The sequence below is a fragment of the Luteococcus sp. H101 genome, from assembly GCF_038433155.1.
In the GTDB taxonomy this organism is placed as follows: domain Bacteria; phylum Actinomycetota; class Actinomycetes; order Propionibacteriales; family Propionibacteriaceae; genus Luteococcus.
This window is the reverse complement of the sequence record NZ_JBCDMW010000020.1, coordinates 1-47,030: the sequence shown is the minus strand read 5'-3', so window position 1 is coordinate 47,030 and position 47,030 is coordinate 1. Positions and strand designations below refer to the sequence as shown.

Annotated in this window: 49 protein-coding genes and 1 tRNA gene; 17 read left to right on the top strand and 33 right to left on the bottom strand. The window is 68.9% G+C overall.

Features of this window, described 5'->3' with window-relative positions; all coding sequences use genetic code 11:
* Nucleotides 1-152 precede the first annotated feature (152 nt).
* Entirely contained in the window at nt 153-869 is a 717-nt protein-coding gene (gene nucS, locus AAEX60_RS08220; protein ID WP_342102554.1) for an endonuclease NucS, read from the bottom strand.
* 75 nt (nt 870-944) lie between these two features.
* Here nucS and AAEX60_RS08215 point away from each other — a divergent pair, with 75 nt between their 5' ends.
* Genes AAEX60_RS08215 through AAEX60_RS08200 form a run of 4 tightly spaced genes read left to right on the top strand, consistent with a single transcriptional unit; the run spans nt 945 to nt 3,447 of the window.
* Nucleotides 945-1,679 (top strand): hypothetical protein, encoded by a 735-nt coding sequence (locus tag AAEX60_RS08215; protein ID WP_342102553.1) that lies wholly within the window; start codon nt 945-947, stop codon nt 1,677-1,679.
* A gap of 30 nt (nt 1,680-1,709) precedes the next feature.
* On the top strand, nt 1,710-1,988 hold the full coding sequence (locus AAEX60_RS08210; protein ID WP_342102552.1) for a hypothetical protein: 279 nt from the start codon (nt 1,710-1,712) through the stop codon (nt 1,986-1,988).
* A 37-nt stretch (nt 1,989-2,025) separates the two neighbouring features.
* Nucleotides 2,026-2,811, top strand: a complete 786-nt coding sequence (locus tag AAEX60_RS08205; protein WP_342102551.1) for an alpha/beta fold hydrolase — start codon at nt 2,026-2,028, stop codon at nt 2,809-2,811.
* 9 nt (nt 2,812-2,820) lie between these two features.
* Nucleotides 2,821-3,447 (top strand): cob(I)yrinic acid a,c-diamide adenosyltransferase, encoded by a 627-nt coding sequence (locus AAEX60_RS08200; protein WP_342102550.1) that lies wholly within the window; start codon nt 2,821-2,823, stop codon nt 3,445-3,447.
* A gap of 6 nt (nt 3,448-3,453) precedes the next feature.
* Here AAEX60_RS08200 and AAEX60_RS08195 read toward each other — a convergent pair whose 3' ends face one another.
* From AAEX60_RS08195 to lysA, 20 genes are all read right to left on the bottom strand, one after another.
* Nucleotides 3,454-3,861 (bottom strand): DUF2550 domain-containing protein, encoded by a 408-nt coding sequence (locus tag AAEX60_RS08195; RefSeq protein ID WP_342102549.1) that lies wholly within the window; start codon nt 3,859-3,861, stop codon nt 3,454-3,456.
* Nucleotides 3,862-3,991: 130 nt separating this feature from the next.
* On the bottom strand, nt 3,992-4,408 hold the full coding sequence (locus AAEX60_RS08190; RefSeq protein ID WP_342102548.1) for a F0F1 ATP synthase subunit epsilon: 417 nt from the start codon (nt 4,406-4,408) through the stop codon (nt 3,992-3,994).
* 2 nt (nt 4,409-4,410) lie between these two features.
* The gene (atpD, locus tag AAEX60_RS08185; protein WP_342102547.1) at nt 4,411-5,889 is read right to left on the bottom strand and encodes a F0F1 ATP synthase subunit beta; all 1,479 of its coding nucleotides are present in this window, start codon (nt 5,887-5,889) and stop codon (nt 4,411-4,413) included.
* 16 nt (nt 5,890-5,905) lie between these two features.
* Nucleotides 5,906-6,823 carry a F0F1 ATP synthase subunit gamma gene (locus AAEX60_RS08180; RefSeq protein WP_342102546.1) on the bottom strand — a complete coding sequence of 306 codons (918 nt, stop codon included), beginning with the start codon at nt 6,821-6,823 and terminating at the stop codon, nt 5,906-5,908.
* A gap of 4 nt (nt 6,824-6,827) precedes the next feature.
* Nucleotides 6,828-8,453, bottom strand: coding sequence for a F0F1 ATP synthase subunit alpha (atpA, locus tag AAEX60_RS08175; RefSeq protein ID WP_342102544.1), 1,626 nt, complete (start codon nt 8,451-8,453; stop codon nt 6,828-6,830).
* A gap of 69 nt (nt 8,454-8,522) precedes the next feature.
* The gene (locus tag AAEX60_RS08170; RefSeq protein WP_342102543.1) at nt 8,523-9,323 is read right to left on the bottom strand and encodes a F0F1 ATP synthase subunit delta; all 801 of its coding nucleotides are present in this window, start codon (nt 9,321-9,323) and stop codon (nt 8,523-8,525) included.
* Nucleotides 9,320-9,868: a F0F1 ATP synthase subunit B gene (locus AAEX60_RS08165; protein WP_342102542.1), complete on the bottom strand. Its 549-nt coding sequence runs from the start codon at nt 9,866-9,868 to the stop codon at nt 9,320-9,322. The genes AAEX60_RS08170 and AAEX60_RS08165 overlap by 4 nt, the downstream gene beginning before the upstream one ends.
* Before the next feature lie 20 nt (nt 9,869-9,888).
* Complete coding sequence (gene atpE, locus AAEX60_RS08160; RefSeq protein ID WP_342102541.1) at nt 9,889-10,110, bottom strand: ATP synthase F0 subunit C; 222 nt, start codon at nt 10,108-10,110, stop codon at nt 9,889-9,891.
* Between the two features lie 52 nt (nt 10,111-10,162).
* Nucleotides 10,163-10,981, bottom strand: a complete 819-nt coding sequence (gene atpB / locus AAEX60_RS08155) for a F0F1 ATP synthase subunit A (RefSeq protein ID WP_342102540.1) — start codon at nt 10,979-10,981, stop codon at nt 10,163-10,165.
* 28 nt (nt 10,982-11,009) lie between these two features.
* Nucleotides 11,010-11,297, bottom strand: coding sequence for a hypothetical protein (locus tag AAEX60_RS08150; protein WP_342102539.1), 288 nt, complete (start codon nt 11,295-11,297; stop codon nt 11,010-11,012).
* Entirely contained in the window at nt 11,290-11,778 is a 489-nt protein-coding gene (locus AAEX60_RS08145; protein ID WP_342102538.1) for a hypothetical protein, read from the bottom strand. Before AAEX60_RS08145 ends, AAEX60_RS08150 begins: the two co-directional genes overlap by 8 nt.
* Before the next feature lie 85 nt (nt 11,779-11,863).
* The gene (locus AAEX60_RS08140) at nt 11,864-12,970 is read right to left on the bottom strand and encodes an MraY family glycosyltransferase (RefSeq protein ID WP_342102537.1); all 1,107 of its coding nucleotides are present in this window, start codon (nt 12,968-12,970) and stop codon (nt 11,864-11,866) included.
* Nucleotides 12,970-13,728, bottom strand: a complete 759-nt coding sequence (locus AAEX60_RS08135; protein WP_342102536.1) for an L-threonylcarbamoyladenylate synthase — start codon at nt 13,726-13,728, stop codon at nt 12,970-12,972. The genes AAEX60_RS08140 and AAEX60_RS08135 overlap by 1 nt, the downstream gene beginning before the upstream one ends.
* Nucleotides 13,721-14,596 carry a peptide chain release factor N(5)-glutamine methyltransferase gene (prmC, locus tag AAEX60_RS08130; RefSeq protein WP_342102535.1) on the bottom strand — a complete coding sequence of 292 codons (876 nt, stop codon included), beginning with the start codon at nt 14,594-14,596 and terminating at the stop codon, nt 13,721-13,723. The genes AAEX60_RS08135 and prmC overlap by 8 nt, the downstream gene beginning before the upstream one ends.
* Nucleotides 14,593-15,663, bottom strand: coding sequence for a peptide chain release factor 1 (prfA, locus tag AAEX60_RS08125; protein WP_342102534.1), 1,071 nt, complete (start codon nt 15,661-15,663; stop codon nt 14,593-14,595). Before prfA ends, prmC begins: the two co-directional genes overlap by 4 nt.
* 96 nt (nt 15,664-15,759) lie before the next feature.
* Nucleotides 15,760-15,969, bottom strand: coding sequence for a 50S ribosomal protein L31 (gene rpmE / locus AAEX60_RS08120; protein ID WP_342102533.1), 210 nt, complete (start codon nt 15,967-15,969; stop codon nt 15,760-15,762).
* 289 nt (nt 15,970-16,258) lie between these two features.
* On the bottom strand, nt 16,259-18,049 hold the full coding sequence (rho, locus tag AAEX60_RS08115) for a transcription termination factor Rho (RefSeq protein WP_446721294.1): 1,791 nt from the start codon (nt 18,047-18,049) through the stop codon (nt 16,259-16,261).
* A 350-nt stretch (nt 18,050-18,399) separates the two neighbouring features.
* Nucleotides 18,400-19,302 carry a homoserine kinase gene (gene thrB / locus AAEX60_RS08110; RefSeq protein ID WP_342102531.1) on the bottom strand — a complete coding sequence of 301 codons (903 nt, stop codon included), beginning with the start codon at nt 19,300-19,302 and terminating at the stop codon, nt 18,400-18,402.
* Nucleotides 19,299-20,630, bottom strand: a complete 1,332-nt coding sequence (locus AAEX60_RS08105; protein ID WP_342102529.1) for a homoserine dehydrogenase — start codon at nt 20,628-20,630, stop codon at nt 19,299-19,301. Before AAEX60_RS08105 ends, thrB begins: the two co-directional genes overlap by 4 nt.
* Before the next feature lie 78 nt (nt 20,631-20,708).
* Nucleotides 20,709-22,112, bottom strand: coding sequence for a diaminopimelate decarboxylase (gene lysA / locus AAEX60_RS08100; protein ID WP_342102528.1), 1,404 nt, complete (start codon nt 22,110-22,112; stop codon nt 20,709-20,711).
* A gap of 108 nt (nt 22,113-22,220) precedes the next feature.
* Between lysA and AAEX60_RS08095 the strand changes: the two genes are divergently transcribed.
* The 6 genes from AAEX60_RS08095 to galK all read left to right on the top strand — a co-directional run bounded on the left by AAEX60_RS08095 (nt 22,221) and on the right by galK (nt 30,241).
* A tRNA-Arg gene (locus AAEX60_RS08095) sits at nt 22,221-22,295 on the top strand.
* Between the two features lie 44 nt (nt 22,296-22,339).
* Complete coding sequence (locus AAEX60_RS08090) at nt 22,340-23,698, top strand: glycosyltransferase family 87 protein (protein WP_342102527.1); 1,359 nt, start codon at nt 22,340-22,342, stop codon at nt 23,696-23,698.
* Nucleotides 23,699-23,709: 11 nt separating this feature from the next.
* Entirely contained in the window at nt 23,710-25,026 is a 1,317-nt protein-coding gene (locus AAEX60_RS08085; protein WP_342102526.1) for a glycosyltransferase 87 family protein, read from the top strand.
* A 70-nt stretch (nt 25,027-25,096) separates the two neighbouring features.
* Entirely contained in the window at nt 25,097-28,900 is a 3,804-nt protein-coding gene (locus tag AAEX60_RS08080) for a multifunctional oxoglutarate decarboxylase/oxoglutarate dehydrogenase thiamine pyrophosphate-binding subunit/dihydrolipoyllysine-residue succinyltransferase subunit (protein ID WP_342102525.1), read from the top strand.
* Between the two features lie 10 nt (nt 28,901-28,910).
* Nucleotides 28,911-29,087 carry a DUF6104 family protein gene (locus AAEX60_RS08075; RefSeq protein WP_342102523.1) on the top strand — a complete coding sequence of 59 codons (177 nt, stop codon included), beginning with the start codon at nt 28,911-28,913 and terminating at the stop codon, nt 29,085-29,087.
* The gene (galK, locus tag AAEX60_RS08070) at nt 29,087-30,241 is read left to right on the top strand and encodes a galactokinase (protein WP_342102522.1); all 1,155 of its coding nucleotides are present in this window, start codon (nt 29,087-29,089) and stop codon (nt 30,239-30,241) included. The genes AAEX60_RS08075 and galK overlap by 1 nt, the downstream gene beginning before the upstream one ends.
* Before the next feature lie 12 nt (nt 30,242-30,253).
* On the opposite strand, the gene AAEX60_RS08065 is transcribed toward galK, so the two are convergent.
* Complete coding sequence (locus tag AAEX60_RS08065; protein WP_342102521.1) at nt 30,254-30,631, bottom strand: hypothetical protein; 378 nt, start codon at nt 30,629-30,631, stop codon at nt 30,254-30,256.
* A 188-nt stretch (nt 30,632-30,819) separates the two neighbouring features.
* Here AAEX60_RS08065 and AAEX60_RS08060 point away from each other — a divergent pair, with 188 nt between their 5' ends.
* Nucleotides 30,820-31,071, top strand: a complete 252-nt coding sequence (locus AAEX60_RS08060) for a WhiB family transcriptional regulator (protein ID WP_094764718.1) — start codon at nt 30,820-30,822, stop codon at nt 31,069-31,071.
* Between the two features lie 95 nt (nt 31,072-31,166).
* Here AAEX60_RS08060 and AAEX60_RS08055 read toward each other — a convergent pair whose 3' ends face one another.
* On the bottom strand, nt 31,167-32,633 hold the full coding sequence (locus tag AAEX60_RS08055; RefSeq protein WP_342102520.1) for a sensor histidine kinase: 1,467 nt from the start codon (nt 32,631-32,633) through the stop codon (nt 31,167-31,169).
* A 142-nt stretch (nt 32,634-32,775) separates the two neighbouring features.
* On the opposite strand from AAEX60_RS08055, the gene AAEX60_RS16400 reads away from it, so the two are divergent.
* The gene (locus tag AAEX60_RS16400; protein ID WP_123576733.1) at nt 32,776-32,850 is read left to right on the top strand and encodes a 50S ribosomal protein bL37; all 75 of its coding nucleotides are present in this window, start codon (nt 32,776-32,778) and stop codon (nt 32,848-32,850) included.
* Nucleotides 32,851-32,933: 83 nt separating this feature from the next.
* Here AAEX60_RS16400 and AAEX60_RS08050 read toward each other — a convergent pair whose 3' ends face one another.
* The 4 genes from AAEX60_RS08050 to AAEX60_RS08035 form a co-directional block, all read right to left on the bottom strand.
* Complete coding sequence (locus AAEX60_RS08050) at nt 32,934-33,203, bottom strand: zf-HC2 domain-containing protein (protein ID WP_342102519.1); 270 nt, start codon at nt 33,201-33,203, stop codon at nt 32,934-32,936.
* Nucleotides 33,196-33,801: a sigma-70 family RNA polymerase sigma factor gene (locus AAEX60_RS08045; RefSeq protein WP_342102517.1), complete on the bottom strand. Its 606-nt coding sequence runs from the start codon at nt 33,799-33,801 to the stop codon at nt 33,196-33,198. The genes AAEX60_RS08050 and AAEX60_RS08045 overlap by 8 nt, the downstream gene beginning before the upstream one ends.
* Nucleotides 33,802-33,926: 125 nt before the next feature.
* Nucleotides 33,927-34,592, bottom strand: coding sequence for an alpha/beta hydrolase family protein (locus AAEX60_RS08040; protein WP_342102516.1), 666 nt, complete (start codon nt 34,590-34,592; stop codon nt 33,927-33,929).
* Nucleotides 34,589-35,314: an SOS response-associated peptidase gene (locus tag AAEX60_RS08035; RefSeq protein WP_342102514.1), complete on the bottom strand. Its 726-nt coding sequence runs from the start codon at nt 35,312-35,314 to the stop codon at nt 34,589-34,591. The genes AAEX60_RS08040 and AAEX60_RS08035 overlap by 4 nt, the downstream gene beginning before the upstream one ends.
* 90 nt (nt 35,315-35,404) lie before the next feature.
* On the opposite strand from AAEX60_RS08035, the gene AAEX60_RS08030 reads away from it, so the two are divergent.
* From AAEX60_RS08030 to AAEX60_RS08015, 4 genes are read left to right on the top strand one after another with little or no spacing between them, the layout of a single operon-like run.
* On the top strand, nt 35,405-36,052 hold the full coding sequence (locus tag AAEX60_RS08030; RefSeq protein ID WP_342102512.1) for a DoxX family protein: 648 nt from the start codon (nt 35,405-35,407) through the stop codon (nt 36,050-36,052).
* 12 nt (nt 36,053-36,064) lie between these two features.
* Nucleotides 36,065-37,378 carry a 3-phosphoshikimate 1-carboxyvinyltransferase gene (gene aroA, locus AAEX60_RS08025; protein ID WP_446721293.1) on the top strand — a complete coding sequence of 438 codons (1,314 nt, stop codon included), beginning with the start codon at nt 36,065-36,067 and terminating at the stop codon, nt 37,376-37,378.
* On the top strand, nt 37,375-38,397 hold the full coding sequence (gene rsgA / locus AAEX60_RS08020) for a ribosome small subunit-dependent GTPase A (RefSeq protein WP_342102511.1): 1,023 nt from the start codon (nt 37,375-37,377) through the stop codon (nt 38,395-38,397). Before aroA ends, rsgA begins: the two co-directional genes overlap by 4 nt.
* A 19-nt stretch (nt 38,398-38,416) precedes the next feature.
* Complete coding sequence (locus AAEX60_RS08015; RefSeq protein ID WP_342102509.1) at nt 38,417-39,232, top strand: inositol monophosphatase family protein; 816 nt, start codon at nt 38,417-38,419, stop codon at nt 39,230-39,232.
* A gap of 88 nt (nt 39,233-39,320) precedes the next feature.
* On the opposite strand, the gene serA is transcribed toward AAEX60_RS08015, so the two are convergent.
* From serA to AAEX60_RS07985, 6 genes are all read right to left on the bottom strand, one after another.
* The gene (gene serA, locus AAEX60_RS08010) at nt 39,321-40,508 is read right to left on the bottom strand and encodes a phosphoglycerate dehydrogenase (RefSeq protein WP_342102507.1); all 1,188 of its coding nucleotides are present in this window, start codon (nt 40,506-40,508) and stop codon (nt 39,321-39,323) included.
* Between the two features lie 75 nt (nt 40,509-40,583).
* Nucleotides 40,584-41,378 (bottom strand): ABC transporter ATP-binding protein, encoded by a 795-nt coding sequence (locus AAEX60_RS08005; RefSeq protein ID WP_342102505.1) that lies wholly within the window; start codon nt 41,376-41,378, stop codon nt 40,584-40,586.
* The gene (locus AAEX60_RS08000) at nt 41,375-42,232 is read right to left on the bottom strand and encodes an ABC transporter ATP-binding protein (protein ID WP_342102556.1); all 858 of its coding nucleotides are present in this window, start codon (nt 42,230-42,232) and stop codon (nt 41,375-41,377) included. The genes AAEX60_RS08005 and AAEX60_RS08000 overlap by 4 nt, the downstream gene beginning before the upstream one ends.
* 20 nt (nt 42,233-42,252) lie before the next feature.
* Complete coding sequence (locus AAEX60_RS07995) at nt 42,253-43,068, bottom strand: ABC transporter permease (protein ID WP_342102504.1); 816 nt, start codon at nt 43,066-43,068, stop codon at nt 42,253-42,255.
* Complete coding sequence (locus AAEX60_RS07990) at nt 43,068-44,030, bottom strand: ABC transporter permease (RefSeq protein ID WP_446721292.1); 963 nt, start codon at nt 44,028-44,030, stop codon at nt 43,068-43,070. The genes AAEX60_RS07995 and AAEX60_RS07990 overlap by 1 nt, the downstream gene beginning before the upstream one ends.
* A gap of 5 nt (nt 44,031-44,035) precedes the next feature.
* Nucleotides 44,036-45,562, bottom strand: coding sequence for an ABC transporter substrate-binding protein (locus AAEX60_RS07985; RefSeq protein WP_342102503.1), 1,527 nt, complete (start codon nt 45,560-45,562; stop codon nt 44,036-44,038).
* Nucleotides 45,563-45,694: 132 nt separating this feature from the next.
* On the opposite strand from AAEX60_RS07985, the gene AAEX60_RS07980 reads away from it, so the two are divergent.
* Complete coding sequence (locus AAEX60_RS07980) at nt 45,695-46,843, top strand: FUSC family protein (protein ID WP_342102502.1); 1,149 nt, start codon at nt 45,695-45,697, stop codon at nt 46,841-46,843.
* Nucleotides 46,844-47,030: the final 187 nt, after the last annotated feature.

Here is a 47,030-nt window from a genome sequence, read left to right as displayed (position 1 = left end):
CCCCCCCCCCAGAAGATGTACTTTTTCCTTCCCTCCCCCCCCCCCCCCCCCCCCCCCCCCCCCCCCCCCCCCCCCCCCCCCCCCCCCCCCCCCCCCCCCCCCCCCCCCCCCCCCCCCCCCCCGCCGCCGTCCCAACCGGGCCGCGGGCCCGCTCAGAAGAGCCGGTCCTCCGGATTGTCCAGGCCGCGCAGCTCGTCGTAGTCCACGGTGACGCAGGCGATCCCACGGTCGGTGGCCAGGGTGCGCGCCTGCGGCTTGATCTGCTGGGCGGCGAAGACGCCGGACACCGGAGCCATCTGCGGGTCCCGATTCATCAGTTCCAGGTAGCGCGTGAGCTGTTCCACGCCATCGATCTCCCCGCGTCGCTTCACCTCGACGGCAACATAACCGCCCTGCGGGTCCCGCAACAGCAGGTCGACGGGGCCGATCGGGGTGAAGAACTCTCGTTGTACCAGCCGGTAGCCGTCACCGAAGGTGGCCGGGTTCTCGGCCAGCAGGGCCTGCAGGTGGGCCTCGACGCCGTCCTTCTGCAGCCCGGGGTCAATTCCGAACTCGTGCTCCGCATCGTAGAAGACCTCTCCGATCGAGATCTGCAGGGTGTCGCCCTGGGGTCCCTTCACCTCCCACACCTGGGTGATCTTCGGGTCCACGTCGCCGGTGGTGGCGGCCAGGTCGGTGCCCGGCTCCACCGGCTGCACGGTGAGGGTGCACGGCGGGCTCATCCAGTTGAGCGGCTTGTAGGCGCGGTCGTCGGCATGGATGGAGACCGACGTGTCGGACTTCACCATGATCAACCGCTTCGCCATCGGAAGATGGGCCGTGAGCCGACCGGCGTAGTCGACCTGGCACTCCGCAATCACCAAACGCACCCGCACAACCTACCCCGAGCCGCGGCCCCACGGCATCACTGTGGTCTGACCCCACGTGCCTGCTACGTTGCCGGAATGCGCAAAAACACCCTGACAAGCACTGCCCTGACCGCCCTCCTGCCGCTCACCCTCGGGCTGAGCGCCTGTGGCGGTTCGGACAGCGCCACCCCCGCCAACTCCCCCAGCACCAGCGCGGCCGGCAGCTCCCAGCCCAGCGGCAATGCCAGCTCCGAATCCAGCGCCAGCCCCGCCGATTCCAGCGCCAGCCCCGCCGAAGCTGGCGCCAGCGAGTCCAGCAGCGCGACGGCCACCGACGGCGCCAGCAGCGCGACGGCCTCGGACAGCGCAAGCGCCGCCGGCCAGGCCAGCAGCTCCACTGCCGGCACCACCGGCACCACCGGCACCACCATCAGCGGCAAGAGCCTCTCCCTGACCCTGCCGGCCGGTTTCAAGAAGGTCACCACCAATGACCCCGATTTCGAGGTGAGCGTGGTCAAGGGCGCCAGCCGCGTCCTGGTGAGCAGCACGGCCAAGGAGAGCAAGCAGCAGCTCAAGGCCGCGCTCGACACCGAGTGCTCTTCCCGGACCAAGAACGCCACGCTGGTGAACAAGAAGCCGGTGAGCTTCGACGGCGCCCAGGCCGACGGTTGCGTGTGGGAGGAGACCACCGGCACCGCCAAGGGCCGCAACGCCATGTACATCATGGAGCACGGCAGCAAGCGCTACATGGTCGCCGTCGCCTCCGGTGCCCCCTCGGCGGCCGGACAGAAGGTCATCGACGACGTGGTCGGCGGCCTGCACTGGAAGTAGCCCCGGTGCACCCAGCGCTAGGCTGGGTGGGTGGCACGCAGACCCAGCAAGCACCTGCGCCCGGCGCGCCCACTCAGCGCCGGGCACGCCAGCAGCGCGCACAAGGCCGATGGGCGCTGGGTGGTGCGCAGCATCCCGGGGTCCCGGGCCACCAAGACCTATGTCTGCCCCGGCTGCCAGCGGGTGATCGGGGTGGGCGTGCCACACGTCGTGGCCTGGCCGGCCAGCCCCACCGGCTTCAATCAGTCCGCCTCCCCCATCGACGAGCGTCGACACTGGCACAGCGGATGCTGGAACCGGAAGCACTGAGCCGCACGCACCGACGCATTGGACTGAGAGGAATCCGGTGAGCCTGCACCACACCACCATCGGCGACGGCCCCGCCCGGGTCGTCTTCCTGCACGGCCTGTTCGGCCAGGGCAAGAACTTCACCCAGATCGCCAAGGGGCTTTCGGATCTGGCCACGTGCACCCTGGTGGACCTGCCCAACCACGGCCGCTCCGCCTGGACCGACGAGGTGAGCTACCCGCAGATGGCCGCCGCCGTGGCGGAACTGCTGCGGGAGCTGGACGGCCCGGTCTGCCTGGTGGGTCACTCGATGGGTGGCAAGGTGGCGATGCGGACCGCGCTGGACCACCCGGACCTGGTGGAGCGGCTGATGGTGGTCGACATCTCCCCCGCCGCCGGGCTGGGCAGCAATTTCGGCCCGCTGATCGACGCGATGCAGTCCCTGGACCTGCCGGCGCTGGAGAGCCGTCGCCAGGCAGACGAGCTGTTGTCGGCCGGTATCCCCAACCCCACGGTGCGCGGCTTCCTGATGCAGAACCTGCGGCACGAGCCCGGTGACGACGGGCAGCGGCACTGGCACTGGCAGATGAACCTGGACCTGCTGGCCCGCGAACTCGACGACCGGATCGCCGGCTGGCCCGAGGTGGCGTCCAGCTATCCCGGTCCGGTGCTGTGGGTGGCCGGCGAGAAGTCCCCCTATGTCCGCCCCGACGCGGCCCCCACCATGCGTCGCCTCTTCCCCAGATACCTGCTCGTAACCATCAAGGACGCCGGGCACTGGGTGCACTCCGAGCAGCCGGAGAACTTCACCGCCACGCTGCGCCACTTCCTGCAGCGGGGCTAGGCTGGCGCCATGGTGAACCTGACGCGCATCTACACCCGCACCGGCGATGCCGGCGAGACCCGGCTGAGCGACAACTCGGTGGCCCGCAAGACGGACCTGCGGGTGCAGGCCTATGGCGAGGTGGACGAGGCGAACTCGGCAATCGGCGTCGCCCTGGCACACGGCACCCTGCCGGAGCCGGTGGTGGCCGCGCTGGGCATCATCCAGAACGAGCTCTTCGACCTGGGGGCCGACCTGTCCAATCCGCTGGTGGCCCAGCCCGAATGGGAGCCGCTGCGGATCATCCAGCCGTCGATCGACCGGCTGGAGGCCTGGTGCGACGAGTTCGGTGAGTCGCTGCCCAAGCTGCGGTCCTTCATCCTGCCCGGCGGCACGCCCGCCGCCGCCCAGCTGCACGTCTGCCGCACCATCGTGCGCCGTGCCGAGCGCACCGCCTGGCTCGTGGCCGAGCAGTACGGCACCGAGGTCAGCGAGGATCCTGAGCAGGTGCCCGGCGGGGTCAACCCGCTGGCCATCAAGTACCTGAACCGGCTCTCCGACCTGCTGTTCATCATGAGCCGGGCGGCCAACGGCGATGCCGAGGTGCTCTGGGTGCCCGGTGGCGAGCGCAATCCCAGCGCCGCGGAAGAGGGCTGAGCGGGCTCAGGCCAGCCCGCTGTACCGGTCTCCCCCGGGCGGCGCGGCCTCCAGCCAGCTCATCAGCCCGGTCACGGACTGGGGGTTCATCGCCAGCTCCCAGATCACCGGCTCCCGGCCCTGGGTGGAACGCAGCCGGATGATCTGGTCGTCGCTGAACAACACCACGGCCTCGGACTCGTCGGGGCGTCGATGCCCCACCGAGGCGGTCAGGTCCCGCTCCAGGACCAGCTTGGGACGGGTGCTCAGGGAGAAGATCCGGAACCACTGCAACTCGTCGGCCTCATAGCGCGCGACGCCGGTGGCCCAGCCACCACTGGCCAGTTTCAGGGCGCAGTCGAAGACTCCCCCGCGCGTCGACAGCCAGCGGCGACGCACGTACAGACCGAGCAACGGCACCAGCAGGACCAACACGAGGACAAGTCCGGTCAGCTCCGCTGCCCCACTCCACCCCATGACGACAAAATACCTGATCAGCGCCCAATTGGCAGAAAAATGCGAGGCCCAACCGGAAACCGGTCGGGCCTCGCGCGGAGCAAGCGGGTCAGATGGCCTGCTTGCCCTTCAACTTTGCGGCAGCCTTGATCTGCGCCTGGGCCAGGTGGAGACGGTGGATCTCCTCATCGGTGGCCTCGCCCGCCTCATGCACGGCGCTCAGCTTGTCCACCTCCATCTGGGCTTCCTCGGTCGAGATCTCGTCGTACAACGAGGCCTTCTGGGCCACCAGGTTCACCTGGTTCTGGGCGACGGAGATGAACCCGCCGTCCAGCGCCACGATCTCCCGACGGCCATCCCCCGTGACGATCTCGGCGGCACACGGCACCAGGGCGGCGAGCAGCGGCTCGTGGTTCGGCAGGATGCCGATGTCGCCCTCCGTGGTACGCACGATCACGTTGGTGGCGGTGCCCTCCCAGACCTTGCGGTCTGCGGAGACAACCTCCACGCTCATGGGATCTGCCATGCTCAGTTGCCCTTCTGCAGGTCGTGCCACTGACGCTCGACGTCGTCCATGCCACCGACGTTGAAGAAGGCCTGCTCGGGGATGTGGTCCACATCGCCATTGCAGATCATCTTGAAGGACTCGATGGTGTCGGGCAGGTCCACGGTGGAACCCTCGATGCCGGTGAACTTGGTGGCCATGTAGGTGTTCTGGCTCAGGAACTGCTGGATGCGACGGGCGCGGTTGACAATGATCTTGTCCTCCTCGCTCAGCTCATCGACGCCGAGGATGGCGATGATGTCCTGGAGTTCCTTGTTGCGCTGCAGGATCTGCTTCACGCGCACCGCGGTGTCGTAGTGATCCTGGCCCACGTACTGCGGGTCGAGGATGCGCGAGGTGGAGGTCAGCGGATCCACGGCCGGGTACAGACCACGCGAGGCGATCTCACGGGAGAGCTCGGTGGTGGCATCCAGGTGCGCGAAGGTGGTGGCCGGGGCCGGGTCGGTGTAGTCGTCGGCGGGCACGTAGATCGCCTGCATGGAGGTGATCGAGTGGCCGCGGACGGAGGTGATCCGCTCCTGCAGCTGGCCCATCTCGTCCGCCAGGTTGGGCTGGTAGCCCACGGCCGACGGCATGCGACCCAGCAGGGTCGAGACCTCGGAGCCGGCCTGGGTGAACCGGAAGATGTTGTCGATGAACAGCAGCACGTCCTGGTTCTGCACATCACGGAAGTACTCCGCCATGGTCAGGGCGGACAGGGCGACGCGCAGACGGGTGCCCGGCGGCTCGTCCATCTGGCCGAAGACCAGGGCGGTGTCCTTGAACACGCCGGCCTCGTCCATCTCCATGATCAGGTCATTGCCCTCACGGGTGCGCTCACCCACGCCGGCGAACACCGAGGTGCCACCGAAGTTGTGGGCGATGCGGTAGATCATCTCCTGGATGAGCACCGTCTTGCCCACGCCGGCGCCACCGAACAGGCCGATCTTGCCACCCTGCACGTACGGGGTCAGCAGGTCCAGCACCTTGATGCCGGTGTGCAGCATCTCGGTCTTGGACTCGAGCTCGTCGAACTTGGGAGCCGGACGGTGGATGGGCCAGCGCTCGGTGATCTGCACGCCCTCGGCCGCCAGGTCCTGGTTCAGGCAGTCGCCGGTGACATTCCACACGCGACCCTTGGTGACGTCGCCGACGGGCACGGAGATCGGGGCGCCGGTGTCGTGCACCAGGTCACCGCGGCGCAGGCCGTCGGTGGGCTTCAGGGAGATGGCGCGCACGATGTTGTCGCCGACGTGCAGGGCGACCTCCAGAGTGAAGGTGCGCTGCTTCTTCTCGCCCTCGCCGCTGTCGATGTCATCGACGGTGACGGTCAGGGCGTTCATGATGTCCGGCATCGCGTCGACCGGGAACTCGACGTCGACGACGGGGCCGATGACCCGGGCAACACGGCCGGTGCCACCGGCGCGCTGCTCGGTGGTGGGATTGACAAGGGTGTCAGTCATTTTCGCTCTTCCTTGTTCACTCGGCCGCGGAGGCCTCGGTCAGTGCCGAGGCACCGCCGACGATTTCGGTGATTTCCTGGGTGATCTGTGCCTGACGCGCCTGGTTGATCTCGGTGGTGAGGCTGTTGATCAGTTGCTGCGCATTGTCCGTGGCGGACTTCATGGCCTTCTGCCGGCTGGCCAGCTCGGAGGCCGCCGATTCCAGCAGGTAGAACCAGATCCGGTTGCGGACATAGAGCCCGAGCAGCTGGTCGAGCACGGCTTCGGGATCGGGCTCGAAGGAGTACTCCAACTGGGCGTCGCCCAGATCGGCCTTCTCCGTGTCGGGCCCTTCCTCAACGACCTCGATCGGCAGCACGCGGCGCACGCGGGGCTCCTGCACCAGCATGGAGACCATGCGGGTGTAGACGGCGTAGATCTCGTCGGCGCCGCCCTCCTCGTAGGGCTTCAGGAAGCTCTCGAGGACGGCGTCGCTGATCACCGCGGCGTCTTCATAGGTCGGCGCATCGGTGTAGCCCTGCCAGTTCTCCTTCACGGGGATCTGGCGGAAGCCGAGGAAGTCATTGCCCTTGCGGCCGCTGACATACATCTCGACCTCGAGCCCCTCGGACTCCAGCTTCTCCTTCAGCCGGAGCGAGGCCTTGATCGCATTGGTGGAGTAGCCGCCGGCAAGCCCTCGGTCGGAGGTGAAAAGCACCACCGCGGCGCGTCGACGCTGCTCCGGTTCCTTCGTCAGCGGGTGGTCGATGTCGGTGTGGTTGGCCACGGTTCCCACCGCACGGTTCAGCACACTCGTGTACGGCAGAGCCGCGCGGGCCGCGCGGTCTGCCTTCACGATGCGTGAGGCCGCGATGAGCTCCATGGCCTTGGTGATCTTTTGGGTCGTGGCGACAGACGACTTGCGCTGTCGCAGTTCCCTCAGGCTGGCCGGCATCTACTCAGCTCCGCTTCACGACGATCTGCTCGTTGGAGACATCCTTCGCCGCCGCCGAGTCGTCCTCGCCCAGGCGCTTGCCGTCGGCGGTCCGGAATCCCTGCTTGAACTTCTTGATCTCGTCCTCGGCCGCCTTGGCGGTGTCGTCGTCGAACTTCTGGGTCTCGACGATGGTCTTGAGGATCGGGGTGTTCAGCCGCAGGTGCTCCAGCATCTCCTGCTCGAAGCGCAGCACGTCCTCCACCGGGACATCGTCGAACAGGCCCTTGGTGCCGGCCCAGACACTGACCACCTGGTCCTCGACGGCGTACGGGGAGCTGTTCTTCTGCCGCAGCAGCTCGGTGAGGCGCGCGCCCCGGTCCAGCTGGCGACGCGAAGTCTCGTCCAGGTCGGAAGCAAACATCGCGAAGGCCTGCATGTCCCGGTACTGGGCCAGGCTGATCTTCAGCGTGCCAGCCACGGACTTCATGGCCTTGATCTGTGCGGCGCCACCGACTCGGGAGACCGAGATGCCGACGTCCACGGCGGGACGCTGGTTGGCGTTGAACAGGTCCGACTGGAGGAAGATCTGACCGTCGGTGATGGAGATCACGTTGGTCGGGATGTAGGCCGAGACGTCATTGGCCTTCGTCTCGATGATCGGCAGACCGGTCATCGAGCCGCCGCCCAGCTCATCGGAGAGCTTGGCGCAGCGCTCCAGCAGGCGGCTGTGCAGGTAGAAGACGTCACCGGGGTAGGCCTCGCGGCCCGGCGGGCGACGCAGCAGCAGGGACATGGCACGGTAGGCCTCGGCCTGCTTGGTCAGGTCGTCGAAGACGATCAGGACGTGCTTGCCCTGGTACATCCAGTGCTGGCCGATGGCAGAACCGGCGTAGGGGGCGATGTACTTGAAGCCGGCGGCATCAGAGGCCGGGGCATGCACGATGGTGGTGTACTCCAGCGCGCCGGCCGCCTCCAGGGTGCCGCGAACCTCGGCAATGGTGGAACCCTTCTGACCGACGGCGACGTAGATGCAGCGGACCTGCTTCTTGGGGTCGCCCGACGCCCAGTTGTCCTTCTGGTTGATGATCGCGTCGATCGCAATGGCGGTCTTGCCGGTCTTGCGGTCGCCAATGATCAGCTGGCGCTGGCCGCGGCCGATCGGGATCATCGCGTCGATGGCCTTCAGGCCGGTCTGCAGCGGCTCGCGGACCTCCTGCCGGTCCATCACGCCGGCCGCCTGGAGCTCCAGGGCACGACGGCCCTCGAGGTTCTGGATCTCGCCCAGACCGTCGATCGGGTTGCCCATCGCGTCGACGGTGCGCCCGAGGTAGCCCTCGCCCACCGGGATGGAGAGGACCTCGCCGGTGCCGCGCACCTTGGAGCCCTCCTCGATGCCCTCGGAGTTGCCCAGGACCACGACGCCGATCTCGCGGGTGTCGAGGTTCAGCGCGATGCCCATGGTGCCGTTCTCGAACTTCAACAGCTCGTTGGCCATCACGGAGGGCAGACCCTCGACGCGGGCGATGCCGTCGCCGGAGGTGACCACGGTGCCGACCTCTTCGCGCTCGGCCGCCGCGGGGGTGTAGTTCTGGACAAAGGTATCCAGTGCGTCGCGGATCTCGTCCGGACGAATCGTCAGTTCCGCCATTGCGTCCCTACTCTTTCGATGTGCGCACCCGCAAGGGAGCGCTGGATTGTGTTGGCCCCGAGCTGCCCGTTAGGACAGCTGGCGGTGCACCTGCTCAAGTCGGTCGGCCACGGTGCCCTCGATGATCTCGTTGCCGAGCTCCACGCGGACACCACCCATCACCGACGGGTCGATGGTCAGCTGGATGTCGACGTCGCGACCATGGATCCGGGAGAGCGCGGAGCGCAGCCGGTTCTTCTGGTCCTCGTCCATCGGGCGGGCAACGGTCACCTTGGCGACATCACGGTTGCGCAGTTCGGCCGCCTCGTCGAGGTACTTCCCGACGGTCAGGTCGAAGGTACGTTCGCGTGCGCCGGCCGCCCGGGCGGCCAGGGCCTCGACCCAGCCGTGCGCCTTGCCCTCCAGCAGCCGGTGGACCAGCTGCTGACGCGCTTCGAGCGGGGTGCTGCGATTGGCCAGGGCCTCCCGCAGCTCGGGCGAGGACTCGACTGTCTTGCGGAAACTGAGCAGCTGCTCGGTCACCTCGTCCAGACAGCCGTTGTCCTGTGCCTGTCGCAGTTGTCCGCGCACGGCCTGACGCTCAAGTGCATCGGCCAGGCCGCGCCCGGAATTCCAGCGCTGGGCGACGGCCTGCTTGACGATCCAGATCGTCTGGCCGCCGACCTTGCCCTCGAGCAACCGCTCGGCCATCTGCTGACGCGCCTCGGCCGCGGTGGCCGGGTCGGTCAGGGCCCGCTTCAGTGCCGACTGGGAGTCGAGCACGTCCACGACCGCGAACAGCTCCCCCGGCGTGGCACCGTCGAAGGACTGGTCAGCAAGAGCATTGTCCAGATCGCTGCGCCGGGCCTGTTCGGTTGCAGTCAGGGTCATGCCTGCTGCCCCCCGGTGCGCGCGGGCTGGCTCTCGAGCTCGGCCAGGAAGCGGTCAACGGTCGCGCGGGCGCGCTGGTCGTCGTCCAGGGACTCGCCGACGATCCGGCCGGCCAAGGTGGTGGCCAGGCCACCGACATGGCTGGTGAGCTGGTTCATGGCCTGAGCGCGCTCGGCGGCAATCTGCGCCTGGGCGGACTCCATGATGCGGGCGGATTCCTTGGTGGCCTGGTCACGCATCTCCGCGAGGATCTGCGCGCCCTGGTTCTTGGCCTCTTCCCGAATCCGGGCCGCCTCGTCACGGGCCTCGGAGAGCTGGTTGGTGTACTGGTCCTTCGCCGCCTGGGCCTCGGCCTGGGCGCGCTCGGCACGCTCCAGGCCACCCGCGATGGCGTCGCTGCGCTCGGCGTACATCTTCTCGAAAGCGGGCACGACCCACTTCGCGAGAACGCCCCAGATCAGCAGGATGAGGACGAGCCCCACCAGTATCTCGGACATGTGGTGCGGAGCCAACGGTCCGAGATCCAGCTCCTGAGGCACCCACATGTTGGGCACCATGAGGGGGCTCACTTAAGGACGAACGCGAGGGCGATGCCGATGATGGCGAGCGCCTCGACAACGGCCATGCCGATGAAGGCGGTGCCCATCATCGCGCCCCGAGCCTCAGGCTGACGGGCGGTGCCGTTGATCACGGAGGCGAAGATCCAGGCCACACCGAGGGCGGGGCCGAGGGTCGCCAGCGCGTAGCCGATCATGTTGATCGAGCCGCCGATTTCCATGGGGGTCATTGCGTTTCCTTTCGGATGTTTTCTTCGGTGGTGAAGAAAGCTATGGGTTGGATCAGTGCTCGTCCGCGATGGACGAGCTCACGTACTGTGCCGTGAGAACTGTGAAGATGTAGGCCTGCAGCGCTCCGACGAAGAGCTCCAGGAAGAGGATGGCGAAGCTGAAGGCCAGGGAGACGCCGCCGGCGACACGGTGGATGACCGGGCCGTGGGTCAGCAGGTAGGCGCCGCCCACCACGAAGACCAGGACCACCAGGTGGCCGGCGAACATGTTGGCAAAGAGTCGCAGGGCCAGCGTGATCGGCCGGACGATGAAGTTGGAGAGGAACTCCAGCGGGATCAGCAGCGGCAGCAGGTAGCCGGGCGCACCCGGGGGAACCAGCGAGTGCTTCAGGTAGCCGCCGACGCCGTGCTTGGCGAAGCCGGCACCCATGTAGACCACCCAGGAGACGATCGCCAGCGCGTAGGCGTAGCCGATGTTGGAGAAGGTGGGCAGCATGGTGAAGAAGAACTCACCCATCCAGTTGTTCACCAGGATGAAGCTGAACAGCGCCAGCAGGTAGGGCAGGAACTTACGGTAGTCGTGCCCCAGAATGTCGCGCGCGACGCCATTGCGGATGAACTCGTAGAGGTACTCATGGAAGAACTGCCCCTTGGTGGGCTTGGTCTTGAGCCGACGCGAGGCCCACAGCCAGTAGCCAATCACCAACAGCGCGGCGATGATCGCCTGCATTGCCGGCTTGGTCAGCCAGCCGATACCGAAGTTGCCGTCGAACCAGAAGTCCTCGACGCTGGGCGACTTGTACCCGCCGCCGTGCTCCCCACCTTCGAGGGGGAACAGGTTCAACGGAACCAGGTTCAGCAGGTGCAGCATCACAGGTCATCTCCCTGGCAGGTTGTGTTCACTTCTGGCTCCCGTAGCGCTTGATGATCATGTACATACTGGCCAAGAGGCCACAGATGAGCCCGAGGGGCAACATCCACGTCTGATGGAGGTAGTTGGCACCGAGCCAACCGAGCCCGCCATAGAACAAGATTCCGGACAAGATGTAGCTCAGGATGAGCATGCCGTCCTCACCCGCGGGGCCACGCAGCTCGCTCTGCGTTCCGCCGGGATTGTTGGTGCCTCGCCGCTCGTCCATTCCGCTCAGCACGCTATCAGCCAAAAGCCTTGTGGTCACCTCAATCACCCAACTTCCGGAACGTGTCGAAATCCCGGTCGTACAGGAAGACCCGCTGGGTTGCATTCCTCAGGAAAATGCCCCCCAGCCAGCCCAGCAGGGCGGCGATTGCGCCGGCCAGGAAGGCACCCCGGATGAAGTAGCGTTCCAGTTCCGCCTGACGGGCCATCGCGAAGGCCAGCAGCAGCCCCAGCAGGGCGACGCGGGCCAGGTAGGAAGTCATCACCAGGACCATCGCGGTGCCATTGGCCAGCTCCCCGGCCAGCAGCTGGACGGCCTGTCCGGAGGCGAAGAAGACCACCACCAGGGCGGCGGCCACCGCGGCATTGGCGGCAGCGGTCCCACCCGAGATGATCGCGGCCCCGATGATGACCAGACCGGCCACCAGATGGGCCCCGAGCAGGGCCGTGCGCAACATGCCCAGACACAATGTCGCGCCTTGGCTGGGCTCGACGCGCTTGCGCGTCGTGGGCACCGCCAGGGTGGTCATCGTTGGCATCCTGTCAGCCGGCCGATGCCGGCGAAGAGCGTTTCGGAGATTGCTTGTGAAACCTAACACAATCGATCTCTTGACGTCAAGCTATCTCGGTGCGAGGAGGGCGGGGATGACGCACGGTCAGCCAGGTGGCCACCCCGATCAGCACCAGCAGGGTCAGTGCCACCCACCACCGTGGCCGGGTGCCGATGGCCACCACCCCGAAACTGATCAGCGCCGTCCACAGATACATCAGCAGGCAGACCCGCACCTGGGAATGGCCGCGTTGCAGCAGCCGGTGGTGCAGGTGCTGCTTGTCCGCCACGAACCACCAGGTGCCGGCCATGGTGCGTCGGGCATAGGCCAGCACCAGGTCCAGGAAGGGCAGTGCCATGATGGCGAAGGGCAGGATGATCGGCAGATAGCTGGGCAGCAGCCCTCCCCCACTGGCGCTCAGCGCGGCGGAGTCGATCTGGCCGGTCAGGGAGATGGTGGAGGCCGCCAGCAGCAGCCCGAGCAGCATGGCGCCGGAGTCCCCCATGAACATCCGGGCTGGGAAGAAGTTGTGCGGCAGGAAGCCCAGGCAGATCCCACCGATCGCCACCGTGACCAGGCTCGCGGTGGTGGCCAGCACCAGGTCCTGCTCATGGGCCAGCAGGTAGGTGTAGCTGAAGAAGGCCATCGCGCCAATCGCCACCACCCCGCTGGCCAGGCCGTCCAGCCCGTCGACGAAGTTGATGGCGTTCACACACAGGAAAATGAAGATCACCGTGATCAGGATGGAGGTGGCATCGTCCAGCACGATGATCCGGTTGGGCAGCGCGATCCACAGCATCCGCACGCCGTTGAGCACCACGATCCCGGCGCTGAGCACCTGACCGGCGGCCTTGACCATGGCGGGCAGGTCCAGCATGTCGTCGAGCACCCCGACCGAGCAGATCACCGCTCCGGCCATCAGGATCACCGCGGAGTCGTGCGTCACCACGGCATGCCTGCCCAGGAAGGGCAGTTGGGCGGCCAGCAGCAGGGCGGCCGCGGCGCCACCGAGCATCGCGATCCCCCCGAAATAGGGAATGGGGATGGCATGCACGTCGCGCTCGCGCACCTTGGCGACCGCACCGGTGCGCAGCGCCAGACGTCGACACAGGCCCGCCAGCAGGTAGGTGGTGGCGAAGGCGGTCAGCAGCACCAGGCCGTATTCGCGCATCAGTCGGAGGCGGGCTTGTCGGTGGCTTCCGGCTGGGGCTCGTCGGGCTGGGGCTCGTCGGGCTGGGGCTCGTCGGGCTGGGGCTCGTCGGGCCAGACGACGAAGGGGTCCACCTCGCGCAATTGCTCGATGCCGATCGCCCCCATCCGGACCACCTTGCCCAGGGACTCGCTCACGAAGTCGATGATGGTCGACGGGGTGTTGCCCGGGGTGGGGCCGGCGTCCAGGTAGACGGGAACGCTGTTGCCCAGCTGGGCGATGGCCTCGTCGATGTCGGTGGACGCGTCCTGGCCGGAGACATTGGCGGAGCTGACGGCCAGTGGCCCGGTGCGGCGCAGCAGGTCCCGGGTGAAGTCATGGTCCGGAACCCGCACCGCGATGGTCCCGCGGGTCTCCCCCAGGTCCATCCGCAGGTGCGGCTGCGCGGGCACGATCAGGGTCAGCGCGCCGGGCCAGAAGGCCTCGGCCAGCCGCAGGGCGTGCGACGGCAGGTCGTCGGCCAGCGCCTCCAGCATCCCGGACTCGGCCACCAGCACCGGCGGCGGCATGTCCCGGCCGCGCCGCTTGGCATCCAGCAGGCCCTGCACCGCGTCGGCGGAGAAGGCATTGGCACCGATCCCGTAGACCGTGTCGGTGGGCAGGACGATGCACTCCCCCGCAGCAATCGCGGCCTGGGCGGCGGCCAGCGCCTCGGAGGTCTGGCTGTCGACGTCGTAACGCCGCCAGGTCTGCTCGGGCTCTTCGACGGACTCACTCACCCGTACATCCTGCCACGCCGGAGCCACTGCGCTGGGCCGTCACGAAGCGTGGCCGGCCGGTCAGGTCGGGCAGGTCCCGGACCTGGCCGAAGGCGCCGGTCTGGACGAAGACCTCGGGGGCGCTGTGGTGCTGCACCTCGGCGTGCTCGCTGCAGGCCCAGCCGCCGGGGCGCAGCAGTCGCGCGGCCACCGCGGCCACCACCCGGGTGGCGTCCAGCCCGTCGTCGCCGGACCACAGGGCCAGGGCCGGATCATGGTCCCGGACCTCGGCCGTGACGGATTCCCAGGCGTCCAGCGGGATGTAGGGCGGGTTGGCGATCACCAGGTCGGCCGTCCCGTCCAGGTCGCGGAAGGCGTCGGCCATGTCCCCCTGGCGCAGCTCCACCCCGGTGTCGGCCAGATTGCGTCGGGCCCAGTCATGGGCGGTCTCGTCCAGCTCGACGGCATACTGCCGGGCCCCCGGGTGCTCGGCGGCAATTGCCTTGCTGATGGCGCCGGATCCGGCACACAGCTCCACCACCACCGGCTCCGGCAGACCGGCCAGCCGCTCCAGCGCCCAGCCGGTCATCACCTCGGTCTCGGGCCGGGGCACGAAGACGCCCGGCCCCACCGCCAGCCGCACGGTGCGGAACCAGGCCTCGCCGGTCAGGTGCTGCACCGGGATGCCCGTGGTGCGGCGGGCCACCAGGTGCTGGAAGTGTTCGGCCTGCTCGGCCGTGGCGTCCGGGGCCAGGACCAGCCGGCCGGGCTCGGTGCCCATCACGTGGCTGAGCAGGGTGCGCGCCTCGGCCGCGGGCGACGGCGAGCCGGCCCGGGCCAGGTCGGCGGTGCCCCGGCGGAGCAGCTCCCGCACCGGGGTGCGGGTCACTGGCCCACCTGCTGCAGGCGCTCGGCCAGGTCGGCGGCCTGCAAGGCCTCCACCAGCGGGCCCAGGTCGCCATTGAGCACCGCGTCCAGGTTGTGCGCCTTGAAGCCGATCCGGTGGTCGGCAATCCGGTTCTCCGGGAAGTTGTAGGTGCGGATCCGCTCGCTGCGGTCCACGGTGCGCACCTGGGAGTGACGGGCCTCGGAGGCGTCGCTGGCGGCCTGTTCCTCGGCCAGCGCCACCAGCCGGGAGCGCAGGATCCGCATGGCCTGCTCCTTGTTCTGCAGTTGGGAGCGCTCGTTCTGGCAGGTGACCACCACGCCGGTGGGCAGGTGGGTGATCCGGACGGCCGAGTCGGTGGTGTTCACGCCCTGGCCGCCCTTGCCGGAGGATCGGTAGACGTCGATGCGCAGGTCATCCTCGTTGACCTGCACCTCGTCGTCGTCCTCGACGTCGGGCATCACCAGCACGCCCGCGGCCGAGGTGTGGATCCGGCCCTGGCTCTCGGTGACCGGCACCCGCTGCACCCGGTGCACCCCGCCCTCGAACTTGAGGGCGCCGTAGGGGGTCTGTTCCGCGGTGCCGGGGGCCTTCACCGCGACGGTGACGCTCTTGTAGCCGCCCAGGTCGGTGGTCTGCTCGTCCAGCACCTCCACCTTCCAGCCCAGGTGTTCCGCGTAGCGGGAGTACATCCGCAGCAGGTCGCCGGCAAACAGGGCGGACTCCTCGCCGCCCTCGCCGGACTTGATCTCCAGCAGGGCGTCCAGGCTGTCGTGCGGGTCCCGGGGGGCCAGCAGCCTCTCCAGCCGGGCCGCCACCTGCTCCCGGCGGGCCGCCAGCTCGGTGGCCTCGGCGGCGAAGGCCGGGTCCTCGTCGGCCAGCTCGGTGGCCGCGGCCAGGTCATCGGTCAGCTGTTCGTGTTCGGCCAGCGCCTTCACGATGGGGGTGAGTTCGGCATAGCGTCGGCCCACCTTGCGCGAACGGGCCAGGTCCGCGTGCAGCGCGGGGTCTGCCATCTGCTCTTCCAGGCTGGCGAACTCCGCCCGCAGCGGTTCGGCCTTGTCGAACATGGTGGCTCCTTGCGCCGGCGTGGTGGGGACCTGGTGGGACAGAAAAGACGAGCGCCGGGGGCAGGATCTCCTGCCGCCCAGCGCTCGTCGTGGAAGTTACTTCTTCTTGGCGTACCGACGCTCGAAGCGGGCCACGCGGCCACCGGTGTCGAGGATCTTCTGCTTGCCCGTGTAGAAGGGGTGGCAGGCGGCGCACACGTCGGCGTTCAGCGTGCCCGACTTGTTGGTGCTCTTGGTGGTGAACGTGTTGCCACAGGTGCAGTGCACCGTGGTCTCCACGTAGTCCGGGTGGATACCCTGCTTCATGTCATGTCTCCTAGCTGATGGTTGCACCGGGTCGTCCTGACATGGATTGCGGACGTGAACCGGCACCGACGCACTACTCTACGGCCTTTGCTGCTCCAACCCCAAACCGATCCTGGGTGCTCCCGGGCCTCGACCGGCTCGGCCACCGTTGGTTGGGTCGGCGCGGGGGTCCGAGGGGTCGTCCCCCCTCGCTCCATCTTCCGAACTCTGCGTGCCCGTGAGCGACGCAGGAGCGAACGGTGAACGCACGCAGAGCGCGGGGGTCCGAGGGGGTCGTCCCCCTCGCCTGTTACTCGGACGGCGTGGTCTTGGAGATCTGGACGAGGAATTCGCCATTGCTCTGGGACTTGCGCATCTGCTTGAGCAGCATCTCCAGCGCCTGCTGGTCATCCATGCCGGACAGCACCCGGCGCAGCTTCCAGATGATCGCCAGTTCCTCGCGGCCCAGCAGCAGCTCCTCGCGGCGGGTGCCGGAGGCGTCGACGTCGATGGCGGGGAAGATCCGCTTGTCGGCGAGGTTGCGCTTGAGCCGCAGCTCCATGTTGCCGGTGCCCTTGAACTCCTCGAAGATCACTTCGTCCATCTTGGAGCCGGTCTCGATCAGGGCGGTGGCCAGGATGGTCAGCGAGCCGCCGTTCTCGATGTTGCGGGCGGCGCCGAAGAACTTCTTCGGCGGGTAGAGGGCCGCGGAGTCGACGCCGCCGGACAGGATCCGGCCGGACGCGGGGGCGGCCAGGTTGTAGGCGCGGCCCAGCCGGGTGATGCCGTCCAGCAGGACGACGACGTCGTGGCCGAGCTCCACCAGGCGCTTGGCCCGCTCGATCGCCAGCTCGCTGATGGTGGTGTGGTCGTCGGCGGGGCGGTCGAAGGTGGAGGCGATGACCTCGCCGGAGACGGTCCGCTGGAAGTCGGTGACCTCCTCGGGGCGCTCGTCGACGAGGACCACCATCAGGTGCACCTCGGGGTTGTTGGCGGTGATGGCATTGGCGATGTTCTGCATGATCATCGTCTTGCCGGCCTTGGGCGGGGAGACGATCAGGCCGCGCTGGCCCTTGCCGATCGGGCTGACCAGGTCGATGATCCGGCCGGTCATGTTGGTGGCGGTGGTCTCCAGCCGCAGCCGCTCCTGCGGGTAGAGCGGGGTGAGCTTGTTGAAGTCGGGCCGGTTCTTGGCCAGCTCCGGGTCGGCGCCGTTGACGGTGTCCAGCCGAACCAGGGGGTTGAACTTCTCCTTGCGCTCCCCCTCCTTCTGCTGCCGGATGGCGCCGGTGATCACGTCGCCGCGACGCAGGCCGTTCTTGCGCACCATGGAGAGCGAGACGTAGGCGTCGTTGTTGCCGGGCAGGTAGCCGGAGGTGCGGACGAAGGCGTAGTTGTCCAGCACGTCCAGGATGCCGCCGACGTTCAGCAGGACGTCGTCCTCGCTGATCACCGGCTCGTTCTCGTAGCGGTCGATCGCCTGGTTGCCGCCGCCCCGGTTGCGCCGGTTGCCGCGGTCGCGCTGGCGGCGACGACGGCCGCGCCGGCCACCGCCGGAGTTGTCGTCGTCGTAGTCGCGCTGGTTGTTCTGGTTGCCCTGATTGTTCTGGTTCTGGCCGTTGCCACCGCTGTTGCCGCCGCCCCGGTTCTGGGACTGGCTGTTCTGGCCCTGGTTGTTCTGACCCTGGCCGCCGCCCTGTTCGTTCTGGGCGGGCTGGTTCTGGGACTGCTGGTTCTGCCCGTCGCCCTGCTCGGACTGGCCGGAGTTGCGACGACGACGCTGCCGCCCGCTCTGGTTGCTGAGCTCGGCCAGCCGGGCGCCCACCTCGGCGCCGACGTCGGGCTCCCCGGTGGCCTGTCGACGCTCCTGCCGGGGTGCCTCCTGCGCGGGCTCCTGCTTGGCGCTCTCCTGCCGCGGGGCCTCCTGCTTGCCCTGGGCGGGCGCCTCGTTCTGGGGCGCCTGCTCGGGCTGCGCGGCCCGACGGGTGCGGGCGGCCGCCTTCTTGGCGGGCGCGGCGGAGGCCTGGCCACCGCCGGAGATGGCGGCCACCAGATCGGCCTTCTTCAGGCCGGTGGTCTTGATCCCCATGGAGGAGGCCATGGCCTTCAGCTCGGGCAGCTTCTTGGCGGCCAACCCGGCACTGGAGGTCTGGGTTTCAGTCACTCGAAAGTCCTTTCGCGAACCGGGCGCGGGATGGAAGTGGCAGCACAGTGCATGCCGGCATCGCCCGTATTCGATTTCAGGTCATGGCCCGAACTGTCCGGAGGGCATCGCAGAAAAGCCAAGACTGCTGGCAAGAATGTGGGATGCAGTGGTCTCCGGCCCACAACCGGGGTCGGGAGGCACCTGACCTGACAGGTGCGGACGTCCCCGCAACTCGGCGGGCGTCCTGAGAAAAAGGGTAGCACCCCCGCGGGGCGAGCCTCCAAACCGGGCCGGCAACACGCGGGTCAGCCGACCAGTTCCACTCCCCCGGCCAGCGCCAGGTCATGCCGGACGAAGCCCTCGTCCGAGACCCCGTCCGCGGCGGCCAGCTGCTGGGTGGTGCCCAGGGCGAGCACCGTCGGCCCGGCCCCGGAGACAACGGCGGCCACCCCGGCCGCCCGGAGGCGGGCCACCAGGTCCGCCGAGGGTGGCATCAGTGGCGCCCGCTGGTCCTGGTGCAGTCGGTCCCGGGTGGCGGGCAGCAGCCGGCCGACGTCGTTGGTCAGGGCGTGCACCAGCAGGGCGGAGCAAGTGGCCTGGGCGACGGCGTCGGTGCGCTTGACCAGTTCCGGCAGCACCTCGCGCGCCCCCGCGGTGGGCACCCGGAAGTCGGGCACCCAGGCGATGGCCCGCAGCCCCTCGGCCGCCGGCAGCTGAACCACCTCGACCTGGCCGTCGCTCATCCAGGCCAGCACGATTCCGCCCAGCACCGCGGCGCAGGCATTGTCCGGGTGGCCCTCGGCGAGGCTGCTCAGCCGGCAGGCCCAGGCCACGTCGAGCGGTTCGCCGGGACGGGCCAGCCCCCAGGCCAGCGCCAGACCGGCGACGATGGCCGCTGCGGAGGATCCCAGGCCGCGGCTGTGCGGGATCACATTGTGGGCACGCAGCCGCAGGCCGGGAGCCTCGGCCGCCAGGTCGGCCAGCCCGGCCCGCAGGGTGGCCACCACCAGGTGGGACTCGTCGCGCGGCACCTCGTCGGCGCCGCAGCCGGACAGCTGCAGGTCCAGCCCCGCGGGCAGCACCTCGGCGGAGAGCTCGTCGTACATGGCCAGGGCCAGGCCCATGCAGTCGAAGCCGGGGCCGAGGTTGGCGCTGGTGGCCGGCACCCGCACGGCGGCGGTGCAGCCCGCGTCGAGCCGGCCGGTCACAGCCCCTCGACCCGGATGACGGAGAGCTCACCGCGGGTGAACGGGCGGCCCTCCAGCTCCCGGACCACGGCCTGCAGGTCCTCCTCGCGGGCGCAATGGGTCATCAGCGCCAGCACCGCCACCTTCTCCCCGTCGGGGCCGGGCTCGGCGCTGGACTGGTCGACGGTCTGCACCGAGACATTGTGGCCGGCGAAGACGGCGGCCGCGGCGGCCAGCACCCCGGGCTCGTCCACCACGCTGGCGCGGACCAGGTAGCGGGTGACGATCTGGCCCATCGGGGTGATCTCCCGCTCGGCGTAGACGGTCTCGCCCGGCCCGGCCACCCCGCGGACCCGGTTGCGGGCCACGGTGACCAGGTCACCCATCACGGCCGACGCGGTGGGCGAGCCGCCCGCGCCCGGGCCCATGAACATCAGCCGACCGGCCTCCCGGCTCTCCACGAAGATGGCGTTGTAGGCGCCGCCCACGGTGGCCAGCGGGTGCCCGGCGGGCAGCATCACCGGGTGGACCCGCACGCTCACCCGGCCCTGGTCGTCGGCGCCCAGGATGGCCAGCATCTTCACCACACAGCCCAGCTTGTGGGCGGCGGCGATGTCGGCGCTGGTGACCCCGGTGATGCCCTCGCGGTAGACGTCGGCGCCCCGGACCCGGGTGTGGAAGGCCAGGGTGGCCATGATGGCGGCCTTCGCCGCGGCGTCGTAGCCCTCGATGTCGGCGGTCGGGTCGGCCTCGGCGTAGCCCAGCTCCTGGGCCTGCTTCAGGGCGTCGTCGAAGTCGGCGCCGGTGGTGGTCATCTGGTCCAGGATGTAGTTGGTGGTGCCGTTGACGATCCCCATGACGGTGGTGATCTCGTCACCCACCAGGGACTCCCGCAGCGGGCGCACGATCGGGATGGCCCCGGCCACCGCGGCCTCGTAGTAGAGGTCAACCCCGTGCTGCTCGGCGGCGCGGAAGAGGGACTCGGTGTCCTCGGCCAGCAGGGCCTTGTTGGCGGTGACCACGCTGGCTCCGTGCTGGATGGCGGTCAGGATCAGCTGGCGGGTGGGTTCGATCCCGCCCACCACCTCCACCACGACGTCCAGGTCGTCGCGGCTGACCAGCGCCATCGCGTCGGTGGTGAACAGCTGCGGGTCCAGCCCGCCGAAGTCCCGGTCCAGGGTGCGCACGGCAATCCCGGCCAGCTCGATCCGTCGGCCGATCCGGTTGGTCAGGTCATCGCTCTGCTCGGTGATCAGCCGGGCCACCTGGCTGCCCACCACCCCACAGCCCAACAGGGCAACCTTCAGGGGCGGCAGCTTGGCGGGATCTGCGGGTGTGAGCCGGTTCATGATGGTCCTTCATGGGTCGTGGCGGCCGGTGGTGCCGGCCGGAGCGGTCTGGGGGCCGATGGTCTGGGAGGGTGGCGGTCAGCAGCCGACGTCGAGGCGCATCAGGTCCTCGAGGCTCTCACGCCGCAGCAGGGTGCTGAGCTGGCCGTCGCGCACGGCCACCACCGGGGGCTTGGTCAACATGTTGTAGTTGCTGGCCATCGCCCGGGAGTAGGCACCGGAGGCGGGCACGGCCAGCAGGTCCCCGGGGCGGATGTCGGCAGGCAGGAAGACGTCGCGGACCAGGATGTCACCACCCTCGCAGTGCTTGCCCACCACCCGGCAGAGCACCGGCTCGGCGGCCGAGGTCCGCGAGACCACCGCCGCGGAGTACTCGGCGGCGTACAGCGCGGGCCGGATGTTGTCACTCATCCCGCCGTCGACGCTGACGTAGACCCGGTTCTGCCCGCCGTCCACGTCCACCACCTTCACGGTGCCGACGGTGTAGAGGGCCAGGGTGGTGGGGCCGCTGATCGCGCGGCCGGGCTCGATGCTGATCTGGGGCACGGCGATGTTGTAGCCGCGGGCCTCGTGCTCGACGATCTCCCGCAGGCTGGTGGCCAGGGCGTCCGGCGTTGCCGGGGTGTCGGCGTGGGTGTAGGCGATGCCGAAGCCACCGCCCAGGTCCAGCTCCGGCAGTTCGGTGCCGGTGGCGGCGGCGAACTGGGCCAGCAGCTTCATGGTGCGTCGGGCGGCCACCTCGAAGCCGTGGGTGTCGAAGATCTGGGAGCCGATGTGGGAGTGGATGCCCAACAGCTCCATCTGGGGGCTGTAGTGGCAGCGCACCATAGCCACCATGGCCTGGCCATTGGTGATGCTGAAACCGAACTTCTGGTCCTCGTGCGCGGTGGCGATGTACTCGTGGGTGTGCGCCTCGACGCCGGTGGTGACCCGCACCATCACCCGGGCGGTCCAGTCATTGGCGGTGCACAGCTCTTCGATCCGGCCGATCTCGTCCAGCGAGTCGACGATGATCCGCCCCACCCCGCTGGACAGGGCGTAGTGCAGTTCCTCGACGGACTTGTTGTTGCCGTGCAGCCCGATCCGGGCCGGGTCCATCCCGCCGGCCAGGGCGACGGCCAGCTCTCCCCCGCTGCACACGTCGAGGTAGAGGTCCTCCTCGTGGATCCACCGGGCCACCGAGCGGGTCAGGAAGCTCTTGCCGGCGTAGTACACCTGCCAGCCGGAGAAGGCGTCGCGGAAGGCGCGGGCCCGCTCCCGGAAGTCCTGTTCATCCACCACATAGGCGGGTGTGCCCACCTCTTCGGCGATCTGCTTGACGCCCAACCCGGCCACGGTCACCTCGCCGTCGGCGGCGCGCTGCACGTGACTGCTCCACAGGGCGCGGTCCAGCTCATTGACGTCGGTGGGACGGTTCAGCCACTGCGGGCCGGCGGCGGTGGCGTCGGCATGGATGGAGCCGGCCACATGGGTGTGCGTCATGCCCCCGATCCTTCCAGACTTGGGCGCACCCGGGCCAACGCGTATCAGCCGGTGGTCGAAGACCCCCGCAAAGGTCTGCTATGGTGTTCCACGCCCCTTCGGGGGTTGGCCCCCGTAGCTCAGGGGATAGAGCACCGCCCTCCGGAGGCGGGAGCGCAGGTTCGAATCCTGCCGGGGGCGCCAGCAGCACCGCTGCGTTCGCACTTTGCCGGGCCGACAGGGACGAGATGACCGAGACCAAGAGTCCAGCCCGGTTCTACACCCCGTCGAGCCCCTGGCGCTCGTGGTGGGACTCCGAGAAGCTCAACGACGCCCGCCTGATGAAAAAGGTGTGGCTGGTCAGCCGGCTGGTGCTCTTCCTGGAGTGGGCGGCGATGCTGTTCACTCTGGGTGACACCCGCTACTACTACGAGAACATCTCCCGGATGGGCGTCAACGGCCCCGAGGCGACGATGATCGAGTACCCCACCCCGGTGCTGTGGCTGCTCAAGATCCCGGATCTGGTGACCTTCGGCCACCGCTGGGTCTACGTGGCGGGCTTCTTCGGCCTGATGTTCCTGCTGGACGCCGCCTTCACCTGGACGCTGTGGCACGACGGCGGGCGGCTGCGCGGCAAGGCGGTGGCCTTCTGGTCCGCCTTCGTCCCGCTGGTGGGCACCACCGTGTACCTGCGCTTCGACATCATCACCGCGGTACTGGCCGGCTGGGCCCTGCTGCTGCTGCGCAAGCGGCAACCGCTGGCCTCGGGTGCCATGATCGGCATCGGCGCGGCCATCAAGCTGTGGCCCGCCCTGCTCTGGCCGGCCCTGCTGGGCGACCGGGAACACGGGGACGTGCGCCGCAACCGCTGGCTCACCAGCCTGGGTTTCTGGGGCGCCGGTGGCCTGCTGGCGCTGGCCAGCCTGGTCTGGGCCGGCTGGGACCGGCTGGTCTCCCCGCTGGGCTGGCAGGGTGAGCGTGGCCTGCAGATCGAGAGCGTCTGGGCCACCATCCCGATGCTGCAGCGCATGATGGACCCGCACAGCTACTGGGTGGCGGTCAGTGAGTTCAACGCTTGGGAGATCTCCGGGCCCGGCACCAAGCTCTTCTTCGACCTGGCGGGCGCCGCCACCGCCGTCGGCATGCTGGCCGCGGTGGGCTGCTACCTGCTGTGGCTGCGCCGCGGAGACCAGCGGCTGATCGAGGGAGCGGCCCTGATGCTGCTGGTGATCTTCGTGATGATCGTCACGAACAAGACCTTCAGCCCGCAGTACATCATCTGGGTGGGTGGCCCGCTGGCCGCCGGCTGGGCCATGGCCAGCGAGAACCCCAGGGGCAGCTACCGCGCCCGCTCCGACGAGCACACCCTGGCCGAGATCAGCGAGTGGACCCTGCTGGTCACCCTGCTGACCCAGGTGGTCTACCCGATTGGTTATGCCTCCCTGGTGGGCCATCGCCCGGGCATGCACGGGGCCACCCTGGTGCTGGCCGCCCGCAACCTGGTCCTGTGCTGGGTACTGTTCAAGGTGGCCGCCTGGGTGTGGAGTTTCCTGCACCCGCGCCAGATCGAGGCCACCCGCCTGGCCTCGGACCGCGAGTCCCACTGAAACGGAGCACCGTGAGCCACCCCTCCCCCAGCGCCCCCCGCTCGATCCTGACGGACCGCTTCCGGAGCGTCGTGGTGGGCAATCCGCTGCCCTGGGTGGTGCTCTGGGTGATCAGCCGGGCCTGGATGCTGCACCAGTGGGCCACCGACTACACCTTCATCATCAACGACGTGCGCTACTACTTCAGCCAGCTGCAGCGCACCGACGACTACCTCACCGTGCTGCGGGAGTACCCGATGCCGGTGGTCTGGCTGCTGGACGCGCTGCGCATCCCGATCGACGACGACGTCTCCCTCTACTGCGTGCTGTTCGCCCTGCTGATGGCGGTGCTGGACGCCGGCTTCGCCATCTGGCTGTGGCAGTCGCACTCCCGCGTCGCGGCCATCTACTGGATGGTGTTCACCTTCTGCATGGGCCCCCTGATCTGGTTCCGCTATGACCTGCTGGCGGGCGTCGTGGTGGGCGCCGCGGTCTTCCAGATGGCACGCAATCCCCGGCTCAGCGGAGCCCTGATGGCGCTGGGCGCCGGCATCAAGCTCTGGCCGGCGCTGCTGCTGGCGCCGCTGCTGGGCCGCGACCGGCCGGCCCGCGGGCGGACGCTGGCCTTCGGCCTGACCGGCCTGGGGCTGGCCACCGCCTCCCTGCTGGTGGCGGGGCCCGCGCGGCTGATCTCCCCGATCACCTGGCAGTCCGGCCGGGGGCTGCAGATCGAGAGCCCCTGGGCCAGCGTGCCGATGTACCTGCGGGCCTTCGGCGCGGCGGAACGCCAGGCCGGCAATGCCGCGCTGCGCTGGGATGTCCGCATGTCCCCCTACAACGCCTTCGAGGTCTTCGGGCCCGGCGTTGAAGACCTGCTGACGGCCTCCTCGGTGGCCATGGCGCTGGGTGTGCTCTACGCCGGTTGGGTGGCCATGCGGATGCTGCGGGTGGCGGCCCCGGCGCCGCTGCGGGCGCTGGCCTGTCTGTCGATCGTCCTGGTCATGCTGAGCGCGAACAAGACCCTGAGCCCGCAGTACGTGGTGTGGCTGGGGGCGGTCACCGCCGCCTGGTTGGGCCTGGCGCCCCGGGGGACGGAACGGGCCCGGGCGGCCATGGTGGCCAGCGCCGGGCTGCTGATCGCCCTGGCCACCCAGTACGTGTACCCCAACCACTACCTCGGCCTGATCACGCCCCAGCACGCCGAGAGCACCGTCACGGCCGTGCTGGTGGCCCGCAACCTGTGCCTGGCCGGACTCACCCTGTTGACGGTCTGGTGGACTGTTGAACGATTGATTTCTCGTCGGTTTGCCCAAGCCACCCGGGTAACGGATAACATCGCACCCAGGTAGGCACAGGGGCCTGCCGCAGGCCAACTCACACCGGAAGAAGGCGATGGTGGCCCGGGCCACCGATATACACATGTCCCACAATGACTCCTCCAGTGACTTCGGCGCCAACGACTGGCTGATCGAGGAAATGTACGAGCAGTACAAGACCGATCCGAGCAGCGTGGACGCCACGTGGGCTGCCTACTTTGAGAAGAATGCACCCGCGTCGGCTCCCACCCAGAGCGCCCCCGCCCCCAAGGCCGAGCCGGCCAAGGCTCCGGCCCCGCAGGCCCAGGCCCCGGCCGCCCCGGCTACTGCCCAGAAGGCCCCCGAGAAGGCTCCCCAGACGGCGCCCGCCAAGGAGCAGCCGGCCAAGGCGGCCGCCACCAAGGTGGAGGCCCGCGAGGTGCGCTCCGAGACCCCGGCCACGCCCGGTCACGCGTCGGGCCTGAGCGCGAATGCGCCCAACCCGGCCAACCGCCCCAAGGTGGAGGCCAAGGAGCCGAAGCACACCGTGATGAAGGGCGTGCCGATGCGGACGGCCAAGGCCATGGACGCCTCGCTGTCCATGCCGGTGGCCACCACGGTGCGGTCGGTCCCGATGAAGCTGGTGATTGACCAGCGCACGGTGATCAACAACTTCCTCAAGCGCTCCAAGGGCGGCAAGGTCAGCTTCACCCACATCATCGGCTTCGCGATGGTGCAGGCCCTCAAGGCCATCCCCGCCATGAACAATGCCTATGGCGAGGAGAACGGCAAGCCCGTCCTGATCGAGAACCCGTCGATCAACATCGGTCTGGCCATGGACCTGGTCAAGCCCGACGGCACCCGCAACCTGGTAGTGCCCGCTATCAAGGGCTGCGAGGAACTGGACTTCATGCAGTTCTGGGCCGCCTACGAGGAGGTCGTGAAGAAGGGCCGCACCGGCAAGCTCGGCGTGGAGGACTTCCAAGGCGTCACCGCCTCCCTGACCAACCCCGGCGGTCTGGGCACCAACCACTCGGTGCCCCGCCTGATGAATGGCCAGGGCGTCATCGTCGGGGTCGGCTCCATCGACTACCCGCCGGAATTCCAGGGCACCTCGGAGAGCAGGATCAACGAGCTGGGCGTCAGCAAGATCACCACGCTGACCTCCACCTATGACCACCGCGTGATCCAGGGCGCGCAGTCGGGCGAGTTCCTGCGCAAGATGCACCAGCTGCTGCTGGGTGAGGACGGCTTCTACGACCAGATCTTCGAGAGCCTGCGCATCCCCTACCCGCCGCTGCGCTGGGACACCGACGTCAGTGCCCACCGCTACAGCCAGGTGCCCAAGGAGGCCCGGGTCGTCGAGCTGATCCAGGCCTACCGCAGTCTGGGCCACCTGATGGCCGACACCGACCCGCTGGAGTACCGCACCCGCACCCACCCCGAGCTGGAGCTGGAGACCCACGGCCTCACGGTCTGGGACCTGGACCGGGAGTTCGCCGTCGGCACCTTCGCCGGGCAGAAGCGCAGCTACATGACCCTGCGCGAGATCCTGGACATCCTGCGGGACTCCTACTGCCACACCATGGGCATCGAGTACATGCACATCTCCGACCCGGACCAGCGGGCCTGGTTCCAGGACAAGTTCGAGAAGCCGCACACCACGCTGCCGCGCGAGGAACACCTGCGGATCCTGGACAAGCTGAACGAGGCGGAGATCTTCGAGACCTTCCTGCAGACCAAGTTCGTCGGGCAGAAGCGGTTCAGCCTGGAGGGTGGCGAGTCCACCATCGTGCTGCTGGACGAGATCTGCGAGCTGGCCGCGGACAATGCGCTGGAGGAGGTCTGCATCGGCATGCCGCACCGCGGCCGGCTGAACGTGCTGGCCAACATTGCCGGCAAGAGCTACGGCCAGATCTTCCGCGAGTTCGAGGGCAACATCGGCGTCGCCGGTGGCCAGGGTTCGGGCGACGTTAAGTACCACCTGGGCGCGGAGGGCAAGTTCTCCGCCGCCAGCGGCGCCACCATCCGCACCTCGGTGGCCGCCAACCCGTCGCACCTGGAGACCGTGGACCCGGTGCTGGAGGGCATCACCCGCGCCAAGCTGGACCGGCTGCCGGGCGCGCTCAACGGCGGCGAGGGCTACCCCGTGCTGCCGATCCTGCTGCACGGCGACGCGGCCTTCAGCGGCCAGGGTGTGGTCTACGAGGTGCTGCAGATGAGCCAGCTGCGCGGCTACCGCGTGGGCGGCACGGTACACGTCGTGGTCAACAACCAGGTGGGCTTCACCACCTCCCCGGTGGAGTCCCGCTCCAGCGTCTACTGCACCGACGTGGCCAAGGTGATCCAGGCCCCCGTGATCCATGTGAACGGTGACGACCCGGATGCCTGCGTCCGCGCGGCCCGGGTGGCCTTCGAGTACCGCCAGCAGTTCAACAAGGACGTGGTGATCGACCTGGTCTGCTACCGGCGTCGCGGCCACAACGAGGGCGACGACCCGAGCTTCACCCAGCCGAACATGTACGACCTGATCGAGCAGAAGCGCTCCACGCACAAGCTCTACACCGAGAGCCTGATCGGCCGCGGCGACATCACCACCGAGGATGCCGAGGCCGTGATGAACAAGTTCCGCCAGCGTCTGGAGGACGTTTTCAAGGAGGCCCGGCAGCTCAAGGGTGAGGACGACGAGTACACCCGGGTGCCCTACTACCCCACCAAGCCCAGCCGCTGGGACGAGGGCGAGAACAACACCGCCATCACCCAGGAGATGCTGGACGCGGTGGCGCGGGTGCACGTGGAGATGCCCGAGGGCTTCCAGGGCCACCCGAAGGTCCTGCCCCAGCTGGCCCGGCGCGCCAAGCAGATCACCGACGGCCCGATCGACTGGGCCACCGGCGAGCTGCTGGCCATCGGCTCCCTGCTGATGGAGGGCCGCCCGGTCCGGATGAGTGGCCAGGACACCCGCCGCGGCACCTTCAGCCAGCGCTTCGGCGCCATCGTGGACCGGCGCACCAATGAGGCCTACGTCCCGCTGAAGCACCTCACCGAGGACCAGGGCAGCTTCGACATCTACGACTCGCTGCTCAGCGAGTACGCCGTGATGGGCTTCGAGTACGGCTACTCCGTGGCCGCCCCCGAGGCGCTGGTGATGTGGGAGGGGCAGTTCGGTGACTTCGCGAACGGCGCCCAGAGCATCGCCGACGAGTACATCAGCTCCGGCTTCACCAAGTGGGGCCAGAAGTCCGGTGTGGTGCTGCTGCTCCCCCACGGCTACGAGGGTCAGGGCCCGGACCACAGCTCCTGCCGGATCGAGCGGTGGCTGCAGCTGTGTGCCGAGAACAACCTGGCGGTCTGCCAGCCGTCGACGCCGGCCAGCCACTTCCACCTGCTGCGCCAGCACGCCTACGTGAACTGGCACCGCCCAACGGTGATCGCCACCCCGAAGTCCATGCTGCGCAACAAGCTGGCCACCAGCCAGCCGGAGGAGTTCACCTCCGGCAAGTGGCGTCCGGCGCTGGGCGACCCGACGATCACCGACCCCAAGGCGGTCAAGCGGGTGCTGCTGTGCTCCGGCAAGGTGCGCTGGGAACTGGTGCAGGCCCGGCAGAAGGCGGGGCTGGACGGCCAGGTGGCAATCCTCTCCCTGGAGCGGCTCTACCCGCTGCCGGCCGAGGAACTGGCCGCCGAGCTGAAGGCCTACGAGCACGTGACCGACATCCGCTTCGTGCAGGACGAGCCCGAGAACCAGGGCGCCTGGCCCTTCATGGCGCTCAACCTGCCGGCCGCGGTCAAGGAGCACCTGCCCTCGCGTGACCTGTCCGACATGCGCGTGGTCTCCCGGCCCGCCGCCGCGGCCCCGTCGGTGGGTTCGCACAGTGTGCACGTGAAGGAAGAGGCCGACCTGATGGAGCGCGCCCTGGCGGAGTAGTCTGCACGCTGTGTACTTCACAGACAGAGGCCTTGAGGAGCTGACCTCCCGTCGCGGTGACGAGGAGGTCAGCTTCTCCTGGTTGGCAGAGCAAATGCGGTACTTCGTGGATCTCAATCCCGAATTCGAGGACAGCATCGAGCGGCTGGCCACCTGGCTGGCCCGGCTCGACGACGAGGATGAATGATGGCACTGGCAGCTGACCTGGTTACCCAACGCTTCACCGAGCTGACCGGGCAGCCGCCCGCCGGCGTCTGGTTCGCCCCCGGCCGGGTGAACCTGATCGGGGAACACACCGACTACAACGACGGCTACGTGATGCCCTTCGCGCTGGACCTGGGCGCCACCCTGGCGGCCGGAGTGCGCCCGGATGACGCCGTCCGGGTGGACTCGGTGGACCTCAAGGAGACAGTCGAGCTGGCGGTGCTGCGGCCCTACGACCAACCCTCGGCCACCACCGGCTGGGCCGCCTACCTGGCGGGCGTGGTCTGGGCCCTGCGACAGGCCGGCCACGAGGTGGGTGGCGTGGACCTGGTGTTGGCCTCCGACGTGCCGATCGGGGCGGGGCTGTCCAGCTCCGCCGCGATCGAGTGTGCCGTCGTGGCCGCCTGCTGTGACCTGTTCGGGTTGGAGATCTCCCCCGTCGAGCGGGCCAAGATCGCCCGGGCGGCGGAGAACCAGTTCGTCGGGGCGCCCACCGGGCTGCTTGACCAGGCCGCCTCCACCCTGTGCCAGCGCGACGCCGCCCTCTTCCTGGACTGCCGCAGCCTGGAGACCGTCTCGGTCCCGCTGCCGCTGGGGGAACAGGGGCTGGAGATCCTGGTGCTGGACACCCACACCCCGCACAGCCACGTCGACGGCGAATATGCCGAACGTCGGGCCACCTGTGAGGCCGCGGCCCGGCGGCTCGGCGTGCCGGCCCTTCGGGACGTCACGGACCTCGATGCAGCCCTGGCCTCCCTGGACGACGAGTTGCAGCGCAAGCGCACCCGGCACGTCGTGACCGAGGATGAGCGGGTGCTGCAGGCCGTCGAATTGGGACGGGCGGGAAGGCTGCGGGAGCTCGGCCCGCTGCTGGATGCCTCCCACGCGTCGATGCGCGACGACTTCCAGATCACGGTTGCGACGGTGGACCTGGCGGTACAGACCGCCAAGGAGCACGGCGCGCTGGGTGCGCGGATGACGGGCGGCGGTTTCGGCGGCTGCATCATCGCATTGTGTGAGGCGGGCAGCGGTGAGCAGCTGGGCGAGCGGGTGGCCGTCGCCTTCGCCGAGGCCGGGTTCAATGCCCCGACGTGGTTCACCGTCACCCCGGAGCAGGGAGCTCGTCGGCTGGTGTGAGGCCCCGCCTGCTCAGTCGGCCGCCTTCAGCTCGTCCAGGTGCACCTTGGCGGCGCAGACGGCGGTGACCAGGGCCAGCAGCACGAACAGCCAGATCCACCACTGGTGCGAGCCTCGGGCGGTGGACACTCCCACCAGCACGTGCAGCACGGCGCTGGCCATCATCCCACCGGTGGCCAGCCCGCTGCCTCGGTGGGAGGCCTGCGCCAGGAACGCCAGCAGGGCGGCGTAGAGCACCAGCATGGCGGCGATCCCGGCGGAGAAGACGCCGTGGTTGGCCAACAGTGAGCCAGCCCCCACCACCAGGAAGATCACGGCGGTCAGGGCGGTTCCGCCCACTGCCAGCCGGTGGGCCATGGGGCGGTTCTGGAGAGTTGAAATTTCGTGCACGCCCCAACTCTAAGACGCAACTGTGAACGAGTCTTCGCGATCTCTTGTCAACCGGCTCCCGAGTTGCCAAACTCATCTAGGCTGGTTTCGCGGGGTCGTCCTGTTCACCGGCCTGGTGCCCGGTTTCCCCCCGCATGTTCGGGGGCTCTGGACTGTGGCCTGCACGCACATACTAAGGAGCACTACTGATGGATTGGCGCCACAAGGCCGCCTGCCTGACCGAGGACCCCGAGCTGTTCTTCCCGATTGGGAACACGGGTCCGGCGATCCTGCAGATCGAGGAGGCCAAGAAGGTCTGCCGTCGTTGTGAGGTTCGCGAGCAGTGCCTCGCCTGGGCCATCGAGGCTGGTCAGGATCATGGTGTGTGGGGTGGTCTCAGCGAGGATGAGCGGCGGGCCATGAAGCGTCGCCAGGCCCGCTCCCGCCTCCGCAATTCCTGACCCACCGGAAGTCATCGTCGACAGCCGCCCGAGGAATCGGGCGGCTGTCGCTGTGTGTGGGCCCCAGCCGGTGGGGTGGAGTGGCCGTGGGTGGCTCAGTCCGCGACCATCGGGATGGTCAGCCGGGCACGCGCCCCGGTCAGCCCGTCGGGGCGGTTGCCCAGCACGAAGCTGCCGCCCATGTCCTCCACCAGGGTTCGCACGATCGACAGCCCCAGACTGTTGGTCTGCCTGATGTCGAAGCCCTCCGGCAGGCCATTGCCGGCGTCCAGCACGTCCACCACCAGCTCCTCGCGGCTGCGCTGGGGATGCACCACCACCTCCCCGGAGGAGGAGTCCAGCCCGTGCTCGACGGCATTCTGGCAGAGCTCGGTGACCGCCAGCGAAAGATTGGTGGCGGCCCCGGCCGGGATCATGCCGAAGCTGCCGACGCGCCGAGCCACCACCTTGCCCGACGAGGCCGACACGTCGCCCACCATCCGCAGGATTCGGTCGGCGACGTCGTCAAAGGCAACCGTCTCGTCGAAGGCCTGGGACAGGATCTCGTGCACCACCGCGATGGCGCTGACCCGGCTCATGGCATCCTTCAGCGCCCCCTTGGCCTCCGGGGACTCGATCCGCCGGGACTGCAGGCGCAGCAGGGCCGCGACGGTCTGCAGGTTGTTCTTCACCCGGTGGTGGATCTCCCGGATGGTGGCGTCCTTGGTGACCAGCTGCCGTTCCTGGTTGCGCAGCTCGGTGGTGTCCCGGCAGAGCACCAGCGTGCCGTCGGGGCCGCCGTCCGCTCCCGAGAGCGGCATGATCCGCAGCCGGATGCTCCCCCGCTGGTTGGCCACCTCCAGTTCCCGGACCTGTTGCCCGGACAGGTCGCTGCCAAAGCTCTGCCCCACCTCGGCCAGGCCCTCCACCAGGGCCTGGGTGATCCGGCGGAAGTCCTCGCCCAGCAGGTCTGCGGTGTGGCCCAGCTGGCGGTAGGCGGAGACGGCATTGGGGCTGGCATAGGTGATGGTGCCGGCGTCAGTCAGCCGGATCAGGCCGTCGCCCACCTTGGGGCTGAAGGTGGGATCGCTGGGCGGGTCGATCGGGAACTCCGCGCGGTGCAGCATCTGCGCCAGGGTGTCGGCGGTATGCAGGTAGCAGTCCTCCAGGGCACCGGGGGCGCGCACCCCCATCCGGTTGGTGTGCCGCTCGACGATCCCGATGCACCGGCCGTGGCGCAGGATCGGGATGGCCCAGACGTCCACGGGGATGCCGGAGTTGAGCTGGTTGTCACTGGTCTCGCAGATCTCCTCACTGAGATAGGCGGCGGTGACCAGGTGCTCCGCGTCGTAGGAGATGTCGTCGCCCACGACATCGTCCTCCAGGGCGGTGGGGCCGGTGGTGGGCCGGATCTGGGCGGCGGCCCAGAAGATGTTGTCATCCCGGTCCGGCACCCACAGGATCAGGTCGCTGAAGGAGACGTCGGCCAGCAGGTGCCACTCGTTGACCAGACCGCGCAACCAGGTGCGGTCACGCTCCCGGAGATCCGTGTGCTCCCCCATGACATAGGACATCGACAACATGGGTTCAGCCTGCCAGACCCGCCACGCGGGCGCGCAATTGGTCCCCGGGCATCCGGAGTGGAATAATCAGTACCTGTGCCCGGTCCATCCGGGAGGCGGTGCCTCCGGCAGCGCCAGCCAGAGCCAATCCCAAGGAGACGTCATGAGCAAGCGTGGACGCAAGCGTCGCTCTCGCAAGAACAGTGGCGCGAATCACGGCAAGCGTCCCAACGCCTGATTCCGTCGCTGCAGAGCACCAGGAACCCCCGGTCACCGACCGGGGGTTCCTGTGCGTGTGGGTGCCGTTGGCCGGGGTGATTCTCAGCGTTCGTGCAGGGTCATCGACATGCTGACGATCCGCATCCGCAGTTGGGCCGAGGCGGTAGCGGGCGGATTGCAGCGCTTCACCAGCACGGAGATGGCCTGCTCGATGTCGAAGTTCTCCAGGCACTTCTCGCAGGCGTCCAGGTGCAGCCGGATCAGGTCGGCATCGGATTCACACAGCTCGCCGTGCAGGAAGGCCTGCACCTGCCCGAGGGCCCGGGTACAGGCGTCGTGGTCATCGGCGTGGTTCATGGCGGGCTCAGTCATCGGACCCCCGGTAGTCCGCCAGCTTGGCGCGCAGCTGGGAGCGGCCACGGTTCAGCCGGGACATCACGGTGCCGATCGGGGTGCCCATGATCTCCGCGATCTCCTTGTAGGCAAAGCCTTCGACGTCGGCCAGCAGGACCGCGGTGCGGAAGTCCGGGGCCAGCGAGTTCAGGGCATCCAGCACGGCGCCGTCGGGAATCCGGTCCAGCGCCTCCATCTCCGCGCTGCGCAGCCCGGTGGAGGTGTGGCTCTCGGCCTGGGCCAACTGCCAGTCCTCGACGTCGGCACCGTTCGTGGTCTGCGGCTGCCGCTGCTGCTTGCGGTAGCTGTTGATGTAGGTGTTGGTGAGGATCCGGTACAGCCACGCCTTCAGGTTGGTGCCGGGCGTGAACTGCTTGAACGAGCTGAAGGCCTTGGCGTAGGTCTCCTGCACCACGTCCTCGGCGTCGGCCGGGTTGCGCGTCATGCGCAGGGCGGCACCGTAGAGCTGGTCCAGGTAGACCAGCGCGTCGCGCTCGAAACGTTCGGCGCGCTGTTCGTCGGTCTCGTCGGCGAGGGCCGCCTCGAGCTCGTCATGGGTTGCACCTGGGAGAGTCATCACGTACGACAGTACCGAATCCGGCGGCGACTGCCGGTCCATGACCGTTCGCTCAGGGCGTTCTCGCAACATCATCACGTGGGCAGAACGCGGACCGCCGGGTCAATATTCCGGGCCCCGGCTGGTCACAGACCGCGGATGAAGTCACCGATGGTCTGCGCCAGCTCTTGCCAGAGCGACTCGGTGGTGCGCTCGGCCCGCTTGGGCAGGGTGAGTTCGTGCCCGGCATCCGCGACGGGCACCAGGCTGAAGCCCGACGCGGTCCCCAGTGCGGCGCGGACCTCCTGGTCCCCGCCGAAGGGGTCGCGGCTGCCCTGCACCACCAGGGTGGGAACCGGGACGCCCAATAGCTCGTCGGCCCGGGACTTGTCCGGCTTGCCCGGCGGGTGCAGCGGGAAGGCCAGCGCCAGCACCCCGGCGGCGCCCAGCTGTCCGGCGGTGCGACAGGCCACCCGGGCGCCGGCGGAGCGGCCACCCAGCACCAGCACCGGATCCTCCAGCCGGGACCTCAGCTGCGGCAGGGCCTCCAGCCAGGCCTCGTCCAGCCGCTTGGGCGCGGGCGCCACCTTCTTGCCGGCGGTGCGCCAGGGCTGCTCGAAGCGCACCACTGTGATGGGTTCCGGGGTGATGGGTTCGGTCTGGTTGGGCAGGTGGGTGGCCAGGGCCGTCAGGTCCGGGGCCTCCACTCCTCCGCCGGCGCCGTGGCCCAGTACCAGCACCCGTCGGGCATCCAGCGGGCCGTCGACGTGCATCCGGCCCGGTCCCTGAGTGGTCTCGACTTCCAGGATCATGCCTGCTCCAACCCGGGCAGGGGCTGGATCAGCTCCGGCCCGTCATTGCGGACATTGCCGACGGCCGTCGAGACCGGCCAGGCGGTCATCTCATCGGGGCCGGGGGCGTGCAGCAGGTCATGCGCGGCCAGCGGATCGGTCAGGCCCGGGTCCAACCAGTGGTCCCGGTCGGCCCGGCGCACCTGCATCGGCATCCGGTCATGGATCTGGCCCAAGGCGTCGCTGGCCCGGGTGGTGATCACGGTGCAGGTGGTGAGCCAGCCCTCGGGCCCCTTCCAGAACTCGTACAGCCCGGCCATCACCATCAGCTCAGGCTCCCCCGGCCTGTCCGCGGGGTGGATCCACCACGGCTGTTTGCCCTTGCCCTGGCCATACCACTCGTAGTACCCGTCGGCCGGCAACAGGCAGCGGCGGCTGGCGAAGGCCTTGCGGAAGGAGGGCTTGGTGGCCACCGTCTCGCTCCGGGCATTGATCAGGCTGGCCGCACGGGTCCGGTCCTTGGCCCAGCTGGGCACCAACCCCCAGCGCGGCCGGGCCAGCTTGCGGGTGACCTGGCCGGACTCCTTGTCCGCCCGGTCCATCACGGCGGGCACCGGATCGGTGGGGGCAATGTTGTACCGCGGGGCCAGCGGCGGCAGGCTCTCCAGCTGGACCACCTCCTCCACCTCGAAGGTCTCCACCAGCAGGTCCTGGCTGGCCGAGGCGGCATAGCGTCCACACATGGGGCCCAGCCTAACCGGGCTGCTCCGGACGATTTCGCCCAGTGCGCAATTGCTTGTAGGGCGCCTTTGGGAGCCGGTAGAAAGGGTGGCATGAATCTCACTCGTGCAGCCGGGCGCACCATGCTCGCCAGTTTCTTCGTCGTCAACGGGGCCAAGGCCGCCGCCAAGCCGGACGCGCTGGTGGCCGATGCCGAGCCGATCGCCCGCAAGGTGGTCCCCCTGGTCCAGCAGGTGGCGCCGCCGAGCGTCGCCAACTACGTGCCGGAGGAGACCAAGACCCTGGTCCGGGCCACCGGCGTCGCGCAGGTGCTAGGCGGTCTGGGCCTGGCCACCGGTCTGGGCCGACGCCTGTCCGCCGGTCTGCTGGGCGCCTCGATGGTGCCCCACGTGCTGGCCTCCCGCCCCGCCAAGGGCGCCACCGCGGAGGAGCGCACCGCCGCCCGTTCCGTGATGCTGCGCAATGTGGCCCTGCTGGGTGCCGCGCTGATCGCCAGCCAGGACACCCAGGGCAAGCCGTCGCTGGGCTACCGCGCCAACAAGCAGGTGGAGGCGCTGAGCCGCGAGGTCTCCCAGCAGAAGAAGCAGCTGGAGAAGAGCGCCGCGGAGCAGAAGAAGCAGCTGGCCAAGACCGCCAAGCAGCAGAAGAAGGAGTTCTCCAAGGTCTCCAAGAAGACCCAGAAGGACGCCAACTCCCAGGCCCAGGACATCGCCGACACCATCACCGGCTTGTTCTCCTGACACAATCTGGGTGTGAGCAGCTCCCAGAACACCCACAGGCCCTGGCCGATCCCGATCGCGCCGGGGCCTGTGCATGCCCACGTCGAGGTGCCCGGCTCCAAGTCGGAGACCAACCGGGCCCTGTTGCTGGCCGCCCTGGCCCAGGCGCCCAGCAACATCACCGGCGCCCTGGAGGCCCGCGACACTGTGCTGATGCGCCGGGCGCTGACCCAGCTGGGGGTGCAGATCGAGGACCGGGGCAACAGCCTGCGGGTCACTCCCCCGGCGCGTTTCACCGCCGCCGCCGAGCCGATCGACTGTGGTCTGGCCGGCACCGTGATGCGCTTCGTGCCGCCGCTGGCCGCGCTGGCCGGCGGCAGCACCCGCTTCATCGGTGACGCCGCCGCCAGTGACCGCCCGCTGACGCCGGTGCTGGACGGGCTGCGCCAGCTGGGCGCCACAGTGGAGGGCGACGCGATTCCGTGCACCGTCACCGGGCCGGACCGGCTGGCCGGGCACGCGGTCATGATCGATTCGTCGGGCTCCAGCCAGTTCATCTCCGGACTGCTGCTGGCCGGCGCCCGCTTCCCCGAGGGCCTGGTGCTGCGGCACGAGAATCCCGACGGGGCCCAGGTTCCCAGCCGGCCGCACCTCCAGATGACCATCCAGATGTTGCGGGACCGTGGTGTCGAGGTGGCCGAGACCTCACCCAACCAGTGGCAGGTACTGCCCGGCCCGGTGCGCGCCCTGGACCAGCGGATCGAGCCCGACCTGACCAGTTCCGCAGTCTTCCTGGCCGCCGCCGCGCTGTGCGGTGGCTCGGTGACGGTTCCCGGCTGGCCGTCGGCCACCACCCAGGGTGGCGACGAAATCCGCGAGGTGCTGACCCGGATGGGTGCCCGCGCCACGCTGGCCGGCGACGAGCTGACCGTCACCGGCACCGGTGAGCTGCGGGCCATCGACGTCGACCTGCACGGCTCGAGCGAACTCACCCCGGTGGTGGCGGCCCTGGCGCTGTTCGCCAACGGGACCTCCACCATCCGCGGCGTGGCCCACATCCGGGGCCACGAGACCGACCGGTTGGCCGCGCTGGAGACCGAGCTGCGTCGGGTGGGGGGCGCCGTCGAGCAGACCGACGACGGGCTGCGGATCACCGGCGTCGGGCTGGCTGGGTCCGGTCTGGAGCCCGCGGAGCTGGCGAGTTATGCCGATCACCGGATGGTGCACACCGCCGTGCTGATCGGGCTGAAGGTGCCGGGCTGCAGCGTCGACGATGTGGCCTGCACCAGCAAGACCATCAACCATTTCGACACCTTGTGGAGTGACATGCTGGTAGGCGGCCGATGAGCCCGCGCGCGATCCGGGGAGCGATGGGGCGCAATGTGCGCTCCGATGACATGGAATCCTTCGACCGGCCGGGCAAACGCACCCGGCCGCGCACCAAGGACCGTCCCGACTACTCGGAGCTGCCGATCGCCCGGGTGATCACCATCGACCGCGGGCGCTATCGCTGCCAGCTGGACGACGAGGTGATGGTGACCGCCACCAAGGCCCGCCAGCTGGGCCGCAAGGGTGCGATCGTCGGCGATCTGGTGCGGCTGGACGGCGACGTCAGCGGCGACGAGGGAACCTTGGCCCGGATCTGCGCCGTGGAGGAACGCCGCACCGTCCTGCGTCGCACCGCCGACGACACCGACGCCTTCGAACGGCCGATCGTCGCCAATGCCGACCAGATCATGATCGTCACGGCGCTGGCCGATCCGCCGCCGCGGGTGGGGATGATCGACCGGATCATGGTGGCCGCCTTCGACGCCGGCGTGGAGCCGATCCTGTGCCTGACCAAGGCCGATCTGGCCAGCCCCGACGAGCTGACCGCAGCCTATGCCCCGCTGAACGTGCCCGTGGTGGTGACCCAGCCTGGCAGTGACCTCTCCGAGGTGCAGGACCTGTTGACCGACCACGTCACCGTCTTCGTCGGGCACTCCGGCGTCGGCAAGTCCACCCTGGTCAATGCCCTGATCCCCGGTGTCAACCGCTCCACCGGCGTGGTGAACGACGTCACCGGCCGCGGCCGACACACCTCCACCAGCGCGATCGCGCTGGAGCTGCCGGGCGAGTCCGGTTGGGTGATCGACACCCCCGGCGTGCGCAGCTTCGGCCTGTCCCACGTCACCCCGGAATCGGTGCTGGCCGCCTTCGGTGACCTGTCATCGTTCACCGAGGAGTGCCCCCGCGGCTGCCAGCACGGCGCCACCGACCCGGAGTGCGGGCTGGACGCCGCCGTCGAGCGTGGTGACCTGGCGCCGGAACGGCTGGCCAGCTATCGCCGGATGTGGCAGGCGGGGCGCCTCAAAGACTGGGAGTAGAACCGGTAGCCTGTGCCACATGGCCTCGCTGAACCGTGACAACTACACCGATGACCTGCGTCTGGCGCACCTGTTGGCGGACAATGCCGACTCGATCACCATGAGCCGGTTCCGGTCGGGCGATCTGCGGATTGACACCAAGCCGGACATGACCCCGGTCTCGGACGCCGACGTCGCCACCGAGGAGGCCCTGCGCGCCACCTTGGCCAAGGCCCGGCCACGCGACGCCGTGCACGGCGAGGAGGGCGACGACACCGGCTGGGGGCCCCGCCGCTGGGTGATCGACCCGATTGACGGCACCAAGAACTATGTCCGCGGGGTGCCGGTCTGGGCCACCCTGATTGCCCTGATGGTCAACGACGAGGTGGTGGCCTCCGTGGTCAGCGCCCCGGCACTGGGCCGTCGCTGGTGGGCCAGCAAGGGCGACGGCGCCTACGCCGGCAAGAGCCTGATGAAGGGCCAGCCGATCCACGTCTCCAATGTGCAGACCATCCAGGACGCGTCCTTCAGCTACTCGTCGATCGGCGGCTGGATGACCTCGGGCCGCGGGCAGAACTTCGTCAACCTGCTGCGCGACTGCTGGCGCACCCGCGCCTACGGCGATTTCTGGAGCTACATGCTGGTGGCCGAGGGCGCGGTGGACCTGGCCGCGGAACCCGAGCTGGCCCTGCACGACATGGCCGCGCTGGACGTGATCGTCCGGGAGGCCGGCGGCCGGTTCACCAACCTGGACGGCGTCGACGGGCCGAAGGGGCCGGGCGCGATTGCCACCAATGGCGCGCTGCACGAGTCCGTCGTCGCGGCCCTGAGCGCCGACCAGCCGCGCGAGGACTGACCAGCTCGAAGACCCGGGCCCTCGACAAGCTCGGGCATCGTGGTTGGGTCAGGCTCGGGCCGCGTGGTCCCGAGCCCGCCCGTTTGCCTCAGAGGACGCGGACCCGAATCGTCTCCTCCAGCTCGGCCAGCTCGTGCTGCAGGTTGGGGTGCTCGCCGCTGACGTCGGTGATGGCATAGCCGATGGTGCCGCGCGTGGACAGCGTCTGGAAGGTGATGTTGCCGTCGTGGTTGGCGAAGACATTGTTCAACCGGGCCATCACGCCGGGCACATTGTGGTGGATGTGCAGCACCCGGGTGCCCTCGAAGGGCTCGGTGACGATCTGCGGCAGGTTGACGTTCATCTGGGTGCCGCCGGTGGTGACGTAGTCCAGCAGCTTGCCGGCCACGAACCGGCCGATGTCCACCTGGGCCTCCTTGGTGGAACCGCCGACATGCGGGGTGAGGATCACATTGGGCAGGTTCTGCAGCTCGGAGACGAAGGGCGAGCCGGCCTTCTTCGGCTCGGTCGGGAAGACGTCCAGACCGGCGCCGGCGATGTGGCCGGACTTCAGGTGGCGCACCAGCGCATCGACGTCGTAGACGTGCCCGCGGGACAGGTTCAGGAAGATCGCCCGGTCCTTCATCATCTCGAACTGGGCCTCGCCGAAGAAGTCCTTGTTGGCGGCCCGGCCGTCGACGTGAAGGGAGACCACGTCGGCCTCGGCCAGCAGCTCATCCAGGCTCTCGCAGCGCCGGGCATTGCCCAGCGCCAGCTTGTCCGCGACGTCGAAGAAGATCACGCTCATGCCCAGGCTCTCGGCCAGCACGGACAGCTGCGCGCCGATGTTGCCGTAGCCGACGATGCCCAGCGTCCGCCCGCGGACCTCGTGCGAGCCGGCGGCCGACTTGTCCCAGACCCCCTCATGCATCAGCCGGTTCTTCTCGTTCAACCGTCGGGCCAGGGAGATGATCTCCGCAATGGCCAGCTCCACCACGGAGCGGGTGTTGCTGTAGGGGGCGTTGAAGATGGGGATGCCGGCATTGGCAGCGGCGCCCAGGTTCACCTGGTTGGTGCCGATGCAGAAGCAGCCCGCGGCCAGCAGCTCGGGCGCGGACTGGATCACGCGCTCGGTGAGGTGGGTGGTGGAGCGGATGCCCAGCAGGTTGACCCCCTGCAGCGCCTCGATCAGCTCGTCCTCGCCCAGGGCGCCGGGCCGGGTCTCGACCTCCAGGCCGGCCTCGGTGAGGATGCGGGTGGCTTCGGAATGGATGTTCTCAAGCAGGAGTGCCTTCACCGGGCAGATTCTAGGCACTGTGTCCGCGACGGCCGAACGCGTCTCAGCGGGCTCTGGCAATGCGTGGCGCCGGGCTCACCGGAAACGGGGCACGGCCGCCAGCAACTCCTGGGTGTAGGGGTGGCGTGGCTGGTCATAGACCGACGCGATCCCACCCGTCTCCACCACCTCGCCGTGCCGCAGCACCGCCACCCGGTCACAGACATGCCGCACCACCGTCAGGTCATGGGAGACGAAGACCATGGTCAGGGCGTATTCGGCCACCAGCTCCCGGAGCAGGTTCAGCACATGGGCCCGCACCGAGACGTCCAGGGCACTGACCGGCTCGTCCGCAATCAGCACGTCGGGCTTGGGGGCCAGGGCCCGGGCAATCGCGATCCGCTGGCGCTGGCCGCCGGAGAACTCGTGTGGGTAGGCATCGGCCTTGCTGGCGGGCAGCCCCACCTGTTCCATCACCTCGCGCAGCCGCGCGTCGTGGTTCACCGGGATGTCGTCGCGTTGCCGCAGCAGCGGACTGCGCAGACCTTCGGTGATGATCTGGCCCACCGTCATCCGCGGGTTGAGCGAGCTGCGCGGGTCCTGGAAGACCATCTGCACGCTGGCCCGCAGGTCACCCAGCTGGCGTTCCGGCAGCCGGGCGATGTCGGTGCCGCGGAAGCGGATCTGGCCCGACGTGGGCCGGTCCAGCGCCGCCATCATCCGGATCAGGGTGGACTTGCCGGAGCCGGACTCCCCCACGATCCCCAGCCGGTCACCGGGATCGACCACCAGGCTGACGTCGCGCACCGCGTGCACCTGGGAAGCGCCCCGGCCATAGCTGCGGTTGACGTCGACCAGCTGGTAGACGCTCTGGCTGGTTGGCTGGGTCATCGGCCCTCCCAGAAGTCCTCGACGACGGGCAGCCGGGAGCCGGGCTCGGCCAGGTCCAGCCGCGCGGTGGCCACCAGGCCCTTGGTGTAGCCGTGCTGCGGATTGCCCAGCACCTGGCTGATGCTGCCGCGCTCCACCAACTGCCCGCGCCACATCACCAGCACCTCGTCGCAGACCTGGCTGACCACGGCGAGGTCATGGGAGATGAACAGGCAGGCGGCGCGGGCGGCATCCAGCTGCTCGTCCAGCACCGTCAGCACCCGGGCCTGCACCGTGACGTCCAGGGCGGTGGTGGGCTCGTCGCAGATCACCAGGTCCGGGCTGTTGATCAGCGCCATCGCCATCATCACCCGTTGCCGCTGGCCACCGGACAGCTCGTGCGGGTAGGCGTCGGCAATCCGCTCCGGGGTGGGCAGACCCACCCGCTCCAGCATCTCGACGACGGCCTGCCGGGCGGCACCGGTGTGGGCGCGCTGGTGCAGCCGCAGCACCTCGGCCACCTGCCGGCCGCAGGTCATCGTCGGGTCCAGGGCGGTCATCGGCTCCTGGAAGACCATGCTCAGCACATCGCCGCGCAACCGGGACAGGTCCTTGTCGCTGGCTCCCACCACCTGGCGCCCGGCCAACTCCACCGAACCGGTCACGTGGGCGTTCTCCGGCAGCAGGCCCATGATGGCCAGGGCGGTGACGCTCTTGCCGGAGCCGGACTCGCCGATCAGTCCCAGCCGCTGTCCGGGCCGCAGCTCGAAACTGAGGTCGGTGACGGCCGGGGTGCGGCGGCGGCCAAAGCTGACGTCAAGGTGCTCCACCCGCAACAGCGGCTGCGCCGTCGGGGCGGTCTCCTGCGGGGCCATCTCCCGCGCGCTGTCCTGGTTCACTGCACCTCCCGCAGCCGGGGATCCAGCAGCTCCCGCAGCCCGTCGCCCAGCAGGTTGAAGCCCAGCACGGCCAGCGCAATCGCCAGGCCCGGCCAGATCACCTGCTCGGGGTGGCTGAACAGCTGTTTGCTCTGCGCCTCGTACAGCATCCGGCCCCAGCTGGGGGTGGTGATGGCCGTCGCCAGACCCAGGTAGCTCAGCGCGGCCTCCGCCAGGATCGCCATCGCGAAGCTCACCGACGCCTGCACCCCCACCAGCGGGGCGATGTTGGGCCACACGTGCCGCCGGGCGATGGTGGGCCAGGTGGTGCCGCAGCTGCGCGCGGCCAGGATGTAGTCCTGGCTCATCACCTGCAGGCAGGCGGCGCGGGTGATCCGGACGAAGACCGGGATGGTGGCCACGCCGATCGCCACCATGCCGGTGAGGGTGGAGCCACCCACCGCGGCGGCCAGGAGGATGGCCAGCAGCAGGGCCGGGAAGGCGTAGAGGACGTCGCTGCAGCGCATCAGGAAGCGGCCCAACCGGCCGCCCTTCATCCCGGCCAGCATGCCCAGCGGCACCCCCACCAGCGCGGCGATGGAGACCGCCACCACGCCCACCAGCAGGCAGATGCGGGCGCCGGCCATCAACCGGGAGGCAATGTCGATCCCCATCGAGTCGGTGCCCAACAGGTGCGGCCAGCCGGGCTGGCGCAGCCGCAGCGACGGGTTGACCGCCGTCGGGTCGAAGGGCGTCCAGACCAGCGAGACCAGCGCCGTGAGCACCAGGCCGCCGACCAGCACCAGGCCCACCCACAAGGAGAAACGCTTCATCATGACTCCCGCTCCGGGCTGCGAAGCCGGGGATCGATGGCCAGGTAGGACAGGTCCACCATCGCATTGATCACCAGCACCAGCGCCACCAGGATCATCACGATGGCCTGCACCAGCACCAGCTCGCGCTGCTGCACGGCGTCCAGCAGCAGGCGCCCCAGCCCGGGCAGGGCGAAGACGCTCTCCACCACGATGGCGCCGACGAACAGCGTCGCCAGTTGCAGGCCCAGCACGGTGACCACGCTGAGCGCGGCATTGCGCAGGCCGTGGCGGACCATGGCGGTCCGCGTGGTCCAGCCCACCGAACGTGCGGTGCGGAACCAGTCCTCGCCCAGCACCTCGATGAAGGCGCTGCGGACATAGCGGGTGAGCACCGACGCCTGCACCAGCGCCAGGGAGAGCACCGGCAGCACCAGGTGGCGGGCCCACTCCACGGGGTTGCGGGAGAACGACGTGTAGCCATTGGCCGGCAGCCAGTGCAGCTTCACCGCGAAGACCACCACCAGCAGGATGCCGGCCAGGAAGGCCGGCACCGCCATCCCCAGCTGGCTGGCCGCGGAGACCAGGGCGCCGGTCCACCGGCGTCGCTCCAGGGCGGCGAACATCCCCACGGGAACCGCGACGGCCAGGGCCAACAGCATCCCCAGGCCCACCAGCCACAGGGTCACGCCCAGCTTGGGCAGGATCTGTCCCAGAACCGGTTGTCCCGTGCGGGCGCTGACGCCCAGGTCCCCGGTCAGCAGCCCTCCCAACCAGTCCAGGTAGCGCACCGGCAGCGGCCGTTCCAGGCCGAGCTGCTGGCGCAGGGCCTCCAACGAGGCGGCGTCGGCCTGGTCACCCAGGATGGTGGTGGCCACGTCGCCGGGCAGCAGGTTCACCAGGCAGAAGATGATCACCGAAGCGGCAAGCAGGCTCGCCACAACTGTGACGAGCCGCCTGGCCAGCAGTCTGGAACGCGTCAAAGGGCTCAGCCGTTGCGCGAGGCCAGCGTCGTCACGTCGAAGCTGGAGCTGGTGGAGTTGGGGTTCATCCCGGTGATGTCGGCCTTGGTCACGGCGATCCGCGGGAAGAGCCACAGGAAGTCCGCGGCGGCATCGGTGGCCAACAGCTTGGCGGCCTGCTTCATCAGGGTCACCTGCTGGGCATCGTCGGCGGCATCGGCCTGGGCCACCAGCTTGGTGAAGGCCGGGTTGTCGTAGTGCCAGTAGTAGGCCGGGTTGGCGAAGTTGACGATGTCGCGCGGCTCGACGTGGTTGACGATGGTCAGGTCATAGTTGCCCGCGGTGTAGACCTCCTTGAGCCACCGGGCAAAGTCGAGCTCCTCCACGCTGGCGGTGATCCCCACGGCCTTGAGCTGGCTGACGATGAACTGCGCCGCGCTGGGGCCGTAGGGCAGGGTGGGCACCCGCAGCCGCAGCTTCAGGTTGCTCACCTTGGCCTCGGCGAGCAGCGCCTTGGCCTTGGCCGGGTCATAACCGTAGGTCTTGGACAGGTCCTCATACCAGGGATCCGTGGGCGGCACCATGGAGCCGATCAGGGTTCCCTTGCCACCCCAGACCGCGTCCAGCAGGGCCTGCCGATCGATCGCATGGTTGATGGCCTGCCGGACCTTGACATTCTTCAGGGCCGGGTTGCCGCCCTTGCCCTGGTTCATGCCCAGCACCACCTCACCATTGCTGGTGCCCTGGGTGACGGTGTACTTGGAGGTGTCGCTGAACTGGTCAATCGCCTCCGGGGCGGTCAGGTCGCTGATGATGTCCAGGTCACCCGAGAGCATGGCGGAGCTCATGGAGTTGGCGTCGGCGAAGTAGCGGAAGGTCACCTCGTCGAAGCGCGCCGGAGTGCCCCAGTAGTGCTCATTGCGCTTCATGGTCACCGATTCGCCCTGCTTCCACTCACCGAAGGTGAAGGGGCCGGAGGCCACCGGCTTGCTGGGCAGCGCCGTGAAGGAGGCCGGGTCCGCGATGATCCCGGTGGCCGAGGCCATGTCATAGAGCCAGGACTGCGAGGGGCGGCTGAGCTTGACGGTGACCGTGGTGGCGTCGGTGGCGGTGGCCTGGCTGACCACCGCCATCTGCTTCTGCAGGGTGGCCAGGATGCCCTTGCCGGACTTGATCCGGTTGATGTTGGCGACGACGGCCTGCGCGTCGACGCTCTGACCGGTGGAGAACTTGGCGCCGGGCTGCAGCTTGAAGGTGTAGGTGAGCCGGTCCGTCGAGACCTCCCAGGACTGGGCCAGCAGCGGCTTGATCTTGCCCTCTCCGTCGATCTTCACCAAGGTCTCGTACAGGTTGTAGAGCAGGGCCTGGGGGATGGCCGCACCGCTCTGTGTCGTCGGATCCATGGACTGCGGCTGCGCCGTCGCGCCGATCACCAGGCTGCGCGCCTGCTCGGTGGTCTGCCCGTCGCCCGTGTTGGTGCATGCGGTGGTCGCCAGCGCGAGCGCCACGGTGCCGGCCAGCAGGCCGCGACGGTGGATCCGGATGGGTTCCATGAGGTGTCTCCCTGGGTTCTGTCACGAAAGCACCGGCTCCCCCGCCGAGCTCGGGCAAACTCTACCCCCGCCGCCGCGATACGGTCGGCATGAGACACGTCGAGAGACTTACGCGCAGGGAGGACAAAGGCCGTGGATGTCACCCCCGGACGGGCCGCTGCCCGGCTGCACGAGGTCACCCTACGGGCCTTCGACCTGTCGGAGTCGGCAGCGCGGATGGGGCTGGCGGAGCAACGCCGACGGGTGGACCGCTGGCGGCAACGACTGTTCATGATCTGTCAGATCTCCGTGGCCGCCGGGTTGGCCTGGTTCCTGGGCCAGCACGTGCTGCGACACGAGATGCCCTTCTTCGCCTCGGTGGCCGCGATCATCTGCCTGGGCTTCAGCTTTGGCCAGCGGCTGAGCCGGGTGGTGGAGGTGGCCTGCGGCGTCTTCATCGGAGTGATGACCGGGGACCTGTTCGTCTCGCTCTTCGGCACCGGGCCCCTGCAGATCATGCTGGTCTGCTTCGTGGCAATGAGCGTGGCCACCTGGTTCAATGCCAAACCGCTGATGATCAACCAGTCCGGCATCCAGGCGGCCACGGTGATGACGCTGATGCCCGCGCCGCACCAGGGGCTGAGCCGGTGGGAGGACGCCCTGCTGGGCTGTTCCCTGGCGCTGCTGTTTGCGACGGTGGCCCCCACCAGCCCGGTGCAGAAGCCTCGGGTCAAGGCCGCGGAGGTGCTGGAGCACTGCGCCGCCACCCTGCGGCAGGCCGGCGAAGGCCTGGCGGAGTTGGATGCCGCCGTCGGTGAGCGGGTGCTGGAGCGAGCCCGCGGCACCCAGGCGAAACTGACCCAACTCTCCGACGCCGCCTCCGAGGGCGTCGCCGTGACCCGCTACTCCCCCTTCCTGCGGGGACACCGGGGACACGCGCAGGCGATCGCCGAGCTGGTGGCGCCCCTGGACCGGCTGGTGCGCAACCTGCGGGTGCTGGCCCGGCGCGCCGCCATCGCCACCTGGCGCGAGGAACCGGTGCCCTTCGACTACCTGGCACTGGTGGACGAGTTGGCCGACGTGGTGGACTTCTGCGCGCAGGAACTCTCAGCCCGTCGGATCCCGGAAAGGGCGCGACCCCGGATCATCGCGTTGGCCGAGCGCAGCGGCAGGGTGGGGCTGCACGGGCCCCTGTCCGGGCTCGTGATCTTTGCCCAGGTCCGGTCCATGCTGGTTGATCTGCTGGAGCTCACCGGGATGGACTATGCCGACGCCCGAGCCCTGGTGCCCGAGGCGGACTGAGCCACCCGCTGCCGTCACGCGTCACGCGCACGGCTCACGCCAATCTTGCTGCGAAACGACGGGTTAGCGGCAGAAATGTGTGTACAGCCTGACTGATTTCATTCGTGGCGGCTAGGGGTGATGGTGGTCTGAACATGCTCTGGGAGCATGTTCGGTGCAGGTTGCGAGGAATCACCCCCGGTGTGGT

Coding starts and splice junctions, on each gene's coding strand:
- AAEX60_RS08215 (WP_342102553.1), top strand. CDS start 945: ATGCGCAAAAACACCCTGACAAGCACTGCCCTGACCGCCCTCCTGCCG.
- AAEX60_RS08200 (WP_342102550.1), top strand. CDS start 2,821: ATGGTGAACCTGACGCGCATCTACACCCGCACCGGCGATGCCGGCGAG.
- AAEX60_RS08190 (WP_342102548.1), bottom strand. CDS start 4,408: ATGGCAGATCCCATGAGCGTGGAGGTTGTCTCCGCAGACCGCAAGGTC.
- atpD (WP_342102547.1), bottom strand. CDS start 5,889: ATGACTGACACCCTTGTCAATCCCACCACCGAGCAGCGCGCCGGTGGC.
- AAEX60_RS08180 (WP_342102546.1), bottom strand. CDS start 6,823: ATGCCGGCCAGCCTGAGGGAACTGCGACAGCGCAAGTCGTCTGTCGCC.
- atpA (WP_342102544.1), bottom strand. CDS start 8,453: ATGGCGGAACTGACGATTCGTCCGGACGAGATCCGCGACGCACTGGAT.
- AAEX60_RS08170 (WP_342102543.1), bottom strand. CDS start 9,323: ATGACCCTGACTGCAACCGAACAGGCCCGGCGCAGCGATCTGGACAAT.
- AAEX60_RS08165 (WP_342102542.1), bottom strand. CDS start 9,868: ATGTGGGTGCCTCAGGAGCTGGATCTCGGACCGTTGGCTCCGCACCAC.
- atpE (WP_342102541.1), bottom strand. CDS start 10,110: ATGACCCCCATGGAAATCGGCGGCTCGATCAACATGATCGGCTACGCG.
- atpB (WP_342102540.1), bottom strand. CDS start 10,981: ATGCTGCACCTGCTGAACCTGGTTCCGTTGAACCTGTTCCCCCTCGAA.
- AAEX60_RS08145 (WP_342102538.1), bottom strand. CDS start 11,778: ATGACCACCCTGGCGGTGCCCACGACGCGCAAGCGCGTCGAGCCCAGC.
- AAEX60_RS08140 (WP_342102537.1), bottom strand. CDS start 12,970: ATGCGCGAATACGGCCTGGTGCTGCTGACCGCCTTCGCCACCACCTAC.
- prfA (WP_342102534.1), bottom strand. CDS start 15,663: ATGTTCGACAAGGCCGAACCGCTGCGGGCGGAGTTCGCCAGCCTGGAA.
- rpmE (WP_342102533.1), bottom strand. CDS start 15,969: ATGAAGCAGGGTATCCACCCGGACTACGTGGAGACCACGGTGCACTGC.
- rho (WP_446721294.1), bottom strand. CDS start 18,049: ATGGCCTCCTCCATGGGGATCAAGACCACCGGCCTGAAGAAGGCCGAT.
- AAEX60_RS08105 (WP_342102529.1), bottom strand. CDS start 20,630: ATGAACCGGCTCACACCCGCAGATCCCGCCAAGCTGCCGCCCCTGAAG.
- lysA (WP_342102528.1), bottom strand. CDS start 22,112: ATGACGCACACCCATGTGGCCGGCTCCATCCATGCCGACGCCACCGCC.
- AAEX60_RS08090 (WP_342102527.1), top strand. CDS start 22,340: ATGACCGAGACCAAGAGTCCAGCCCGGTTCTACACCCCGTCGAGCCCC.
- AAEX60_RS08080 (WP_342102525.1), top strand. CDS start 25,097: ATGTCCCACAATGACTCCTCCAGTGACTTCGGCGCCAACGACTGGCTG.
- galK (WP_342102522.1), top strand. CDS start 29,087: ATGGCACTGGCAGCTGACCTGGTTACCCAACGCTTCACCGAGCTGACC.
- AAEX60_RS08060 (WP_094764718.1), top strand. CDS start 30,820: ATGGATTGGCGCCACAAGGCCGCCTGCCTGACCGAGGACCCCGAGCTG.
- AAEX60_RS08055 (WP_342102520.1), bottom strand. CDS start 32,633: ATGTTGTCGATGTCCTATGTCATGGGGGAGCACACGGATCTCCGGGAG.
- AAEX60_RS08050 (WP_342102519.1), bottom strand. CDS start 33,203: ATGACTGAGCCCGCCATGAACCACGCCGATGACCACGACGCCTGTACC.
- AAEX60_RS08045 (WP_342102517.1), bottom strand. CDS start 33,801: ATGACTCTCCCAGGTGCAACCCATGACGAGCTCGAGGCGGCCCTCGCC.
- AAEX60_RS08040 (WP_342102516.1), bottom strand. CDS start 34,592: ATGATCCTGGAAGTCGAGACCACTCAGGGACCGGGCCGGATGCACGTC.
- AAEX60_RS08035 (WP_342102514.1), bottom strand. CDS start 35,314: ATGTGTGGACGCTATGCCGCCTCGGCCAGCCAGGACCTGCTGGTGGAG.
- AAEX60_RS08030 (WP_342102512.1), top strand. CDS start 35,405: ATGAATCTCACTCGTGCAGCCGGGCGCACCATGCTCGCCAGTTTCTTC.
- rsgA (WP_342102511.1), top strand. CDS start 37,375: ATGAGCCCGCGCGCGATCCGGGGAGCGATGGGGCGCAATGTGCGCTCC.
- AAEX60_RS08015 (WP_342102509.1), top strand. CDS start 38,417: ATGGCCTCGCTGAACCGTGACAACTACACCGATGACCTGCGTCTGGCG.
- AAEX60_RS08005 (WP_342102505.1), bottom strand. CDS start 41,378: ATGACCCAGCCAACCAGCCAGAGCGTCTACCAGCTGGTCGACGTCAAC.
- AAEX60_RS08000 (WP_342102556.1), bottom strand. CDS start 42,232: ATGGCCCCGCAGGAGACCGCCCCGACGGCGCAGCCGCTGTTGCGGGTG.
- AAEX60_RS07995 (WP_342102504.1), bottom strand. CDS start 43,068: ATGAAGCGTTTCTCCTTGTGGGTGGGCCTGGTGCTGGTCGGCGGCCTG.
- AAEX60_RS07985 (WP_342102503.1), bottom strand. CDS start 45,562: ATGGAACCCATCCGGATCCACCGTCGCGGCCTGCTGGCCGGCACCGTG.